This window comes from Phascolarctobacterium faecium DSM 14760, assembly GCF_003269275.1.
Taxonomy (GTDB): Bacteria; Bacillota; Negativicutes; order Acidaminococcales; family Acidaminococcaceae; genus Phascolarctobacterium; species Phascolarctobacterium faecium.
The window spans coordinates 115343-156801 of the sequence record NZ_QLTS01000004.1 but is presented as its reverse complement, the minus strand read 5'-3'; the positions used below and the strand labels follow the sequence as shown (position 1 = coordinate 156801).

At 47.6% G+C, this 41459-nt stretch carries 31 protein-coding genes and 1 other RNA gene (1 of these 32 cut by a window edge); 6 read left to right on the top strand and 26 right to left on the bottom strand.

What is annotated here, in order from left to right; genetic code table 11:
- Positions 1–271 precede the first annotated feature (271 nt).
- Positions 272–1147: a LysR family transcriptional regulator gene (locus C8D73_RS06745; protein ID WP_113077713.1), complete on the bottom strand. Its 876-nt coding sequence runs from the start codon at positions 1145–1147 to the stop codon at positions 272–274.
- Positions 1148–1289: 142 nt separating this feature from the next.
- Between C8D73_RS06745 and C8D73_RS06740 the strand changes: the two genes are divergently transcribed.
- The 3 genes from C8D73_RS06740 to C8D73_RS06730 all read left to right on the top strand — a co-directional run bounded on the left by C8D73_RS06740 (position 1290) and on the right by C8D73_RS06730 (position 5688).
- Entirely contained in the window at positions 1290–2222 is a 933-nt protein-coding gene (locus tag C8D73_RS06740) for a TDT family transporter (RefSeq protein ID WP_113077712.1), read from the top strand.
- Positions 2223–2402: 180 nt separating this feature from the next.
- A complete protein-coding gene (locus C8D73_RS06735; RefSeq protein ID WP_113077711.1) occupies positions 2403–3404 on the top strand; it encodes a YeiH family protein in 1002 nt (333 codons plus the stop codon).
- Between the two features lie 178 nt (positions 3405–3582).
- Positions 3583–5688, top strand: a complete 2106-nt coding sequence (locus tag C8D73_RS06730; protein ID WP_046430833.1) for a transglycosylase domain-containing protein — start codon at positions 3583–3585, stop codon at positions 5686–5688.
- 65 nt (positions 5689–5753) lie between these two features.
- Here C8D73_RS06730 and C8D73_RS06725 read toward each other — a convergent pair whose 3' ends face one another.
- The 14 genes from C8D73_RS06725 to ybaK all read right to left on the bottom strand — a co-directional run bounded on the left by C8D73_RS06725 (position 5754) and on the right by ybaK (position 22067).
- The gene (locus C8D73_RS06725) at positions 5754–7040 is read right to left on the bottom strand and encodes a replication-associated recombination protein A (protein ID WP_021717156.1); all 1287 of its coding nucleotides are present in this window, start codon (positions 7038–7040) and stop codon (positions 5754–5756) included.
- 45 nt (positions 7041–7085) lie between these two features.
- Complete coding sequence (locus C8D73_RS06720) at positions 7086–7775, bottom strand: tRNA threonylcarbamoyladenosine dehydratase (protein WP_113077710.1); 690 nt, start codon at positions 7773–7775, stop codon at positions 7086–7088.
- A 17-nt stretch (positions 7776–7792) separates the two neighbouring features.
- A non-coding RNA gene (gene ssrS, locus C8D73_RS06715) (6S RNA) lies at positions 7793–7977 on the bottom strand.
- Between the two features lie 220 nt (positions 7978–8197).
- Positions 8198–9985 (bottom strand): aspartate--tRNA ligase, encoded by a 1788-nt coding sequence (gene aspS / locus C8D73_RS06710; protein ID WP_021717158.1) that lies wholly within the window; start codon positions 9983–9985, stop codon positions 8198–8200.
- Positions 9978–11249: a histidine--tRNA ligase gene (gene hisS / locus C8D73_RS06705; RefSeq protein WP_113077709.1), complete on the bottom strand. Its 1272-nt coding sequence runs from the start codon at positions 11247–11249 to the stop codon at positions 9978–9980. The genes aspS and hisS overlap by 8 nt, the downstream gene beginning before the upstream one ends.
- Before the next feature lie 2 nt (positions 11250–11251).
- The gene (gene hemZ / locus C8D73_RS06700) at positions 11252–12697 is read right to left on the bottom strand and encodes a coproporphyrinogen dehydrogenase HemZ (RefSeq protein WP_113077708.1); all 1446 of its coding nucleotides are present in this window, start codon (positions 12695–12697) and stop codon (positions 11252–11254) included.
- Positions 12698–12702: 5 nt separating this feature from the next.
- Entirely contained in the window at positions 12703–13788 is a 1086-nt protein-coding gene (locus C8D73_RS06695) for an AI-2E family transporter (RefSeq protein WP_021717160.1), read from the bottom strand.
- A 12-nt stretch (positions 13789–13800) separates the two neighbouring features.
- On the bottom strand, positions 13801–14421 hold the full coding sequence (locus tag C8D73_RS06690; protein WP_021717161.1) for an MBL fold metallo-hydrolase: 621 nt from the start codon (positions 14419–14421) through the stop codon (positions 13801–13803).
- A 10-nt stretch (positions 14422–14431) separates the two neighbouring features.
- Positions 14432–14881 carry a D-aminoacyl-tRNA deacylase gene (gene dtd / locus C8D73_RS06685; protein ID WP_021717162.1) on the bottom strand — a complete coding sequence of 150 codons (450 nt, stop codon included), beginning with the start codon at positions 14879–14881 and terminating at the stop codon, positions 14432–14434.
- A gap of 1 nt (position 14882) precedes the next feature.
- Positions 14883–17114 (bottom strand): RelA/SpoT family protein, encoded by a 2232-nt coding sequence (locus C8D73_RS06680; protein WP_021717163.1) that lies wholly within the window; start codon positions 17112–17114, stop codon positions 14883–14885.
- 12 nt (positions 17115–17126) lie between these two features.
- On the bottom strand, positions 17127–19478 hold the full coding sequence (gene recJ / locus C8D73_RS06675; RefSeq protein ID WP_113077707.1) for a single-stranded-DNA-specific exonuclease RecJ: 2352 nt from the start codon (positions 19476–19478) through the stop codon (positions 17127–17129).
- Entirely contained in the window at positions 19475–19822 is a 348-nt protein-coding gene (locus tag C8D73_RS06670) for a LapA family protein (protein ID WP_021717165.1), read from the bottom strand. The genes recJ and C8D73_RS06670 overlap by 4 nt, the downstream gene beginning before the upstream one ends.
- A gap of 193 nt (positions 19823–20015) precedes the next feature.
- Positions 20016–21509 carry a threonine synthase gene (thrC, locus tag C8D73_RS06665; RefSeq protein ID WP_113077706.1) on the bottom strand — a complete coding sequence of 498 codons (1494 nt, stop codon included), beginning with the start codon at positions 21507–21509 and terminating at the stop codon, positions 20016–20018.
- Positions 21510–21590: 81 nt separating this feature from the next.
- Positions 21591–22067 carry a Cys-tRNA(Pro) deacylase gene (gene ybaK / locus C8D73_RS06660; RefSeq protein ID WP_021717167.1) on the bottom strand — a complete coding sequence of 159 codons (477 nt, stop codon included), beginning with the start codon at positions 22065–22067 and terminating at the stop codon, positions 21591–21593.
- Positions 22068–22181: 114 nt separating this feature from the next.
- Between ybaK and nadE the strand changes: the two genes are divergently transcribed.
- On the top strand, positions 22182–24089 hold the full coding sequence (nadE, locus tag C8D73_RS06655) for an NAD(+) synthase (protein WP_113077705.1): 1908 nt from the start codon (positions 22182–22184) through the stop codon (positions 24087–24089).
- Between the two features lie 101 nt (positions 24090–24190).
- Here the strand turns inward: nadE and C8D73_RS06650 are convergent, their stop codons facing one another.
- The 8 genes from C8D73_RS06650 to C8D73_RS06615 all read right to left on the bottom strand — a co-directional run bounded on the left by C8D73_RS06650 (position 24191) and on the right by C8D73_RS06615 (position 35827).
- Positions 24191–26965, bottom strand: coding sequence for a hybrid sensor histidine kinase/response regulator (locus tag C8D73_RS06650; protein ID WP_211305791.1), 2775 nt, complete (start codon positions 26963–26965; stop codon positions 24191–24193).
- A 378-nt stretch (positions 26966–27343) separates the two neighbouring features.
- Positions 27344–30691 (bottom strand): autotransporter outer membrane beta-barrel domain-containing protein, encoded by a 3348-nt coding sequence (locus C8D73_RS06645; protein ID WP_170123182.1) that lies wholly within the window; start codon positions 30689–30691, stop codon positions 27344–27346.
- A gap of 47 nt (positions 30692–30738) precedes the next feature.
- The gene (locus C8D73_RS06640; RefSeq protein ID WP_113077703.1) at positions 30739–31140 is read right to left on the bottom strand and encodes a helix-turn-helix domain-containing protein; all 402 of its coding nucleotides are present in this window, start codon (positions 31138–31140) and stop codon (positions 30739–30741) included.
- Between the two features lie 408 nt (positions 31141–31548).
- On the bottom strand, positions 31549–32640 hold the full coding sequence (locus C8D73_RS06635; protein ID WP_370843627.1) for an alpha/beta hydrolase: 1092 nt from the start codon (positions 32638–32640) through the stop codon (positions 31549–31551).
- A gap of 1 nt (position 32641) precedes the next feature.
- Positions 32642–33472: an SDR family oxidoreductase gene (locus tag C8D73_RS06630; RefSeq protein WP_113077702.1), complete on the bottom strand. Its 831-nt coding sequence runs from the start codon at positions 33470–33472 to the stop codon at positions 32642–32644.
- Positions 33473–33533: 61 nt separating this feature from the next.
- Positions 33534–34598, bottom strand: a complete 1065-nt coding sequence (locus C8D73_RS06625) for an alpha/beta hydrolase (protein WP_113077701.1) — start codon at positions 34596–34598, stop codon at positions 33534–33536.
- 21 nt (positions 34599–34619) lie between these two features.
- Positions 34620–35330 (bottom strand): carboxymuconolactone decarboxylase family protein, encoded by a 711-nt coding sequence (locus C8D73_RS06620; protein WP_113077700.1) that lies wholly within the window; start codon positions 35328–35330, stop codon positions 34620–34622.
- A gap of 14 nt (positions 35331–35344) precedes the next feature.
- Positions 35345–35827, bottom strand: a complete 483-nt coding sequence (locus C8D73_RS06615) for a (R)-mandelonitrile lyase (protein ID WP_211305790.1) — start codon at positions 35825–35827, stop codon at positions 35345–35347.
- Positions 35828–36011: 184 nt separating this feature from the next.
- Here C8D73_RS06615 and C8D73_RS06610 point away from each other — a divergent pair, with 184 nt between their 5' ends.
- Positions 36012–36440, top strand: a complete 429-nt coding sequence (locus C8D73_RS06610; RefSeq protein ID WP_211305789.1) for a MerR family transcriptional regulator — start codon at positions 36012–36014, stop codon at positions 36438–36440.
- A 142-nt stretch (positions 36441–36582) separates the two neighbouring features.
- Here the strand turns inward: C8D73_RS06610 and C8D73_RS06605 are convergent, their stop codons facing one another.
- Together C8D73_RS06605 and C8D73_RS06600 are read right to left on the bottom strand one after the other, a co-directional pair.
- A complete protein-coding gene (locus tag C8D73_RS06605) occupies positions 36583–37134 on the bottom strand; it encodes an IbrB-like domain-containing protein (RefSeq protein ID WP_021717866.1) in 552 nt (183 codons plus the stop codon).
- Entirely contained in the window at positions 37131–38453 is a 1323-nt protein-coding gene (locus tag C8D73_RS06600; protein ID WP_113077722.1) for a DUF3440 domain-containing protein, read from the bottom strand. The genes C8D73_RS06605 and C8D73_RS06600 overlap by 4 nt, the downstream gene beginning before the upstream one ends.
- 371 nt (positions 38454–38824) lie before the next feature.
- Between C8D73_RS06600 and C8D73_RS06595 the strand changes: the two genes are divergently transcribed.
- The gene (locus C8D73_RS06595) at positions 38825–40171 is read left to right on the top strand and encodes a pyruvate carboxylase subunit B (RefSeq protein WP_046431001.1); all 1347 of its coding nucleotides are present in this window, start codon (positions 38825–38827) and stop codon (positions 40169–40171) included.
- A gap of 52 nt (positions 40172–40223) precedes the next feature.
- Here C8D73_RS06595 and C8D73_RS06590 read toward each other — a convergent pair whose 3' ends face one another.
- Positions 40224–41459: the 3' portion of an acyl-CoA dehydratase activase-related protein gene (locus C8D73_RS06590; protein ID WP_113077698.1), read on the bottom strand. It continues 3003 nt past the right edge of the window; 1236 of the gene's 4239 nt are visible here — the last part of the coding sequence; its start codon lies beyond the right edge, outside the window — the gene reads right to left on this strand; it ends in the stop codon at positions 40224–40226.

The following is a 41459-nucleotide window of genomic DNA, read 5'->3' as shown; positions in this document are numbered from 1 at the left end:
TTATTTTTTGACTTGGCAAACGCTTCTCTTTCAAGAAACGCTCGCCCGCACATTCGTTTTTGGTTATTGTTCAGTTTTCAAGGTTCTGCCTGCCGTTTTTGACGACTTGTATAGTATATTACATCTTTTCGATGTTGTCAACTACTTTTTTTCATCTTTTTTAACGGCTACTTACAAAAATTCACCCGTGTTTAGGGGTGCACTATTATTTTATTAAATTTCTACAGAAAAAGCAAGCCCTATTTTAAATTTATTTTTGACGCCTGTAAAATCACTTTACAAAATCACGCTTTAAATTATCCACTAAAGTCTGCACATTCCTGCTCATCGTTTCAGAAGCCAAGGTCAGACACACGAATTTACGTCCTGCTTCCTCCTGCGTTTCAATCAGCTCTACTTCGCCGGCAGCTGCCGCCTGTTTTGCAATATGTTCAGAAAGCAGCGCATATCCTAAATCATTTCTTACCGCTTCCTTTACGGCAAAATTAGTATTGAAAATGATCGTCTTGGCCGGCAATACACTATTTTTCTCTAAAAACTCTTCCCACTGCACCCTTGTGCCCGATCCCTGTTCGCGCGTTATCCACGTTACTGTTTCCAGATCCCGTCGCTGCATCTTTTTGGGGCTTCCTATCGGCCCTATCAAAACAAGCCGATCAATATAGAACTCTTCTTTATGGAATTTCTTATCACCGGTTTCTCCTTCAACTAAACCTACATCTATCTTATTGCTTTGCAGCAGTTCGCAAATATGAACAGTATTATCGATCTTCACTTCTATGTCCAACTGCGGATAACGTTTCATAAATCTGCCCAGAAATTCCGGCAGAAAATATTCGCCTATCGTCAGACTGGCTCCTATAGCCAAGCGTCCTTTTATCTCGCTGCCCAGCTCTTTAACCGTAATTTCTGTAAACTGCCACAGACTTTTCATCTGCTTAGCCGCATCATAAACAATCATGCCCGCATAAGTCACGCTAAGCTGTTTTTGTTTTTTAGACCTGCGAATCAACACGGCGTTGAAACACTCTTCTAATCTGCGGATATGCAAACTCACCGTAGGCTGAGAAATATTTAATTTCTGCGCCGCTTTAGTAAAGCTTTGTTGTTCTACAACTTCAATAAAAGTTTTCAGTTCTTCCCACATAGTAACCTCATTATTTTTCTTAATGATAATTATAAAAACAATTCATTTTACTAATCATTATACTTGTATTATGATATTTATACAATGTTTTTAGGCATCAAGTATTTATCTTTTTCTTTTCTAAAAGGGAGGCTTTCTAAAAATGATAAAATCCATTCCAATTCCTACGGCCGGAGTATCTCTTGGTTTAGCGGCACTTGGTAATCTGCTGCAGCCTTATTCTCCGCTGATGAAATATACCTGCGGTATTCTCGCTGCAATCCTTTTGGCAATGCTGCTTATAAAAATACTGCGTTATCCCAAGCTTGTCCACGCCGATATGACCGGCAATCCTATTTTAGGCAGTGTTGCTGCCACTTTTTTTATGACTACGATGCAGCTATGTGTCTATATTAAAGATTTTGCGCCTTTTCTCTGCGAAGCAATCTGGCTGGCGGCAGTTGCTGCCCACGCCATTTTAATCATCTGGTTCTCCAAAAATTTTATGCTTAATCTGGAACTGAAAAACGTTTTTCCAACCTTCTTCATTGCGTATGTCGGTATCGTCGTCGCTTCAGTTACCGCCCCCGCTTTCGGATATTTCACATTAGGATATTATATCTTCTGGTTTGGCTTCGTCGCCTATATGCTTTTGCTGGCACTGGTCACCTACCGTTATCTCCATCACCCGATACCTGAAGCTGCCAAGCCACTGATCTGTATCTACACGGCACCTATGAGCCTGAGTCTGGCAGGATACTTTGCAGTAGTTCCCGATAAAAACTTCCTGCTGATTACTGTCATGCAGATAGCTGCTCAAGGGCTGTTCTTCTTTATCCTCAGCCTGATGCCCCGCCTTTTACGTCTGCCGTTCTATCCCAGTTATGCAGCCTTCACCTTCCCATTCGTCATCACTGCCTCTGCCCTGCGTTTATCACTGGATTACTACGCACGGCTCGGTGTTGTTCTGCATGAATTCTTCCAATATTTGTATTATTTTGAATGTATAGTCGCATCCTTCTTTGTTTTTTATGTCACACTGCATTTCTGCTGGTTTTTCTATAAGGAATGGAGGCTTTCCGGCAGCAAGGTATAATAACAGCAGCATTTCAATTCAATCAGGGCAATTTATCTCTTTCCTTTGTGTACGGTAAATTTTAGAACCTTTGACCTCATTACGTTTTCTGATTATAACAATCAAGATTATTCATTTTACTTACAAGATCTAGTTGTTTTAAAATTACAGTACACTACATTCTCGGGAAGGAGTTTTACAATGAATTTTTTAAATAATAAATTACATGGTTTGGCATTATGTTTTGCTATTGCAGTACCAGCTGCATATTTAGGTAAATTGTTCCCTATTATAGGCGCCCCAGTTTTCGCCATTATCCTGGGTCTGCTGATGGCCGGTATCCCCCGCTCAGATATTTTCCAGGGCGGCATCACCTTCACTTCCAAAAAGATCCTGCAATACGCGATTATTTTACTCGGCTTCGGCATGAATCTTTTTGAAATTTTCCGGGTAGGGTCACAATCTCTGCTGATAATTATCTCAACGATCGGCACTGCCTTGGTCGTGTCTTATGCAGTCAGCAGAATAATGAAAATCGATCACGATATCGCAACTTTGGTAGGCGTAGGTTCTTCTATCTGCGGCGGCTCGGCAATTGCTGCAGCGGCACCTGTTATCAAAGCGTCAGACGAAGACATTGCCCAGTCGATTTCCGTTATCTTCCTTTTTAACGTTATTGCCGCCTTCCTCTTCCCCACCTTGGGCGCTATACTCGGCTTTAACGATATGGGCTTTGGCATGTGGGCCGGCACGGCAATCAACGATACCTCATCTGTAGTTGCTGCAGGACAAACCTGGGCCAGCGCCAGCGGCAGCGACACCGCGCTGAATTATGCAACTATCGTCAAACTGACCCGCACCTTAGCCATCATTCCTATTTGTCTGGGACTGGCCTATCTTACCTCCAAACGTAAAGCTACAACATCGGAAGTAAAAATCTCCTCTATCTTCCCGATGTTCATCATCTACTTTTTAGGTGCGTCAATTATCAACACCTTTGCTGGTTCCCACTTTGACTTTTTCCAGTTTTTGCCGGCCATCGGTAAATTTATGATTGCCATGGCAATGGCAGCTATAGGTCTCAACACTAATTTAGTCAAACTGATCAAAACCGGCGGCAAACCGATCCTGCTCGGTCTTATCTGCTGGTTCTGCATAGCGGTTGTCAGCCTGGCAATGCAGCATCTGCTTAATATCTGGTAACATCAAACAGCTTCTGCTGCAAGCGGCGGAAGCTGTTTTCATTTTTATTACATTTAATATAAAAGTTTTTTATCACAAATTCGTATAAAAATATGATATAATAGCCGTTAGATAAAAATAGCTTTGTTAGTATAAAGCTGGTTTAAAGGAAAATGATTAAGAGAACCGAGGTTTATGTATGGGAAAAATAATTAAATTTATAATCATCGCCTTCGTTGCGCTTGCTATTTTAGGCGCCGCAGCATTCTGGGGACTTGCAGGTTTCTTCGCACCCAAAGATATGGAAGAATCGCTTATTCCCGATGCCGCTTCGCAGTTTTTTGATATTAACGGCCGCGTCATCTCGACCACGGCTTCGGAAGAACGCCGTCTGCCAGTTGCTTTCGATAAAATACCGAAGCACCTGCAGCAGGCTTTTATCGCTATCGAAGATAACAGATTCTATGAACACGGCGGTATCGACTTCCGTGGTACAGCCCGCGCTTTATGGACAAACCTGCGCGGCGGCGAGGTGCAGGGTGGCAGTACTATTACCCAGCAGCTGGCCAAAAACGCTTTTCTCTCCCAGGAGCGTACCATTACCCGCAAGATAAAAGAAGCTTTTATTGCTAAACAATTGGAAGAACGCTATACCAAAGATGAGATTCTTGATATGTACCTGAACCGTATCTATTTTGGACAAGGAACCTACGGTATCGAAAGCGCTTCTCTCTATTACTTCGGCAAGCATGTTCAGGACATTGATCTGGCAGAAGCCGCTACTCTGGCAGCTATTCCTAAAAGCCCTAACTATTATAATCCTTTTGAAAATCCCAAAGACAGTAAAGCACGTCAGGAAGTCGTTTTAGACCAAATGGCCAAATACGGTTACATTACGGAAGCACAGGCAGCCAAAGCCAAAGCAGAGAAACTGCAGCTGAACAATCACAAAAACCAGCAGAAAGATAACCTTTCCTACTTTATTGATTACTGCAGTCAGCACATTATAGAAGAATTCGGCGCCGATGCGCTTTATAAAGGCGGACTGAAAATCTACACTACTCTGGATCTGGATATGCAGGCAGCCGCTGCCGAATCTTTAAAATATCTACCTGATTACTACAAAGACGACTATCAGCTTACACAGCCGCAAGTCGCCTTAGTAGCCGTAGACCCTACTAACGGTTATATCAAAGCCATGATCGGCGGACGCGGCCAGGACAAATTCAACCGTGCTGTGCTTGCAGTGCGCCAACCAGGTTCCGCTTTCAAACCCTTCGTTTACCTTACCGCTATGGACAACGGTCTTACCGCTGCCACGGTAGTTGAAGACAAGGAATATGAATTTGCGCCCGGCTGGAAACCGAAAAACTCTGACCTGCAATGGCATGGCAAAGTAAGCCTGAGAACAGCCTTGAAAAAATCCTACAACATCCCTACCATTCTAGTAGCTCAGCAGGTCGGTCCTGAAAAGGTTTTCCAAATGGCAAAAAACCTTGGTATCACTACACTTATTGAAGACGGACATTATACTGACATCAATCTTTCCATGGCTTTAGGCGGCCTGAGCAAAGGTACTACGCCGCTGGAAATGGCAGCTGCCTATGGCACGATCGGTAACAGCGGCAAATACAACGCTCCAACTGCTATTATCAAAATAGTTGACCGTAACGGTAAAGTTATTTTTGAACATAAGCAGGAAACCAAAACTGTAGTTGATGCTAAAGCCGCTTATCAAACTGTCGATATCATGCGCGACGTCTTTGTTGACGGTACTGCAGGCGGTGCAGGCATAGGCCGCCCGGCAGCCGGTAAAACCGGTACTACCGACGATTATAAGGATGCCTGGTTTGTAGGCTTCACCCCCAATCTGTCGGCTGCCGTATGGATCGGCGATGATAACGGCCGTCCGCTTGATTATATGTATGGCAGCGGCGCACCGCTCAGCATCTGGCATGAATTCATGGTTAACGCTCTTGCAAACGTTCCCGTTGCTAACTTTGTCCGCCCGGCAGGCGTAGTAATACCGCCTGAACCAGATATCAAGAATGATGATAAGGACAAAGATAAAGACAAGGATAAAGATAAGGACAAAGACAAAGATAAAAAAGGCGCCACCTCCGTTCCCGGAGAACCGCCTAAACCCCCCAGCAAAAAAGACCGTATCCGTGAAAACGTAGGCGACGTTGAACCGCAGAAGCCTAGCATGAAAAAACGTGTTCAGGAAATCTTAGACGGCAGCGAAAATAATACCGGCAACCAAAAACCTGTTGTCAGCAACGTCCCCACTCCACGTCAGCCATGATATCGGCCAATACAAAACCCCCGTACTAAAAAGTACGGGGGTTTTATTATTATCAGCAGCTCACATTAATCTTTTTCATTCTTTTTTTTAAGCAGTCTGCTTTCTTCACCAATATCTTTCGGATAATAATATTTATGACCTACCAGTTCATCCGGCAGATACTGCTGCTCAACCCAGCCACCTGGGTAATCGTGCGGATACTTATATCCAAGCCCGTGGCCAAACTGCTTAGCACCAGGATAATGCGCATCACGCAAGTGCTTCGGAACTCTGGTATTGATTGACCTGACTTCCTGACGAGCATTGAAAATACCCATATAACAGCTGTTGCTTTTAGGAGCGTTAGCTATATAGCAAACGGCCTGAGCCAAAGGTATCTGAGCTTCAGGCAGCCCGACAAAATGCGCCGCCTGCGCCGCAGCATTTGCTACTACCAAGGCCTGCGGATCAGCGTTGCCTACATCTTCAGCCGCACAGATAACGATCCGGCGCGCAATAAACCTTACGTCCTCTCCACCTTCCAGCATACGGGCCAAATAGTGCAGAGCAGCGTCGGCATCACTGCCGCGCATACTTTTAATAAAAGCCGAAACGATATCGTAATGATAATCACCTTTTTTATCATAGCGCTGCAAAGCATTACCTGCCACGCTGCGCAATACATCCATCGTAATTTCCTTACTGCCGTCCGGCAGCATAAATTCAGCCTGTTCCAGCAAATTAAGAGCCACCCGCGCATCACCACCGGCAAAATCCGCCAAAGCTTCCAAAGCCTCGGCAGTTACAGTAATACCCTCTGATCCATAACCCTTTTCCTTATCTGTCAGCGCACGCTCTAAAATCTTTTTGATACCGTCTGCCGTTAAATGTTCCAGCCGAATAACCTTCATCCTTGACAAAAGCGGTGAATTGATTTCGAAAAAAGGATTTTCAGTAGTCGCACCGATCAAAATGATAGTACCGTTTTCCACATAAGGCAGCAATACGTCCTGCTGAGCTTTATTAAAGCGATGGATCTCGTCGATGAACACGATAGTGCGCCCCATCCCGCCGCGCTGCAGCTCCTGCGCCTTAGCAATCAGCTTTCGCAGCTCAGGTACACCGGATGAAACGGCATTGATAGCAACAAATTCATCCCCTGTCATATGGGCAATGACCTGTGCCAAAGTTGTTTTACCAGTACCCGGCGGTCCGTAAAACAACACCGACTGCAACTGATCCTTTTCGATCATTCGGCGCAGAGGACTGCGCTCGCCTACTGCAGTTTCCTGCCCGACAAAATCGCTGAGCCTTGTAGGCCGCATCCGATCAGCCAAAGGTTTTTTCTGCGGCTGTGCAAACAAACTATCCATCATCCACCTCCAGGATCTGATAAAAATACCGGCTCTAAAGGCCGGTTAGCTATTTTCTGCAATAATCTGACGTACGATATACGATGCCATCAGCAATCCTGCCGACGCCGGAACAAATACCATGCTTCCCGGAACCTCGCCTGCTTCAGCACGCTGTACCGGTTCTTTGGAATAAACTACAGTTACACCTTTTTTGACACCTGCCGCACGCAGCTGTTTCCTTACCGACCTTGCCAGCGGGCAGACAGAAGTACCGCTGATGTCCTCCACTGCAAGATACGTCGGATCCAGCTTATTGCCTGTGCCCATCGAAGAAATGACAGGAATATCGCGCTGCACACATTCTAATAAAAGATCGACCTTTGACGGCGTTGAATCGATCGCATCGGCGATAAAAGTAAAGCTGCCGGAAAAAAACTCGGCAAAAGCGCCAGGTTCATAAAATTTACTGACCGTTTCTATTTCACAATCCGGATTGATATCCAGCAATCTTTGTCTGACAACCTCGGTTTTGAACCTGCCGAAGGTACTGGTAAGAGCCGGTAACTGACGGTTGATATTACTTGCCGCCACTTTATCGGCATCTATTAATAATAAATGACCTACCCCGCTGCGGCATAATGACTCGGCAACATATGAACCCACGCCGCCTAACCCAACGACTGCAATACGGGCCTGCCCTAAAACAGGCAGCTTGTTTTTACCGATAACCATCGCAACACGTGACAGATCCATTTTTACCCCCAAAAATATTTTGCCCCACAATGCCGTCCAGCCTCATGTTTTGAACCTGCAAGTGCAGGTGGGTGCCTTCCCGCCAGTCGCAAAAGTCCCCTCAAGGGGGCAGTTTTTTAAAAGGCGGAGCTCAGTCAGGCTCCCTAGGTAAGAGTGTTGGCTCAAAACTAAGAGGTACACGTAACGAACATCGCAGGGTAAAAAGCGTTTTTAATGCAGTAAGAGCATTTCTTACTACATCTATACTATACCAAAATTTGTTTAAAATCACAAGGTATAAAGCGGTTTTCTCTGTTTTTAAAGAGATATTTTTTCTTTTTTTCACAACCGGTTCGTCTTTAAGTAAAACACTTTTACCAGAATCAGTTTACTATAAAAAAAGGACTGCCGCAGCAGTCCTTTTTTACAGAGTCTGACTCTTATTATTTGTCTTTTTTGACTAATGTTGCACGAATATGCAATTCACGCAGCTGTTTCTCGTCAACATCGTTCGGAGCCTGAGTCATCAGACAGCTTGCACTCTGTGTTTTCGGGAAAGCAATAACGTCGCGGATAGAATCACGTTTAGCCATAATCATGATCAAACGGTCAAGACCAAAGGCCAAACCGCCGTGCGGAGGAGCACCATATTCAAAAGCATCCATCATAAAGCCGAATTTCTCTTTTGCCTGCTCTTCGGTAAGACCGATAGCCTTGAAAACTTCGTTTTGGACATCACGACGATGGATACGGATGGAACCGCCGCCGATTTCTGTACCATTAAGTACCATATCGTAAGCTTTGGCATATACTTTACCAGGATCGGTAGCCAGCATAGCAAGATCTTCGTTACGTGGAGCCGTAAACGGATGATGCATTGCCACATAGCGTTTTTCTTCATCGTTATATTCAAACATCGGGAAATCTACGACCCAGGCAAATGCCAGCATATCTTCATCGATCAGTTCGCGGCGTTTAGCCATTTCCAGACGCAGAGCACCTAAAGCCTGAGCAACTACAGCCGGTTTATCAGCAACGAACAAAATCAGATCGCCCGGTTCAGCCGCTGCAGTTTTCAGGATATTTGCCAAATGTGCTTCACTGAAGAATTTAGCGATTGGCGATTTGACACTGCCATCTTCCTGAATCTGCATCCACGCCAGACCTTTGGCACCATAAATACCAACGAATTCAACCAGACCGTCCAGCTCACGACGCGGGATAGCGGCATAGCCTTTAACGTTGATCGCTTTAACGACACCGCCGTCTTCTACGATAGCATTGAACACTTTAAAGTCAGAATCTTTAACTGCTTCAGACATATTGACAAGTTCCATACCAAAACGCAGGTCCGGCTTATCGCTGCCAAAACGGTCCATAGCTTCGTCCCAGGTCAAACGCTGCATCGGCAGCTGGATCTTTTTACCCATAGCGCCTTCAAATACATACGCCATCAGGCCTTCCATCATTTCCATAATATCCTCAGCGTCTACGAAAGACATTTCAATATCCAACTGAGTAAATTCCGGCTGACGGTCAGCACGCAGATCTTCATCGCGGAAGCAGCGTGCGATCTGGAAATAACGCTCCATACCGGCAACCATCAAGATCTGTTTAAAAATCTGCGGTGATTGCGGTAAAGCATAGAATTTACCAGGATTGACGCGGCTCGGCACCAGATAGTCACGCGCGCCTTCAGGAGTGCTTTTAGTCAGCATCGGCGTTTCGATTTCACAGAAACCGTTTTTATCCATATAATCACGCATCAATTTAGTAACTTTATGACGCAAAATCAAATTCTTCTGCATTTCCGGACGGCGCAAATCCAAATAACGGTATTTCAAGCGCAGGTTCTCATCCGTATCGATATCGTCCTGAATGTAAAACGGCGGAGTTTTAGCAGCATTGAGTACTTCCAAATCAGCGGCAACCACTTCGATCTCGCCGGTAGCAAGATTCGGGTTAACGGTAGCTGCATCGCGAAGACGCACTTTACCTGCTACTTTGATAACGTATTCGCTGCGAATAGCTTCAGCAGTCGTAAAGCTATTGCCTGCATCGTCAGGGTCAACGACAATTTGAACGATACCGCTGCGATCGCGCAGATCGACGAAAATCAACCCGCCGTGATCGCGGCGTTTGGCAACCCAACCGCATAAAACTACTTGTTCGCCTGCTGCCTCTTTAGTCAGCAAACCGCAGCTATGACTGCGTTTTAAAGAATCACTCATGACTTTGCACCTCTGTTTTTAAAATTGATGTAATATCTTGGATAGGGATCTCAGTCTGCTCGCTGGTCGACATATTTCTTAATACGGCACAACCGCGCGCTACCTCGTCTTCACCTAAAATCAACACATATTTGGCAGCCAATCTGTTAGCCTGCTTCATCTGGGCTTTCATACTGCGGCCCAAAAAGTCAAATTCCACCTTCAGCCCTTCACGGCGCAAAGCGATCGCTTCCTTAAAAGCCAGCGTAAAGTTTGCACTGCCCGGGCAAACTACAAAGACATCTATACTGTTATCGAACTGCGGCAGCAGATTCTGGCTTTCGATTGCCAGCAGCACACGCTCCATACCCATCGCAAATCCAATACCCGGTGTTGCCGGCCCGCCTATCTCCTCGATCAGGCCGTCATAACGGCCACCGCCGCAGACAGCGCTTTGCGCTCCCAGGGGAGCATATTGGATCTCAAAGGCAGTCTTAGTATAGTAATCAAGGCCGCGCACCAGATTATGGTCGACTACATAATCGACTCCGGCAGCGGTCAGAAGCTCTTTCAAGCCTTCAAAATGTGTTTTGCATTCCTCGCACAGACATTCCTCCAGGCTTGGCGCACCAGCAGCCAGCTCCTGATCGTGCGGATTTTTGCAGTCCAGTAAACGTAATGGATTGCGGTCGAAACGCGACTGACAATCCTTGCACATCTCGCCAAGATGCGGCCGGAAATATTCCTGCAGCTTCTCTCTGTGCAGTGGTCTGCATTTCGGGCAGCCGACAGAATTTACTTTCAGCTTCAAATCTTTTAAACCCAAAGTCTGCAAAATCTGTACCGCCAGTAAAATGATCTCGGCATCGATATTAGGCCCCTCTACGCCCAGCGCTTCCACGCCAAACTGATGGAACTGCCGGTAACGCCCGGCCTGCGGCCTGTCGTACCTGAACATCGGCCCGATATAAAACAGCTTTGTCGGCGCCGGATCGGCATACATTTTATTTTCTACATACGACCGGACGGCAGAAGCCGTATTTTCAGGGCGCAGCGTCAGACTGCGTTCACCTCGGTCAGTAAAAGTGTACATTTCTTTTTCAACAACGTCTGTCGTTTCACCGATACCGCGCAAAAACAGCTCGGTATGCTCAAAAACAGGCGTCCTGATTTCCAGATAACCATATTGGGCACAAATCTCACGCATAGTGCGTTCCAGATAACGCCATGCTTCCACATCGCGCGGCAGGATATCTTTCGTGCCTCTCGGTGCTGTGGTCAACACATCTATTCCTCCTCATCCGCAAAAAGCAGGCTGCGTTTATGCGCCAGCTGCGGCAGATTACCCGTATATGTCCCGATATCTTTGGGCATATTGAGCTTTTTAAGATGATGCCCGTCTGCCTGCGGCACTTTAGTCGCAGACGCCGGCCCGATTCCAAGCACAACGTGACGCTCTTCCATCATCTGAATATTATAAAGGCTGGCACTGCCTGAAGCAGCATAGCCTATATTAGCAAGATTACCCAGCATGTAATGCTGGCGGTATAAATAATAAGGCAGCATCCCCATTGCTGCAGCAGTTTCGCCGCCGTAAGCTACAAGCGCCTCTGCATCCTCAGCCGTCAGACTGCTGAACTGCGCACCAAATATCGGGGCGCTTTTTTTGAGCGTTAAGGTATGCACTGTCAGATTATCAGGAGCCAAAGCCCTGATGCCGTCAAGCGAAGCCCGCACATCATCAGCCGTTTCCCCCGGCAACCCGATGATCAGATCGGTATTGACGGTTTTGATGCCGCTGTGCCGTACCAGGTCATAGGACCGATAAAAATCCTGCACCGTATGACTGCGGCCAATTGCTTTTAAAGTTTTGTCGTGCAAAGTCTGCGGATTGACGCTGATCCTGTTCACTCCGCAGGCTTCCATAACTTTCAGCTTTTCGGCACTGAAACAATCAGGCCGTCCTGCTTCCACTGTAAACTCGCGCACCCCAGGCAAAAGCAAATGCCGCGCCGTCAGCGCGATGAGCCGTGCAAACGCCGTTTCACTAAGGCTGGTCGGCGTACCGCCGCCAATGTAAACAGCAGTAACATTTAGGCTATACATACTTAATAATTGTACCACAGTAAGCATATCTTGTTCAATGAAATTTAAAAACTTTTGCTGTAATTCTTCCTCAAGCGGCACAATTCCCGATGGAAAAGAACAATAAGAACAGCGCGTAGGGCAAAAAGGAATACCGATATAAATGCCGACCTGTTTTTCCGCAGCCGGCAAAAGCTGTCTTTGCCGCAGGCAAATCTCTGTCAGCAGCTGCGCCTGTCCGTGAGGCAGCAGGTAATGACGCTCCAGATACTGCGGAAGCTCGTCACAGCTTAACCCGCTGTCTAAAAGCTTATGGGCAAGTTTTCCCGGACGTACGCCTGTCAAAATTCCCCACGGCATCACCAGACCGCGCCTCACAGCCTGTCCCAGCACATCAAGCACCGCCAGCTTAGCGCAGCGCACCCATTCGCCCCGTACATCCTGTAAAATTGTAAATGGCCTGCTTACTCTTCTGGTGCCGTCTTCCGTCTGCAAAATCGCCACGCAGCCATCAGCTTCCTGCACGATTTTAAGCACATCAGTACTGTCAGACTGCGGTAAAATGTCAAAGAACGCGGCCATCTCAGCGACAGGCCGCGTTAAATCATAAGGTAAATTCTGCTCTAATCTATAATCACTAATCATCATTGTTTTTACTGCTCAGTTTCTGTTGGCCGAGGTTCGTCAGAACTATGCCATAATTCTTTATACAAGACCCGGTATACAGCAGCCACCGGCACGGCAAAGAGCATACCCAAAATACCGTACAGCTTGGCACCGATCAGCAGGCTCAAAATCAAAACTACGGGATGCAGGTCGATTTTACTGCCCATGATCCGAGGCATCAGGATATTGCCGTCGATCTGATAAAAGACCAGATAAAACAGCGCTACCGAAAAAGCCGAAGAAGTATTTTGCGAATACGCGATAAATACCGCCGGCACAGCACCCATCAAGGGACCAACCACCGGCACAGTCTCGGCCATGACCGCCAGGAAACCAAAAACCAGCGGGAACTGGATACCCAGTATCGCCACGCCCACAGTAATACACGCACCCGCGATCAGGCTCAGTTTACCAAGCCCTTGGATATATGCGCTCAGCGTTCTGCCGATCTCATCCAAAATATGCGCCACCTTCGGCTGCGTATCATAAGTAAACAAATTGATCATCATCAGACGCAGCTCACGCCAGTCCTTCAAAAAGTAAAAAGCTAAAAACGGAACGACGATCAAACCAACCAGATTGGCAATAATGTCCATCGTCGATTTAAACAAATTCCGGAGAATACCTCCCATAAAACCCATAACCCAGGTCATCGCATCGTCGATCAAAGTTTCAAAATTGTATGGCAGCCGTGGATACTGTGACGGATCCTTCAGTAACCAGTCCATATTAGTAGACTCGACTTTTGTCGTATAATCAGGCAGCTTCGCCACCAGATCATTGATCTGCCCGAACAAAGGCAGCAAAATAAAAGTAACGGCAAAAAACATAAACATGCCAAAAGCCATAAAGGCCAGGATGATCGCCACCACACGCGACAAATGGATAGTACCCTGTCCCACGGTGATCTTGGAAAACATATTCGACACCGGGTACAGGGCAAACGCCAGACCTATCGCTAAAAGAATAGGGAACAGAAACGTAGCGAGCTCGTATAAAATAAAGGATACGCCCGCCGCTACTGCCAATTTAAAAGTTGTACTGTTTCTCAGCAGCTTGATACTTTTGATCATTTTTTTGCTTACTTATTGCAGAAACGGATTTCTGCGCCTCTCCCATCCCACTGTAGTTGCAGGTCCATGTCCCGGCAAAAGCTTTGTTTCGTCAGGCAAAACCAGGATTTTATCTTTGATAGAATTCAAAATCTGTTTGTAAGAGCCACCCGGCAGATCAGTACGGCCGATAGACTCGGCAAACACCGTATCGCCGCAGAACACCACATCACCGCAGACAAGGCAAACGCCGCCGCGGGTATGACCGGGAGTTGCCAGCACTTTAAAATCAAGTCCGGCTTCGGTAACAGTTTCCCCATCCTTAAAAATTTTATCAGCAGGCGCAAAAGCTGCGTCCATACCCATATATGCCGAAAGATTGCTGGTCGCCTTCGTCAGCATCTCCGCATCTTCCTCACTGATATAAACTCTGGCTCCGGTAGCCTTACGCACCTCGTCCAAACCCATGATATGGTCGCTGTGACCATGTGTGACAAAAATCGCATCAATAGTGATACCTTCTTTTTGGATCGCGGCAACGATCCTGTCACCGTCTCCGCCCGGATCAACAACAACACCGTGACCGGTAGCTTCGTTGACCGCTATATAGCAGTTAGTACCAAGCATACCAACTTCCATTTTTAAAACCTTCATGTCGAACCTCCTAAAAATTCTTTTTACTGTCTAATAAAATCGTTACCGGGCCATTATTTACAAGGCTCACAAGCATATGCGCCTGAAACTTCCCGGTGCCGACGCTAAGCCCCTTCGCCCGTGCACCGGCCACAAATTTTTCATAATAAGCATTGGCCATTTCAGCACCCGCCGCCTTATCAAATGACGGCCGTTTACCCTTGCGGCAATCGCCGTACAAAGTAAACTGTGAAACTACTAGAAGCCCGCCGCCCACATCTGCTACCGACAGGTTCATTTTTTCCTGTTCGTCCTCAAAAATGCGCAGACCAGCTACCTTATCAAGCAAATACTCCAAATCCCTGTCTGTATCTTCCTTCTCGACCCCCAGCAGTACTAAAAGGCCCTTGCCAACACTGCCTACCATGGCGCCTTCTACCTCGACAGCAGCGCTGTCTACACGCTGTACAACTGCTCTCACGTCAGCCTCCCTGTCCGTTGGAAATCATTCTTTCCACACTGTAAACGCCTTTCATGCGTTTTATTTTATTCATAATATTATCCAGCTGTTCCAGATTACTGATATCAATACCCATACTGATATTCGCCATCTTATGCTTATCGATACGGCAATTCAGCGCATTGATATTCAGCTTCGATTCGCTCATCACCATCATAATATCAGCCATCATACCGGGCCTGTCGCCGGCAGAGATAATGATATTGACCTTATACAGAGAATCTGTCGCAATATCCCAGGCTACCTCTATCAAACGGTTCTGCTCCTCAGGATTATTGCTCATTACATTGGGGCAGTCCCTGCGATGCACCGAAATACCGCTGCCGCGGGTGATATACCCGATAACCGGATCGCCCGGAATCGGATTACAGCAGCGCGCCAGTTTGACCATAATGCCCTCTTCGCCCTTGACTAAAATGCCATGACTGGACTTAGCCTTAGAACGGCGCGGCTTCAACTCGGCCAGCAGCTGCGACAGGTCTTTCGTTGTCGTCAGCTTCTGCTCTTTCTTATACAGCTCTACCAGCTTAGACATCACACTGTTGAGCGTGATCCCGCCATAACCGATAGTCGCCATCAAATTTTCTTCGTTCTCTAAACGCAGCTGGGCGCTGACGTCCTTCAGTTTATCACTTTTCAGCAAAATCTTGGTGTCATAACCCAGACGTTTGCATTCCTTTTCCAGCATTTCGCGGCCTTTGATGATATTCTCCTCACGCCGCTCCTTCTTGAACCAGGATTTGATCTTGTTACGGCTGTCAGAAGAACCGACGATATTCAGCCAGTCACGGCTGGGGCCTGCTGCCTGCTTCGAGGTAATGACCTCGACGATATCGCCGTTGCTGAGCTTATAATCAAGCGGTACGATACGTCCGTTTACCTTAGCGCCGACACAGCGGTTGCCAACATCCGTATGGATACGGTACGCAAAATCAATCGGCACAGCACCTACCGGCAAATCAATAACGTCGCCGCGCGGCGTAAATACAAACACCTCATCGGCAAAAACATCCATCTTTACCGTATTCACGAAATCACGGGAATCGCTCATATCCTGATGCCATTCCAGCAGCTGACGCAGCCATGACAGCTTGGCATCAAAAGTTTTATCACCGCCGGCAGACGGAGCAGGCTTGCTGCCGCCGCTTTCCTTATAACGCCAATGGGCCGCGATACCATATTCAGAAATGCGGTGCATCTCAAAAGTCCTGATCTGGATCTCCAGCGGCTGCCCGTTGCCATACAGCACCGTAGTATGCAGCGACTGGTACATATTCGACTTCGGTACAGCAACATAATCCTTAAAGCGCCCAGGTATAGGACGCCACATGCTGTGCACAACGCCCAGAGTGCCGTAGCAGTCCTTAACGCTGTCTACCAGCACACGGATCGCCAGCAGATCATAAATCTCACTCAGTTCCTTATGGTCGCGCAGCATCTTTTTATGGATACTGTAAAAATTCTTGGGCCGCCCCTGGATCTCGCACGTAATATTCATCGAATCAAGATGCTCTTTGATCTCACCCATAGCAGAATGGACCATTGCCTCACGCTCGCGGCGTTTAACCTTGACCTGCTCGACCAGATCATAATAGATCTCCGGCTCCATATAACGGAACGCCAGATCCTCCAGCTCCCACTTAATGGTATAAATACCCAAACGGTGAGCCAAAGGCGCATAGATTTCCATCGTTTCGCGCGAAATAGACTGCTGCTTATGCACCGGCATAAATTTCATCGTCCGCATATTATGCAGCCTGTCGGCCAGTTTTATCATAACTACGCGGATATCCTTGGCCATCGCCAGAAACATCTTACGGTAGTTTTCGATCTGCTGCTCTTCCTTGGAAATATACTCGATCTTGCCTAACTTCGTAACGCCGTCCACCAGATCGGCTACCTTCTGCCCGAAGCTCTCTTTCAGGGAATCCAGGCTGATATCAGTATCTTCCACCACATCATGCAAAAAAGCTGCCGCCAAGGTCAGTTCGTCCAGCTGGAGCTGCGATAAGATCGTAGCTACCCCAAGCGGATGAATGATATAAGGCTCGCCCGACTTGCGGCGCTGGCTGGCATGAGCCTCAGCAGCCACGTCATAAGCCTTACGTACAAACTCCACCTGTTCCTTATTCAAATAGCTTTCGATCGTCGCAAAAAAATCCTCCACACAAACAACATTTCCTGTTTCAGGCATCTTAGCACTTCCTTATTTATTGAATCTGTTTCCCTGCCACAGCCCAATGATCTCCTCCGGACTGATCTGTATATTTCTCTGACAGCTTGCAAAAGCCGCCCGTCCCTCTTCCTGCAATCCCCTGAACGTCGGCGAATTCTGCAAATCATTTTTCTGCAAACTACCAAAACTGATCTTACCATGCTCATCACGGATAAAATCCAGCTCCTCAAACACCTTCAAGGCCTCCTCCGAAATATCGGTGGCCGACCGGAGCAAATCAGCCCTGTCGATAACGGCCTGCTGACGCAGCGTACAGGCCAGTTCCTTATAAGCGTGTACCAGCCGGCTTCGTCCCGGATAAAGCTTTTCCAGCTCTGCGCACAATTTATCAGCCTCAGCCCTGGTATATAAAAGCAGCAGCCGTTTACCGCTTCTATCAGGCACAGGCAAAGCGCCGTTTATAAATATCTCCCGCTGCGGGAAATCATAAAAAATAATATTCTCTGCCGTCGCCTCGGCCTGCTCGCCATAAGCAAGCACCTGCACGTCCGGCATAATACTTACAGATCCCGGCGCAAAGTCGGTGTTATTTACATATATTACTGTTTTTTTGCTTGTTTGTAAAATATTTTTCAGTACGGTTTCCTTGCTGACATTGCAGTTACGATAATCATAGACCTGCAGCGCCTGGTCAAAATCAACCACCTGTAGATTCACGCTTTCCTTATCCTTCCAGACGTTCAGCTTCGGCATAAACGCCAGATCGACAACCGCGTTATTATAAAGGCAGGCCAAATCAGCCGCACCGTTCCACATAATACTGTGATAATTGTACTTGCCGTAATCGGTATAAAAACGCAGATGGTTATTATCACGTCCGAAAGCCTTGGGATAATGCACCACCGCATCCTTAAAGGCAAACAACGGCGGCTGGTTATCACAGCCCAGCGGTTCCAGCATCGCCAGTTCCCTGACCAGCTGCAGCGAAACCTCCTCGTTTTTATCCAGCAGACACTCTATCTTCAGGCGCGGCTGATAATCAGCAGGTTCCAACCGCCCCCTGACCACACCCAGAAAACGCTTTTTAAAAGACTCTACCCTGGCCGCGCGCAGCGTCAGACCAGCCGCCTGATGATGACCGCCAAACTGCAGCAGCAATTCGCTGCACTCGTTCAAAGCACTGTACAGATCCAGGGCTGGGATACTGCGGCAGCTGCCTTTAGCCGCCTCGCCGTCAATACTGATCAAAATCGTCGGCAAATGATATTTATCCACCAGCCTTGAAGCCACGATACCGATCACGCCGGCATGCCAGCCCTCTTTAGCCAGCACGATCGCCGTTTCGATCCGCTCCTGCTGTGCCAGCATCGCTTCAGCCTCAATAAATATCTTGCGGCTGATCTCCTGACGCAAAGCATTTTCAGCATTCAGCTGTTCGGCAACCATATCTGCTTTAGCAGCATCGTCAGTAACCAAAAGCTCTACTGCCGACTGAGCGTGCTCCAAACGGCCTACAGCGTTCAGCCGCGGCGCCAGAATAAAGCCGATGTTCTCAGCCGAAATATTCTGCTGCGGACAGCCACTATGTTCAATAAGCTTCTGTAAGCCTACGATCCCGGTATTTTCCATCGCCGCCAGCCCCAGCTTCACCAGCGCGCGGTTTTCGCCGCGCAGCGGCACGATATCGGCTACCGTGCCCAAAGCCACAAGCTCGGTCAGCTCCGACCATAAGGGCTCCGTCAAATGCTGCATCTGATGCAGCGCCTGACACAGCTTAAAAGCCACGCCCACGCCGGAAAGATACTTAAACGGATATCTGCAGTCGCGCTGATGCGGATTAACGATCGCGTAAGCCGCAGGCAAAACATCCGGCGGCGTGTGATGATCAGTAATGATGATCTCCAGCCCTGCCGGGGCAGCAGCCACCTCGTCTACGCCGCTGATACCGCAGTCAACTGTCACCAAAAGCGTCGTACCTGCTTCGGCCAAAGCCGCCAGCGCTTCGTTGTTCAGTCCGTAGCCTTCATTTTTTCTTTTGGGGATATACGTGTTGACCTTGGCGCCAAGCCCCTGCAAATACAAATACAGCAATGAACTGGCGCTGATACCGTCAACGTCATAATCGCCATAAACAGTGATCTGTTCACCGTTTTTTACAGCCTCTAAAATACGCTCGGCGGCCTTCTGCATATCCTTCATCAGCAAAGGCTCATGAAACGGCTGCTCGCTGCCGAACAAAAATTCTCTGATCTCTTCTTTTTCCCTGACGCCCCGGTTCAGCAACACGCTGACCACCACAGGCGAAACCCCCAGATCGGCAGCTATGCCTGCAGCATATTCTCTGTCACACTTCTGCAACTGCCAAATCTTTCGTTTCCTCATTCGTCTGCCGCCGTTACTGCCGGTTCAGCCTTAGCAGCAGCTTCTTTATGTAATTTCTGCGTATGCATCAGCATCGCAACCTCCTCACGCAGCTTGGCATTGTCCTTTTGCAGGGCCGCCATCTCTTCGCGGGTCTTTTTATCTTGCAGATAATGCTTCGCCTTCATCATCAGGGTAAAAAACAAGGTTGCCAAAGCACCCAGCAGGGCCGAACCCAGAATAACGATCACTAAATTCGTCTGCATCGTCCATACAGCAAAATTAAGCGACACGCTAACAGCATTCTGCACTGCAAACACAGCCACAATAACACTGATAAATAAAGTAAAAAACAAATATGGCATTTTCTTCAGCTCCTAACCTCTACAAATTTTTATAACAGTAATTATTCGAGAATTTACCTCAAAATCCCTGCTTTTTCCTTCAATATTAAATAAAAAAAGTAATAATCATACATTTTATATCAAACTTTACTAAATAAAAAACGCCTACTGCCGAAGCAGTAAGCGCTTAATTCTGTTATCAAAGCTGTGTACATCACAGTTTCAGTGCCGTCTCCACCGCTTTTTTCATATCGGCAGATTCGATCACTTCCTGATGCAGGATCGGCATTTTCTCCATCGCCAGCATTGGCTCCGGTATAGGCAAGCCGCTCAGAGCATGCAGCTTACGCAAACCGTCAAACGGCTCCAGTTTAGCGTCCTCCTCACTGCCGGCAGCTTCCAGCACCACATCACTGAATTTATACGGACTGGCCGTAGAAAGCACGATACAATATGTATCATCGCTGGATACCAGGCGATACTTTTCGCAGGCCCGCCAGGCTACCGCAGTATGCGGGTCCATCAAATATTCATTATCATTGAAAACGCGCCCGATGGTTTCCTTCGTTTCCAGCTCATCGACCCAGGCTCCAAAGAATTCTTCCAGAATCCTGTTGTTGACCTTTTCTCCGACATTATAAGTTCCATTGGCCGTCAGCTGCTGCATCCATTCCGACACCTTTGCGGCATCGTCTTCAGTAATGCTGTACAACAAACGCTCCAAATTGCTTGAAACCAGAATATCCATCGACGGCGAAACAGTTTTATAAAACTCGCGGCGTCTGTCATAAATACCGGTATTGATAAAATCGCTCAGAACATTATTGCTGTTGGAAGCGCAGATAAACTTTGCCACCGGCAGCCCCATAAGCTTGGCATAATAGCCGGCCAGGATATCACCGAAATTGCCGGTCGGCACAGCAAAATTGATCTTTTCACCCGCTTTGATACGGCCATTGGCCACAGCATCGCTGTAAGCGCTGAAATAATACACGATCTGCGGTACCAGACGCCCCCAGTTGATCGAATTGGCCGAGCTGAACACATAGCCCTTTCTCTGCAGCTCCTCTTCCAGCGCAGTATCGCCAAAAAGCTCTTTGACGCCGCGCTGAGCATCGTCAAAATTACCCTGGATGCCGATAACGCGTACGTTATCACCGGCCTGCGTCAGCATCTGGCGTTTCTGGATCGCGCTTACGCCGTCTTCAGGATAGAAAACGATGATCTCGGTATCCTTTACATTAGCAAAGCCTTCCAATGCCGCCTTGCCGGTATCGCCTGAAGTAGCCACCAAAATAACCACTTTATTGCTCTCGCCGGTCTTGGCTATCGCTTTCGTCAAAAGATGCGGCAGGATCTGCAGCGCCATATCCTTAAAGGCCGAAGTCGGGCCATGCCATAACTCCAGCACATCCGTACTTTCATTCACCTTACGCAAAGGCACAGGTTCAGCGCCGAATTTAGTCTGCGAATAAGCAGCATCGGCACATTCAAATAATTCTTCTTTAGTATAATCGGTCAAAAACAGCGATAAAATCGCCACAGCCCGTTCTTTATAAGTCATACTGCGCATGGACACAATCTCGCCCAGCGAAAGTTCCGGGAATTTCTGCGGTACGAACAGACCGCCGTCGTCAGCCAGACCACGGGTAATAGCATGCGCCGAGCATACCAGGTCAGTTTTGCCGCGGGTACTTACAAATAACATTGCAGGAACCTCACTTTCATTAATTCACTACGGAGAAATCATACCACATTTGTATTTTCCAAACAAGTATTTTCTATGTATTTAGAAAGTCAAAGACGCCACAACAGCCCGTGTTGCCTGCTGTAAATCAGCCGGAGCTGCTACGATCTGCATACCGCGCACACCGGCGCTGACAGCTATCTCGTCCCAGCTGTTGCTGCTGGCATCCATATATACAGGATAATTCTTTTTAGCCCCCAATGGCGAACAGCCGCCGCGAATATAACCAGTCAGCGGCAGTACCTCTTTTAAAGGCACCAGCTCGGCCCGCTTATTACCGCTGGCTTTAGCCAAAGCCTTCAGGTCCAGCTCGCCGTCACCCGGTATACATGCAAAAATAACTCCTGTTTTATCACCGCGCACTACCAGCGTTTTAAAAACCTGGGCTGCTGGCATTCCAACCTCGGCCGCTACATGCACAGCGTCCAGATGCTCCTCGTCCACAGTATATTCCATCAGGCGGTACGCGATCTTCAGTTCATCAAGCCTGCGCGCCGCATTGGTTTTTTTCTGTTTCATAACTTCCCGCCTCCTCTGGAAGTGGCATAACCGCCTTCCTTCTGCTATAATAACATCATAGGTTTTTAAACGCAAATACAAAAAGCTTTCAGCAAACTTTAAAAGAGGTGTACTGTGGCACTTAAAATAGCCTGCGGGCAAATAGAAATCATTGCCGGGCGACCGGACCTCAACACTAAAAAGATCCTGCACCATATGGATATGGCCTGCCAAAACGGCATCGACATCCTGCTGCTGCCAGAGCTGGCAGTACCGGGCTACTTTTTAGGCGACCTGTGGGAGCAAACAGCCTTCATCGAAGACTGCGCCGCTTACGGCGACGAGATCATCGCCGCTACGGAAAACTGCGGCGAGCTGTGCGTCATCTTCGGCAATATCGCCGTCGATAACAGCAAACGCAATGAAGACGGACGCGCCCGCAAATACAACGCCGCCTTTGCCGCGCAGCACGGCAAGCTGCTGACTAACGGCACCCTGCCCTATGATTTTATCGTAAAAAATGCCCTGCCCAACTACCGCGAATTTGATGACAACCGTCATTTTTACGGCTTACGGCAGCTGGCTCTGGAACTGGATAAACAGGTTGCCGGGCTGCACCAGCCGCTCACTGTCACCGCCCACGGCGAAACCGTCAAACTGGGCCTGATGCTGTGCGAAGACGGCTGGACCGAAAACTACTTTTTAGATGTGCCTCAGCTGCTGGCGCAGCATGGCGCCGAACTTTTATGCAACATCTCCTGCTCCCCCTTCAGCATCAACAAAAACAGTAAACGGCACCGGCTTTTCGGCAGCGCCGCGCAAAAAGCCGGCATCCCGCTCATCTACTGCAATAATGTAGGTATCCAGAACAACGGCAAAAACATCTTCACCTTTGACGGCTGCAGCTGTGTTTACGGCTCTGACGGCTGGCTGCTCACCGATGCGCCCATGTATGCAGAAGCAACGCTCTGCGCCGGCTGGGACAGCAAAGCCAAAGCTATCGACACCAGCGGTATCACCTCTGATCCCCGCAGTGAGATCGATGAGGTTTATCATAGCCTCCGCTATGGCTGCCAGCGTTTCCTTGAACAGGCAGGCATCGGCAAAATGACCATCGGACTTTCCGGCGGCATCGACAGTGCCGTCACCGCTGCCCTGTTTGTCGACATCCTGGGTCCTGACAACGTTCTGCTGGTCAATATGCCCAGCCGCTACAACTCGCCCATGACACAGACGATCGCCGAACAGACAGCTCAGTCACTGGGGGCCAACTATACCGTTATCCCTATCACCGAAAGCTGCCTGCATACCAGCGAACAGCTTACACAGACACCTATCCACAGTTATCATAAGCACCGAGATTTTCAACTTACAATCTCGCCGCTGATTTACGAAAATATTCAATCACGCGACCGCGGCTCCCGCGTCGTAGCAGGCCTGGCTGCTGCCTTTGGCGGCGCCTTCTCCTGCAACTCCAATAAAACCGAGCTCACCGTCGGCTACGCCACCTTTTACGGCGACATCTGCGGCGCGCTGGCACCTATCGGCGACCTGTGGAAGCACCATGTTTACGAACTGGGACGCTACCTGAACGACAAAGTATTTCAGCGTCAGGTACTGCCGGAAGCGATCTTCACGATCCGTCCCAGCGCCGAGCTTTCCTCCGAACAGACAGTAGGCACCGGCGGCGACCCGCTGGTCTATCCCTATCACGATAAACTGTTCCGCAGCTTTCTCGAACAGTGGCGCAAAACATCGCCTGCCGAGATCCTGCTCTGGTACAGCGAAGGGACACTGGCGGAACATCTTGGCTGTGAAGCAGACATCATAAGCGAAGCCTTCCCGGACGCACGCAGTTTTATCGCCGATCTGGAACACTGGTGGAAACTGATGCACACACTGGCAGTTGCCAAACGTATCCAGGCGCCTCCCATTGTCAGCATCACCCGGCGCGCTTATGGCTACGACCACCGCGAAGCACAGCTCACACCTTACTTCCCGCGCGAATACCACCGTTTGAAAGCGCAGCTTTTAAATGACTGATCCAGCATAAATAAAAAGACCGTTCAGGTTAAACCTGAACGGTCTTTTCATTTCTCACTGCCATAACCTTTACAACGGTCCTCCCTGGCTGCTGATCACCGCTACACCAGCCATTTATACAGGGTAGCAAACAAGACCTCCAAATTGATCGGTTTCGTGATATGGTCGTTCATACCGGCATTTTTCGCCTTGCCGACATCAGTAACAAATGCGTTTGCCGTCAACGCCAGAATAGGTATCCTGACCGCATCCTGACGTGACAGAGCACGAATCGCAGCTGTAGCCTCGTAGCCGTCCATGACCGGCATCTGAATATCCATCAGCACCACATCATAATACCCCGGTGCCGATCTTACAAACAGCTCCACTGCCGACTTGCCATTCTCGGCCGCCTCAACCTGCAGCCCCTGCATTTCCAGCAGCTCGACAGCAATCTCCCGGTTCAGCTCGTTATCCTCAACCAGCAGCACCCTTTTCCCTGCCAGTGCCTTATGCAGTTCCGGAACAGCCTCGCAGTCACAAGTATCTTTACAGGTATCACAAAACAGCTGCAGGACATGCAGCATCTTAGACTTAAATAACGGCTTGCTGATAAATGCATCGGCCCCTGCATCAATAAATTCTTTTTCGATATTGGAATAATCATATGCTGAAATAATGATGATCGGCACCTTGGCCCCTACACGTTTCCGAATAACGCGGACAGTCTCCAAACCATCCATATCTGGCATTTTCCAGTCCAAAATAACGGCATAAAAATCATCACGCCGTTCGTGCGCTTCCACTACCCGTTCTACTGCTTCAGCACCAGACAATACCCAGCTGCCGCGCATTCCAAGCTCCTGCAGCAGCATCGCCGCACTTTCGCACACCGCCAGCTCGTCGTCCACTACCAATACCGGCAGCCCGTTCAGCTCCTCATGCTCCTGCTCCTCTTTCAGCTGCAGCTCCAATGGTACAGACACAGTAAATATACTGCCAGTGCCGGGGCGGCTCTGCACCTCGATCGTGCCGTTCATCATCTGCACGATGTTCTGAGTGATCGCCAGACCCAGTCCCGTACCCTGTATCTTACTGATACTTTCATCTTTAGCGCGGGCAAACGGTTCAAAAATATGCTGCATATACTCATCCGGCATCCCGATCCCGTTATCAGTAAAAATAAATTCGTAATTGCCCTTTGTTGGCAGCTCCGATTTTAATTCATTGATCGTCAGACTGATCTTACCGCCATCAGGCGTATATTTGATCGCATTGGAAAGCAGGTTCATAAATACCTGCTGCAGACGGTCTCCATCAGTTATCACATGCTCATTGCGTACATTAAAGATATTGACCTTGAACTCCTGCTGTTTCTCCACCATCATCGGCCGACAGATACTGACGATATTATCCACAACGTCCGGCAGGCTGACATCCTCCAGCACCAGATCCACCTTGCCGCTTTCGATCTTCGACATATCCAGCACCTCGTTGATCAAACGCAGCAAATGCATACTGGAAACATTGATCTTACCCAGACAGCCGTTCACCTTCTCCGGTTCATGCAGGTTCGCCCTGGCAATCGCCGTCATACCAATGATCGCATTCATCGGCGTCCTGATATCATGCGACATCGACGACAAAAAATTGCTTTTAGCCAGATTTGCCACATGCAGAGACTGATACGCATCCTCTAAAGCCCGGCGCTGCCGCTCCTGCTCCATGCGCTCCTCAGTGATATCGATGCCCACGCTGTAAATAGACGGAATGCCATCCCAGCTATCCTCACCGCTCACATAACAGAACGTAACCGTCAAATTCCTTACCTCGCCGCTGCGGGTCACAAACTTAAACTCAGCCACAGTATATTCGCCAGTTTTGGAAATAGAACGCATCAAAGAAGCGGCCCGCTCCCTGTCGTCAGGATGCACATAGGACCATTTGGAATGAAGCTCATGTATAAACTGCCCGGCTGTATAGCCCAGCATCTCCAAAAATTTGCCGCCATACCAAAGCACCGTTTCGCAATCCCTGGCGTCGACCCTGGCCAGACCGCCGGGAATAGTTTTTAAGATCGCTTCCCGCTCCTGATCCTTCTTCGCCAGCTTATATTCGGCGCTCAGCATATCATGCGACAGCTCGATCCGCGACCTGCGCCCCTGCCAGTTAATAACTCTGTTTCTGATCATAAAAGTCTTTTTCAAATTGGGATTATCAAATTCCCACGCATAAACATCGTCCTCCGTCAGCAGCGCGTTATTGCAGAACGGACAGGGGCTGGTCCGTCCCTGAATGACCTCATAGCATTTTTTACCTGTTACCTCTGCCTTAGTAGTATGTAAAGTGGCGGCAGCCGTTTTATTCAAAAACAGCAGTTCATACGTTTCCAGATCGGAAATGTAAATATTCCCGACGTATTCGTCCATCATCCACTCAAAATAACGGGTCTTCTCTTCCAGCAGCTGGTCACGTTCAGCTTTCAGCCGTGTCAGGTCGCTGATATCAGAATAAACTGCCAGCGCCACAGGCTTGCTGTCCACTATCTCGCCTGTGATTATACCATCAATATTGATCCAGGCGCAGGTATTATCTTTAAGCGGCCGCCGGCAGCCAACCTTTACTCTGCGTTCTCCCTTTTGCAATACATCGTAAAACGCATTTTTTATTTTGGCAAACTCATCACCATGCCCTGTATAATATGCTTTGATATGGTGAAACAATGTCTGATACTCATCCTTACCAAAACCCGAACTTATATAAAAATTATCATTGGCCCACAAAATCGTCAACTCATCATCCAGTAAAAGTTTACAGACATTAATACCCGCACCGTCGATCAAAGCACTGTAATCAGTTACTGCATTCATTTCCCCAGGCTGTACCTGCTTTCCCATCAAGACAAACGCTCCTTTTATAATCCATTTGAAATAATATTTTCAGCAATTATATATTATTTTAACAAAAAACAATATATAATGCTATAACTAAAACAAATATTTTATGAATTCACAAGAAAAATATTGTCGCAAACTTTAAATTATTATTTTAATTTATTAAATTTCACGGTTTCAAAGCACCCCTGCCGCAAGGCATAAAAAAACTCCCTCAGGTCGTTTTATAAACCTGCCGGTCCATAAAACGACTTAAGCCTGTGATCCAAAGCGATTTATGGCCGCAGGCCAGATACACGCCGTGATCACTGCCGAGGAAGTAAAAAATATTATAATTTTAAAAATCAAGATAAAAATATAACCAGCTGTGTTTTTACTTATTTAAAAGCTAAATCTCACGCCGGCATTGATCTGCCACTTTTTTTGAAAAGCACCGCCGAAAGAACGCGCCACATCCATATACAGGTCATTGTTTTTGCCCAGCTCCAGTTCGCCGCCTAAATTCAGTTCCCACCAGCTGCCGCTGTAATCTCTGCAGTCGCGCAAGGTTTCATCTCCCAACGTCAGCACTGTGTCTGCTCTGCCGCCAAATTCATGCAGCAGGGAAGCCTTAATATAAGCACTGCTGCGCTGATACTTTTGACCCACTTCCAGGCCTATACGACCTACGGCGCTGTTAATGCCTTCTGACTCAACTCTGATTCCATAATCAGTAACAGCGGCCTCTCCATTGATATGACTGACCATAAGCTGCGCCTGTGGTTCTAAATACACGCCCTGCTCACGCTGTAATCGTTTACCATATTCCAAGCTCAAAGCTGTGGCCCTGGACTTATAATCACGTCTGTCAGCGGCGATACCAAAGGTATCGATATCGCCTTTCATCTGACCATGCTTGAGCACGATATCTACTCTGTCGCCAGACTGGCTGTGTTTACTGCCATATAGCATTACAGCAGCTGTCTGCTGTTCGCCGCTGCCGTTGCCATAGCCCATATTTCCCTTGGCATATTCAAACGCAGCGCCACCGAGCCACTCATTCATACTGCCTCCAGCTCTGTCTTTAAATGCAGCGTCATAACCGATCTGATAAGTCTGATAATTATTTTTAAAGGCTTCGCCACGCAGTTTGCCGTTGTTGATACGAGCCCATAAGCCATGTTCTGACCGTGCTTCCTTCAGCTCGGCCAGCCGGCCCTGCAGCATATCACTGCTCAACACCCAGCTGGAATACATGCTGTCTGCCGTTTGCAGGATGCTGCGGGCATCTTCTGTCGTTTCATTATGCAGACTCTCAAGATACCACTTGATACCGCCATCATTTTCATTGGAGATCTCTGTTTTATAAACATAGATCCCTCCTCTATAAATATCACTCGCTATAAAAGTATGCTCACCACTGGCATCATTTACCAGCAGCAAATGCAAGTCGTCACCCTGCCTTCTGCCGACTTCGCTGACCAGTATATTATACGTGCCTTTTGCATCACTGCTGCCGATAGACACGGTATCGCTTTGCCCCGTGCTAATATCGGCTCCCAGCACAAAAGTACCTCTGTCACCATTCAGCGTCCCGGTTTGTAATTTTTGGTAACCCGCTGCCTGCTCCATATCAATAACAGCATTATCACCGAAGTCGAGCCTGGTCAGATCACTATTGCCTGTCACTTTCCAAAAAGCACCGTTACGCAGCTTCATATTGATTTGTCCGTTACTTACAATGGCCGCCGCTCCTTCGTAATAAGAGTCGTCAGTCAGCAGATTTAGATCCAGCAGCCCACTGGTATGAGCTTGGATGTTGCCGGTCAGATAAACACTGCCGCTGCCTTCGCTGTTGACGGCAATACTGGCGCCGCTCTTATATGCTCTCAAAGCATAGCTTTGCCCCTTATTATCCAAAATAAGTCCTTTTTGAAAGTCAACTTTGCCGCCAGCAGTATAAACACCTACGCCTTGACCGACAGCATAAGTTTCTTTGGCATTACTTACACCAGTCTCGGCAACGATCTGCGCTGTTTCTTTAAAAACGATTTCCGCACTACCTGCACTATAGACCCCATACGCCGACCCGCTGCCGCTTTGCGCATGTACGGTAACAGCTTTATCTACTGTAACCTTACCGCCGGTATTAGCACTGATACCCATAGCCGTACCTTTAGTACTGGTCGCTTTTATAGCCGCTGCTCCCTTAAGTTCAACATCGCCGTTACTGAAGCAGCTGATACCTGCAGCACTGCCAGCACCGGCAACTTCTATAACGGTATTACCGCCGATCTGCGTCAAAGCACGATCAGACGATGTCCCGCCATTATTATTGCTGTTGATACCTGTGACAGTCCCGGTATCAGAAACGGCTTTGATCTGGGCATCTTCCGCAACCTCAACCTTACCGCCGTTCCAACTCCAAAGTCCTGTCACTGCGCCGCCATCACTTTTACCAGCAACCTTTACAGCTCCGTTCATCTTCACTTCAGCGCCGCTAAAGCCCTGCACGCCTCTGATTTCTCCGCTGCCGCTGACTACATCAACAGCTGTCAGACCAGTTACATCAATCAGACTGCCGCTACCGGAAGCAAAAAGTCCATACCCATAGTCACCTGCGGTTTTGACGTTGACCTGCAACCCCTGCTGCGCTGTCAAGGATGAACCGCTTTGAATACATGCTCCGGCCGCCATATTTTTGGTGTTATTATTAGTCTCCGCCGTTAAAACTGCCTGCTTGGCAAAATTTATTTTAGCATCAGGAAAATATACACATACAGCAACACAACCAACATAATCATCTAAACCATCATTATTATAGGCTGTGATCTGGGTCTCACCGCTGAAATTGATATTCGTCTTAATGGTGTCCGCTGGATTTACAAGGCTGCCATCAACATAAATGCCAAAAGCACCGCCTGTTAAAATAGTCTTATCCGCCTCAAAATTCAATATATTATCTTTATCACGCTCTGTCACCGAAACAGCAGCGCCGCCAACAGTGCCATCAGCATCTGTAGTTTTGATGACGGTTTCCCTGCCTTTCAGCGTCAGGCTGCCGCCAGCTACCTCGATTCCCGGACCACCTGTATCCCGCTTTCTATCCTCGGGATTATTTTCGATCAGTACACTGCCCTCAGTATTATCAAAACTGAAACTGCCGCCATTGACATAAATCCCCGTAGCCGAATTGATTTTCAAACTGTCGGCATTTTCAGTAAAAATAACTTTACTTGCCGCACCAGTAACCATTATACCCATGCTTGACTGTGTAAGATTACCTTCGCCGATATTAGTCACTGCATTGTCAAACACGATACTGGCGCCGCTATTGGCATGAATTGTATAGTTACTTTTTGGATATTCTGTCAGATCTGTCACATCCAGCGTCCCGCCGGTAAAAGTCAGGCTTCCGGTCGAACCAGTCGCCAAAATATTACCGGTATTTAAAGGGCTCACGCCAGTCCCCTTGCCTGTCAGCGTCAACTTGTCACCAATAGCTACCGTCACGGTCTTGCCGCTCACTTTGATTGGTTGAAAAGAGTTGCTCCCTTTATTCTCAACTGTGTTCTCCCCTGTAAAGGTATACTTCACTTCGCCGCTGACAATATCGACCTCTTTAATACTGCCATAATCTGTTTCATTGCCTGTAATTGCAGCATTATACTCTGCAGCACCGCCCTCTTTACAGACATTCATCAGCAATAAACTCAAAAGCACCGCTTTCCCTAACCTTTTTCTTGTCACTGTTTCCATCCCTTTCCCTTGTTGCCAGTCAATTTTTACTTAAACAGTTATCTGTAAGAGCAAATATTTCGCTGTATCTGCAGCAGCTTCAGCAGCAGCCGCACTTCCTCAAGCGAATACTGCTCCTGCCCCTCAGCATCAGTACCGCACCTGCTTTTACACTCACTTTTGCCTTTGTTTTCTGCCTCTTCACCTCCATCTGTACAATGCGCTCCAGCCCACTCGACCGCAGCAGCCCTGTCCAGCAGTGCTTCGAGCGAACATCCTAAAACATTGGCGCTGCGTACCAGCAGCTTCAAGCTCACCAGCACGTTATTATGCTCAATATTGCTCAGATGCGTCTGGCTGATACCAAGCCGCTCGGCCAGCTGGTGCTGATTAAGCTGACGAACACTGCGCAGCAGCTTGATATTGCTGCCGATACGCAGCAGGCATTTTTCATCGTACATCTTCCACCTCCACTTTCTATGTCTCTTGCACACTTTGGGTCAAAACATTTAAACAGGAGCGTTTTTATTTGTTCAGCATCAAAAATATTTGTTTTAATAATATTTATATACATTGTAGCACATCTGTACCCCCCCGCAAGACACTTACTTTTTGCCTGTGTATCACTTTTTCGAGTCTTGTGGCGCATTACGCCAGCGGCTTTAAAACTGTCGGCGTCTGCGCTTTTATAATGGCATTATTACCCGCATGTTTTAAAAGCTGCCTAAAACTATTGCCTAAATTTCACGTGCAGCGGCTGCCTGTGCAAGCCTGCAACAGTTTATCACCATAATAAAAACGCCTGCTTTGAAAGCAGGCACTGCAAAAATAAAACACGCACAATTTATTTGTGCGTGTTTTAGCTAACTTTAAATATCCAGTTTTTTTTCATGCAGCCACTTTTCCAGTAACACTGCTATTTCCTGATTATTCATATCCGAAAACGGAAAATGCGTGTTGCCTTTTATTCCTATTTCCGGTAAATGAACCACGGCAGCGTCGCCGCCGTGACGGTTGACAGCATCTGCAAATAAGCGAGCCATCTGTAAGCGCACGCGCCAATTATCCTTGTTCCATTCCGCTGTAGGCACAGCAGGAATGTTATCACCATAATAGATGACTATTGGTATTTTAGTCAGCTTCTGAAAATCTTCTAACGCTATTTCCCTTCCCGCTAAAGCTCCGAAAGGACTTGTGGTTTCCAGCGGTTCAGGTACCTCTCCTGCGGGAAAAATAAACCCGCTGCCCGGTTCATAGGCAACGACCGCACGGATTTCAGGATTTTTTATAGCTGCCAGCCAGCCCGGACCGCCCCCCTGTGAATGGGTAACTAAAATTCCCGGTCCAGATTTATCAAATACTGCAGCTACAGCAGCACTGATAATATTTTCATCAAATGCACCCGTATTGGGAGTCATTTGTCTGAAAAACTGATTTAACGCTTCCTGATTTTTTGAAAACTGTACTCCCTCAAAAAAATCGGGCCAGTTCCCCAACCTGAAATTGCTGAACCATAACTGGTCATAGGTGGCGGCACTGATATTTTCTGCCGCCGTTGACTGCCCCGCTCTACCGCGGCGAGGCTGATCAATAAGATAGGTGCTGTAGCCTTTGCCTAAAAAAATATTTTGAAACCCATCTCTGCCATCAGGGGTAGTTTCCCAGGTTTTAGCCGATTGCCCGGCACCATGCAGAAAAACTAACGGATATTTATGAGCTTTAGCCGGCTTTTGATAAAAAACATATGCGTGATCTCCGTGCAGCGACTGGCCGGACTGATCGCTCGGAACCCTGTAATTAAAACTTCCGTCAGATCTTACTACCGTGCCGCCGGCGGCAAAACTGCCCTGCTCGGCTATTAAAACTGGTTTTTCAAAGGCCTGAACTGATGTTGCTGCGGCAAACGTCAATACCATCAGCGCTAAAACTTTAGCCGCTTTTGCTTTAAGCACCTCTCTCACCTCACTTATCTGGTTTTAACGGTCCATAGAAATAAGCTGCTGTTGCGCCGCCATCAATCAAAAAATCTGCACCGGTGATAAATGCTCCCTGCTGGCTCAGCAGCAATTCGGCTACGTTGGCAACTTCATCCGCCGTTCCGGGGCGGCCTGCCGGGCATTTTGCAAACATATTTTTATAAAACTCTCCTCTGGGGCCGTTAAATTCATCAAGCGCAAGCGGCGTTACGATAATGCCGGGCGAGATAGAGTTTATACGCGCACCTTTTACGCCCCATTTGATAGCTTCTGCCATTACACGTTTTACATTACAGCGTTTAGCCATTTGATACGCATGCAGTGTGTCTTTGATATTGGCCGGCTTTAATACTTCCAGCTGCAGCAGTTCTTCTGCCGGTGTAACAGCAAGCTGTTCGTCTGTTTCCGCACCTAAGGCAGCCATTCTGTGCCCAGACTGGCTGGATATCGTAACACCAGTACCACCAGCTTTGATCACTTTTCCTACTTCTTCCAACAAAACTGCTGTACCGTATAGATCCACTTTTAAAATAGTTTCGACAGAGGCCTGACTGGGTGAAACCCCGGCAGCATTGATAAGCATTGCGATCTCACCATATTTCTGCGCTGCAGCTATCATATTTAAAATTGATTTGCGCGAGGAAATATCCGCTTCTACCGCTACAGCGTCAAATCCGGCCTCAGCCATTATTTTAGTTACGGTTTGGGCGTTGTTTATATTTTTATCACTAACTACAATTTTTTTACCATGACCCATTCTTCTGGCGATCGCCAGGCCAATTTGTCCGGCACCAGTTAAAAGTATTACGTCCTGCATATACAAAAACTCCTTTCTTCAACATGCTGATACAATTTATTTTACTGCTGAATGCTGCTGGTTACAGATGTGCGCCGTAAAAATCCTGTAATTTGGCAACAAACTGATTTACATACTGCGGCTGATAATAAGTTTGGATATGGGTCGCTCCGTCTACTAAAAACAGTTCTTTGTCCTGGGTGCCGGTTGCTTTCTGGAAGGCTTCCTGCGACATATACAGCGAATCTGCTTTGCTGCCGGCCATCATCAGCAGCGGCTGGTCAATCAGCTCGATATTATCGGCCGCATCCCACGACATCAGTTCCATTAAACTGCTGGTTGTATAAGCAAAGGTAGAATTGGGATGTCTGTGAGTTTTGCCATAATACATCATCCCTTCACGATAAAGGTCATTAGTTATTTTATTGATGCTTTCTTCCGTCAGCGCGTCAAAATCAACTGTGCCTGAATAAGCAATTTTACCGGTGGCGATTTCTTCTGCCCGCGCGTCAGAAGCCAGCTGCAGACGTTCCTGAACTGTATCCAGCTGGCTGTTCATATAGCCGTTCCTTCTTACCTGTCCGGAATTGAACATACTTAAGGTCGCAACTGCTTTAAAGCGTTTGTCTGATTTGGCTGCATTCAAAGTATAACCGCCTCCGCCGCAGATGCCTAAAACTCCCAGACGGTCTTTATCTACCCCGGCATATGCGGAGATAAAATCTGCCATACCATGAATATCCTCTGTCCGAAAATAGGGTTTATCTATATTACGGGGCGTGCCGCCACTTGCTCCCTGATAGGCAGCATCGGCAGTGATCGTAACGTAACCGAGCTCGGCTAAACGCTGAGCATAAAGCCCCGCTACCTGTTCTTTTACCCCGCCATTGGGATGCGCTACTACTATCGCGGCATATTTTTTATCGCTGCTGTAATCTGCCGGAGTGTACACATTAGCGGCAATTTTTAAGCCGTGCAGCTTATACTTTACCGGATGAATATTTACCTGTCCGGCCACGTTTTTAGTTATCGCGCCCTGATAGACCAAACCGTATTTATTGCTTTCTTCTGCAGAAGCTGCCCCGCTGAAGCCAATGCCTAGCGCTAACACCAAACCAGATAATAGTAATTTTTTAGTAAATTTCATAATAACCTGTTCCTTCTTTCTTTATTTTTGCAGTAATAAACTGTCCAAAACCCGCTGTGCATTGCTGCCTGTTGCAGGGCCCGCTTTTTTATCCAGCAGCCTTACTGTTTCCTGCAGCTGCTCTGCGCTTATGCCAGTATTCATACTGACGCGCATATGCGAAGTCAGCTGGGCATTGACATTACCGATGCCTGCCAGCGCGCCGACTGTTGCCAGTTCTCTTTCCTGGCGGTTCAAAATATCACGTTCAAAAATATCGCCAAATAGATGTTCTTTCAGAAAGACGCCGATCACCGGAGCAAAATCATAGGTTCTGCCTGCCACGGGGCGGCCTACCAATTCGGTTTGAGTTTTTTCACCAATAGCATAGCGGTCACGTTTAGGATCTACCGGTGTTGCGTCACGGCCGATTTCATCGACGATACCGGCAGCCTTACGTTCATCTAAAACAGCGATCAAAGTATTGATGCCGTTCAAACTGCGCGGAAAACCGCAATAGGCATACATTTGTACTAAAACCTCTTTCACTTCATTGACAGTCATTCCATTGTCCAGAGCCTCGTTGAGCGCCGTTTTTAGATTAGGCAGGTCGCCCTGGGCGGTAAAGGCAGCTACAGTAACGATACTGGCCTGCTTAGCAGTCAGCGCTTTTGCAGCAGCTGCTTCACTATTGCCGTTAAAACCTGCCATACACACTGCCAAAGTCAATAATAATAAACTTTTTTTTAACATTTCCTCACCTCATTTTATTTAGGATACTGCCTGTCAGTTACCGTTTCCAGCCAGGTAACGCCTTCGTCACTGACTTCAGATACCGCAATATGCGACATCGATGTATTGGAAGAAGCTCCGTGCCAATGCTTGACGCCCGGCGGACACCAGACAACATCGCCCGGGTACAGGGCAACTATTTCCCTGCCCCATTCCTGCGTATATCCAAAACCTTCTGTGACGATCAGCGACTGACCTGTAGAATGGATATGCCAGTTAGTTCTTGCTCCGGGGGTAAAGCTTGCTACTGCAGCGTAAGTTTTCGAAGGGCTGTGGGCACTGAACAGACTGGTGGCCCAGGCTGTGCCTGTAAAATTTTTAGGGTTCGCCTGCACCGTCGCATTACTGCCGGCTTTCGTAACTGTCTGCAGCCCGGCGGTTTCCGCAGCGGCGACACTGCACAGCAGCAGCATCCCGGCAGCCGCTGCCATGATTTTTTTAGTTTTGCTTTTTAACATTTCTTCACCTCTTTTTATTTTTGTCTAAACCTGATAAAGCAATTTACTTTTTTGTTTTCATTTGTTATAATCAGCATAAATCCTCGAGCTAGCTCGAGGTCAAGGGTGTTGTTTGTGAACTATTTGTAAAATAAAACTCTGTTGGCTTGTTTGCTTTATCACGGCTCTTTTAAGGAGGTAAATCATGAATTATACTATCGGCGAATTATCCAAAATAATGAATGTTTCTATCCATACCCTGCGTTATTATGATAATGAAGGACTGCTTCCCTTCGTACAGCGCAAACCGAACGGCCAGCGCATCTTTACCCATCGCGATTTGATTTTTCTTAATACCATCGAATGTTTAAAATCTACCGGTATGCCTTTGAAGGAAATAAAACAATATATAGAATGGTGTATCGAAGGTATGCCGACGGTACCGCAGCGTTATGAATTATTTTTAGAGCGCAAAGCTATCGTAGAAGAACAAATAGCACAAATGCAGAAAATACTTGCAACAATAAATTACAAATGCGATTTTTATAAAAAAGCGATCGAAACAGGTAAGGTCGATATTTGCGAATCGGAACGTCAGCTGTTAGCGCAGAAAATTTTAGACGGAACGCTTTGAGCGTCTTACTTCCTGCTGCCCGTTCTCGCTCTGTTTCATAGTAAGTATATTTTTAGACAACGTTATAAATCCATGCATAAAAAAACAGACATTCATTCTGAATGTCTGTTTTTCGTTAAATATTGAAACACCATGCTGCTACTTATTTCTCAACTTCTTCCCACTCGTCCTGCAAGTCATTTTCAATCGCTTTCCAGGCTCTGCCGAACTCTACTTCTTTAAAGAGTGCTGTCAGTCCGGTAATCTGCTTCAACCGCAGTATTTCATCCTTATCCATACCCAGATGCCTGGAGATCCAGGCATCCGAACGCCCCAGCTCATGCAGCTCGCTGATGATGTTGCTCATCAGGTCGACATCGTGCGAGCCTCTGGCCCGGTTATGCCTGATCGTGCTTGCCATCCGGCAGTCGATGGGCTTATCGATGACCGATACCGGCAGTTTGCCGCCTTCCCGTTCGTAAATATCCTGATAGTCCAGCATAATGCGGTAACGGTGAAAACCGTCGACGATTATATACAGATCTTTTTCGCTGTCATAATAACAGACGATGGGCATAGTGTAACCGTCTTCCTTGATGCTGTCATACAGCAGCTTCAGCTCCGGCGGCGCCACAGAGTTGGGGTTGTAGGTATTAGGCTCGATTTTTTCGATTGGTACGGAAATTATGTTGTAAACAGGACTGCTGAATTTCATTTTTCATCACAAACCTTACTGTATTTTTTCTTCAGAACATCTACCAGCTTCTGCTGCTGACGTGTCAGCCCAAAGCCCATAAAGCGGCACAGGTGGTCGTTTTTCAGGATGCAGAAGCACATCCGCTTCCAGCTGGGGATATCTTTGGTAGATTTGATATCGTCGGTATGGTCAGGTATTTTGCCGATAAAAACAATGCGGGAGTTTTTCATGACGGTGTAATTGGAAACGCCGTTGCGCCGGATATTATAGCCGTGTTCCTCCAGCTCGCGGATAGTTTCTTCTTCCAGTCCGCCGCCCACCGTATGCCAGAATTCAATCGAGGTTTTGAATTTTTTGATATAGCTCTGCCTGAGCCTTGCCGGCAGTGTTGCCAGTAAAAAGCGGGTATATGATTCCCAGGTATGCCCTGCCGGCAGTGTGATATTTTTATAACCCATGGCTTTCGTTCTGCCATAAATAGCACCGAAATTAGCGCCCCGTACACGGCCGATAAGCTTGACCCAGATCTGCGGATCGATGACCCGATACAGATTGAGGCTGTCTTTGGCATAATCGTTAAAGGGTGAAGCGACACGCATTTGGTCGGGTTTAAGCCCTGCCATATAATAAAGGTCGTACAGACGGTTATAATCATATTGAAACGTATAATTGGCGTGCCAGACATCGCTGGTGCTCCAGTCGTATATGGGCGAAGCCACCCAGACATTTTTGAACTGGTTGCTGATCCAGCAGGTTTCTTTGTAACCGTATTTCCGGTTCAAAAAACCGCTGTAACGCTGCAGCGATTCATCAGCGCGAATCCCCAGCAGGCATACTGTTTTTTTGTCGCCATGCGCGATACGGTACCACCTGCCGAATTGTTTGGCCAGGTCTTCCTGATGCATACGGTAACGATAGGTCGTCATCGGGTTATTTTTGATGTTGATCACATATTCGTGCTGAGGCATCGGCCTGACCCAGGCATCTTCTTTGGTGTTGTCCCAGGGATACCAGTACATTTCGTAGCTGCTGAGTGCCGTCCTTGTCGCCATCGGCAGGCAGACCCAATACGGCTCCACATCTTTTTCGATCCGTGTAAAGGTCCTCTCAACGTATTCTGTGGTAGCGCTGTACTGCGCTTCAAAATCCTGATGAAAAACGCCGATGCGTTTATCCGGATAATGTGCCTTTTGAAAATCAAGCACCAGATTGAGCAGCAGACCACTGTCTTTACCGCCGGAAAATGATACAAAGATATTATCAAATTCCTCAAACAGGAACTTTAACCGACGCTGCAGCGCTTCATATACATTTTCGTTTAAATATTCCCTTTTCATCATAATTCTATCCCTAGACTTTCAAATTTATATTCATTGCAATAATAATATATTATATATTATATGTCAGTTCGATTCAACACACCCGAAACAGTCTTTATCAATAGCTTTAAAGCTGCGGCAAATGTTACTTTTAGAAGCACTTTACTGTTCTTGCGTGCATAAAATCCGAATGCAGATACCTGCCGGAAAAATTTTTTTGGTGCTTTTATAAGGTCAAATTATATTTTATGATGTTTGTTATTATAAATATTTAAAAAGCCTTCTAATTAATAACTTTTCCTGTGTATGCAGTATTTTGTATCTTTTAATTTCGACTGCACTGTGCTAAAATAACAGTAAGGATATTAGTTATTACAAGGAGGTTTGTTATGAATACCACACCTGTTAAAATCGTAGAAACTGTTCTGCGCGATGGTCATCAGTCTCTGGCGGCTACCAGAATGCGTATTACCGATATGGTTCCTGTTCTGGAGGAACTTGACGATATGGGCTATTATGCCCTGGAGGCCTGGGGCGGCGCTACTTTTGACGCCTGCCTGCGCTTTTTAGATGAAGATCCGTGGGAACGCCTGCGTACTTTAAAAAAACATTTACCCAAAACACCGATCCAGATGCTGCTGCGTGGTCAGAATATTCTGGGCTACAGCCATTATGCTGATGATGTTGTAAAAGAATTCGTTAAACGTTCTGTCGATAACGGCGTTTCCATTATCCGTATTTTTGACGCTTTAAACGACACCCGCAATATGGAATGCTCGATGCGTGCCGCTAAAGAAGCAGGCGCACACGTACAGGGTGCTTTTGTTTATACTATCAGCCCCTACCATAAGGACGAAGACTTTTTAAAGGTTGCCCAGGAGCTGGTGCAAATGGGCGCCGATTCGATCTGCATCAAGGATATGGCAGGACTGCTGTCGCCGTATAATGCCGAAAAACTGGTACGTACGCTCAAATCGCAGCTTACCGTGCCGATCGATATCCATACCCACTTTACCAGCGGTATGGGCGATATGACTTACTTAAAAGCTATCGAAGCCGGCGTCGATATGATCGATACCGCTTTATCTCCGTTCGCGCAGAGCACCGGCCAGCCTTCTACCGAGGCTATCGTCGCTACCCTGCAGGGCCAGCCACGTGATACCGGTATCGAACTGACCAAGCTGCACAAGGCTGCCGATTATTTCCGCGGCGTCAAAACACAGCTTGTTAAAGATTTTGGCCTGAACGACAATATTCCCATCGATCCTAAGGTACTCACCTTCCAGATCCCCGGCGGTATGCTGTCGAATCTGCTGAATCAGATGAAGGAAATGGGTTCTGCCGATAAATATCCAGAATTACTGGAAGAAATGCCGCGTGTACGCGCCGAGCTTGGTTATCCGCCGCTGGTGACACCTACCAGCCAGATCGTAGGCTCTATGGCTGCTTTGAACGTCACTTTAGGACGTTACAAGATGATCCCGAATGAAGTCAAAGACCTTGTACGCGGAAAATATGGCCGCACACCTGCGCCGATCGATCCTGAAGTCAAAAAACTGGCTATCGGTGACGAACCGCAGATCGATCATCGCCCTGCTGACGATATTGCGCCGCAAATGGAAAGCCTGAAGGCCAAACTGGCTGCTGCCGGCTATCCCAACGCCGACATCGACGATGTTTTATCTTATGCCCTGTTCCCTGATGTTGCTTTAGCTTATTTCAAAAAACACCGTTGACCTGAATACACAAAAGCCGTATGTCATAAGACATACGGCTTTTTTATGTATTTTATGCGTTTATGGCTTTTTCTTCTGCCTGCTGCAGCTTTTCTTTTGCTATTTCCAGCATCAGTTTGATCCTGTTCATTTGATTGACCTGGCTGGCATCCGCGTCACAATCAAGCGCAATGATATTCGCCTGAGGATCAGTGCGCAGAAGCTCGCGGATCATGCCCTTGCCGGTAACATGATTCGGCAGGCAGGCAAACGGCTGCAGGCAGACGATATTATCTATGCCGCTGCGCAGCAGCTTGGCCATCTCGGCAGTCAGCAGCCAGCCTTCGCCGGCCATATTGCCGGTAGAAAGATGTTTTTCTGCCAAAGCGATCAAGGCCGATAAAGGTTCATAGGCACTGAAGCGTTTACTCTTTTGCAGCGCTATATTCAGCGGCTTGCGGTAATAATCCAAAAACTTCATAAATAATTTGGACTTGATCACATTGCCCAGCGTTCCGTCCAGCAGACGGCGTTTGACCTGTTCGTCATAAGCCGCATACAGGAAGAAGTCCATCATATTCGGCAGTATGACTTCGGCGCCTTCAGCTTCAAGATAGCTGACGATGTTATTGTTGGCAACCGGATGATATTTGACCAGTATTTCGCCGACGATGCCTACCTTGGGCTTGCGCACATTATCACGCAGCGGCAGCACATCAAAAGCAGCAGTCACCCGTTTGATCGTCTGTTCAAATGATAAGCCAGTCAAGCCTGCCAGGCTGTCCTTGCAAAGCTGTGACATCAGTTTATACAAAGCATCGGCCGCGCCCTTTTCCTGCTCATAAGGACGTACGCGATGCAGCAGCTGCATCAGTAAATCGCCATACAGCAAGCCTTTGACCATATCCTTCAGCAAATGCCACGACAGCGAAAACCCATCGCTTTTTTCACCATACAGCGAAAAAACAGGTATACTGCCAAGCCCTGCATCACGCAAAGCGCGGCGCATCAGAGCGATATAGTTGGTCGCACGGCAGGCGCCGCCCGATTGGAACAGAGCGATACTGGTTTTATTCAGGTCATATTTTCCTGACGTCAACGCCCGCAGCATCTGCCCAATAACCAGGATAGCCGGATAACAAATATCATTATTGACATATTTCAGACCTAAGGCTACTGCTTCCCGATCCGGCAGCGGCGCGATCTCCAGCTTGTATCCGGCACGGCGCAGAGCAGTTTCCATAAACTGGAAATGCACTGGTGAAAGCTGCGGCGCCAGGATAACGTGTGTATTCCGCATTGTTTTTGA

Bases quoted from the DNA above. Each gene is read 5' to 3' on its own strand.
- C8D73_RS06745 (WP_113077713.1), bottom strand. From the start codon at position 1,147: ATGTGGGAAGAACTGAAAACTTTTATTGAAGTTGTAGAACAACAAAGC.
- C8D73_RS06740 (WP_113077712.1), top strand. From the start codon at position 1,290: ATGATAAAATCCATTCCAATTCCTACGGCCGGAGTATCTCTTGGTTTA.
- C8D73_RS06735 (WP_113077711.1), top strand. From the start codon at position 2,403: ATGAATTTTTTAAATAATAAATTACATGGTTTGGCATTATGTTTTGCT.
- C8D73_RS06730 (WP_046430833.1), top strand. From the start codon at position 3,583: ATGGGAAAAATAATTAAATTTATAATCATCGCCTTCGTTGCGCTTGCT.
- C8D73_RS06725 (WP_021717156.1), bottom strand. From the start codon at position 7,040: ATGGATAGTTTGTTTGCACAGCCGCAGAAAAAACCTTTGGCTGATCGG.
- C8D73_RS06720 (WP_113077710.1), bottom strand. From the start codon at position 7,775: ATGGATCTGTCACGTGTTGCGATGGTTATCGGTAAAAACAAGCTGCCT.
- aspS (WP_021717158.1), bottom strand. From the start codon at position 9,985: ATGAGTGATTCTTTAAAACGCAGTCATAGCTGCGGTTTGCTGACTAAA.
- hemZ (WP_113077708.1), bottom strand. From the start codon at position 12,697: ATGATGATTAGTGATTATAGATTAGAGCAGAATTTACCTTATGATTTA.
- C8D73_RS06695 (WP_021717160.1), bottom strand. From the start codon at position 13,788: ATGATCAAAAGTATCAAGCTGCTGAGAAACAGTACAACTTTTAAATTG.
- C8D73_RS06690 (WP_021717161.1), bottom strand. From the start codon at position 14,421: ATGAAGGTTTTAAAAATGGAAGTTGGTATGCTTGGTACTAACTGCTAT.
- C8D73_RS06680 (WP_021717163.1), bottom strand. From the start codon at position 17,114: ATGCCTGAAACAGGAAATGTTGTTTGTGTGGAGGATTTTTTTGCGACG.
- recJ (WP_113077707.1), bottom strand. From the start codon at position 19,478: ATGAGGAAACGAAAGATTTGGCAGTTGCAGAAGTGTGACAGAGAATAT.
- C8D73_RS06670 (WP_021717165.1), bottom strand. From the start codon at position 19,822: ATGCCATATTTGTTTTTTACTTTATTTATCAGTGTTATTGTGGCTGTG.
- thrC (WP_113077706.1), bottom strand. From the start codon at position 21,509: ATGTTATTTGTAAGTACCCGCGGCAAAACTGACCTGGTATGCTCGGCG.
- ybaK (WP_021717167.1), bottom strand. From the start codon at position 22,067: ATGAAACAGAAAAAAACCAATGCGGCGCGCAGGCTTGATGAACTGAAG.
- C8D73_RS06650 (WP_211305791.1), bottom strand. From the start codon at position 26,965: ATGGGAAAGCAGGTACAGCCTGGGGAAATGAATGCAGTAACTGATTAC.
- C8D73_RS06640 (WP_113077703.1), bottom strand. From the start codon at position 31,140: ATGTACGATGAAAAATGCCTGCTGCGTATCGGCAGCAATATCAAGCTG.
- C8D73_RS06630 (WP_113077702.1), bottom strand. From the start codon at position 33,472: ATGCAGGACGTAATACTTTTAACTGGTGCCGGACAAATTGGCCTGGCG.
- C8D73_RS06625 (WP_113077701.1), bottom strand. From the start codon at position 34,598: ATGAAATTTACTAAAAAATTACTATTATCTGGTTTGGTGTTAGCGCTA.
- C8D73_RS06620 (WP_113077700.1), bottom strand. From the start codon at position 35,330: ATGTTAAAAAAAAGTTTATTATTATTGACTTTGGCAGTGTGTATGGCA.
- C8D73_RS06615 (WP_211305790.1), bottom strand. From the start codon at position 35,827: ATGTTAAAAAGCAAAACTAAAAAAATCATGGCAGCGGCTGCCGGGATG.
- C8D73_RS06610 (WP_211305789.1), top strand. From the start codon at position 36,012: ATGAATTATACTATCGGCGAATTATCCAAAATAATGAATGTTTCTATC.
- C8D73_RS06605 (WP_021717866.1), bottom strand. From the start codon at position 37,134: ATGAAATTCAGCAGTCCTGTTTACAACATAATTTCCGTACCAATCGAA.
- C8D73_RS06600 (WP_113077722.1), bottom strand. From the start codon at position 38,453: ATGAAAAGGGAATATTTAAACGAAAATGTATATGAAGCGCTGCAGCGT.
- C8D73_RS06595 (WP_046431001.1), top strand. From the start codon at position 38,825: ATGAATACCACACCTGTTAAAATCGTAGAAACTGTTCTGCGCGATGGT.